General features: G+C 60.6%; 45 protein-coding genes and 7 pseudogenes (2 of these 52 running past the window's edge). 20 read left to right on the forward strand and 32 right to left on the reverse strand.

Annotation, left to right across the window (positions count from 1 at the left end; all coding sequences use genetic code 11):
- Both J4G43_RS43050 and J4G43_RS55765 read right to left on the reverse strand, forming a co-directional pair.
- Nucleotides 1–149: pseudogene (locus tag J4G43_RS43050) on the reverse strand (cytochrome P450) (it extends 1,056 nt beyond the left edge of the window).
- A 16-nt stretch (nucleotides 150–165) separates the two neighbouring features.
- A complete protein-coding gene (locus J4G43_RS55765; RefSeq protein WP_321576299.1) occupies nucleotides 166–552 on the reverse strand; it encodes a cytochrome P450 in 387 nt (128 codons plus the stop codon).
- Between the two features lie 403 nt (nucleotides 553–955).
- Between J4G43_RS55765 and J4G43_RS43060 the strand changes: the two are divergent.
- Nucleotides 956–1,125 (forward strand): annotated as a pseudogene (locus tag J4G43_RS43060) (IS5/IS1182 family transposase); the annotation flags it as partial.
- A 605-nt stretch (nucleotides 1,126–1,730) separates the two neighbouring features.
- Here J4G43_RS43060 and J4G43_RS43065 read toward each other — a convergent pair.
- On the reverse strand, nucleotides 1,731–2,546 hold the full coding sequence (locus J4G43_RS43065; RefSeq protein ID WP_028153672.1) for a YopT-type cysteine protease domain-containing protein: 816 nt from the start codon (nucleotides 2,544–2,546) through the stop codon (nucleotides 1,731–1,733).
- A gap of 503 nt (nucleotides 2,547–3,049) precedes the next feature.
- Here J4G43_RS43065 and J4G43_RS43070 point away from each other — a divergent pair.
- The 4 genes from J4G43_RS43070 to J4G43_RS43085 all read left to right on the forward strand — a co-directional run bounded on the left by J4G43_RS43070 (nucleotide 3,050) and on the right by J4G43_RS43085 (nucleotide 6,518).
- Nucleotides 3,050–3,358 carry a transposase gene (locus tag J4G43_RS43070; protein WP_097670033.1) on the forward strand — a complete coding sequence of 103 codons (309 nt, stop codon included), beginning with the start codon at nucleotides 3,050–3,052 and terminating at the stop codon, nucleotides 3,356–3,358.
- A gap of 210 nt (nucleotides 3,359–3,568) precedes the next feature.
- Nucleotides 3,569–4,807, forward strand: coding sequence for a tyrosine-type recombinase/integrase (locus J4G43_RS43075; RefSeq protein WP_166354471.1), 1,239 nt, complete (start codon nucleotides 3,569–3,571; stop codon nucleotides 4,805–4,807).
- Nucleotides 4,807–5,721 carry a tyrosine-type recombinase/integrase gene (locus J4G43_RS43080; RefSeq protein ID WP_208088574.1) on the forward strand — a complete coding sequence of 305 codons (915 nt, stop codon included), beginning with the start codon at nucleotides 4,807–4,809 and terminating at the stop codon, nucleotides 5,719–5,721. The genes J4G43_RS43075 and J4G43_RS43080 overlap by 1 nt, the downstream gene beginning before the upstream one ends.
- The gene (locus tag J4G43_RS43085; protein WP_208088575.1) at nucleotides 5,718–6,518 is read left to right on the forward strand and encodes a tyrosine-type recombinase/integrase; all 801 of its coding nucleotides are present in this window, start codon (nucleotides 5,718–5,720) and stop codon (nucleotides 6,516–6,518) included. The genes J4G43_RS43080 and J4G43_RS43085 overlap by 4 nt, the downstream gene beginning before the upstream one ends.
- Here the strand turns inward: J4G43_RS43085 and J4G43_RS43090 are convergent.
- The 9 genes and pseudogenes from J4G43_RS43090 to J4G43_RS43130 all read right to left on the reverse strand — a co-directional run.
- Nucleotides 6,485–6,970 (reverse strand): annotated as a pseudogene (locus J4G43_RS43090) (class I tRNA ligase family protein); the annotation flags it as partial. The gene J4G43_RS43085 and the pseudogene J4G43_RS43090 sit on opposite strands and share 34 nt — an antisense overlap.
- The gene (locus J4G43_RS43095; RefSeq protein ID WP_011084928.1) at nucleotides 6,864–7,193 is read right to left on the reverse strand and encodes a cupin domain-containing protein; all 330 of its coding nucleotides are present in this window, start codon (nucleotides 7,191–7,193) and stop codon (nucleotides 6,864–6,866) included. The pseudogene J4G43_RS43090 and the gene J4G43_RS43095, both read right to left, overlap by 107 nt.
- Before the next feature lie 24 nt (nucleotides 7,194–7,217).
- Nucleotides 7,218–7,997: a phytanoyl-CoA dioxygenase family protein gene (locus J4G43_RS43100; RefSeq protein WP_208088576.1), complete on the reverse strand. Its 780-nt coding sequence runs from the start codon at nucleotides 7,995–7,997 to the stop codon at nucleotides 7,218–7,220.
- Nucleotides 7,963–9,267 (reverse strand): MFS transporter, encoded by a 1,305-nt coding sequence (locus J4G43_RS43105; protein WP_014497737.1) that lies wholly within the window; start codon nucleotides 9,265–9,267, stop codon nucleotides 7,963–7,965. Before J4G43_RS43105 ends, J4G43_RS43100 begins: the two co-directional genes overlap by 35 nt.
- Nucleotides 9,264–10,295, reverse strand: a complete 1,032-nt coding sequence (locus J4G43_RS43110) for a SidA/IucD/PvdA family monooxygenase (protein WP_208088577.1) — start codon at nucleotides 10,293–10,295, stop codon at nucleotides 9,264–9,266. Before J4G43_RS43110 ends, J4G43_RS43105 begins: the two co-directional genes overlap by 4 nt.
- 94 nt (nucleotides 10,296–10,389) lie before the next feature.
- Complete coding sequence (locus J4G43_RS43115) at nucleotides 10,390–11,733, reverse strand: IS1380-like element ISBdi2 family transposase (RefSeq protein WP_208084705.1); 1,344 nt, start codon at nucleotides 11,731–11,733, stop codon at nucleotides 10,390–10,392.
- Between the two features lie 428 nt (nucleotides 11,734–12,161).
- Nucleotides 12,162–12,386 carry a SidA/IucD/PvdA family monooxygenase gene (locus tag J4G43_RS43120; RefSeq protein ID WP_210387406.1) on the reverse strand — a complete coding sequence of 75 codons (225 nt, stop codon included), beginning with the start codon at nucleotides 12,384–12,386 and terminating at the stop codon, nucleotides 12,162–12,164.
- Nucleotides 12,374–13,134, reverse strand: a protein-coding gene (locus tag J4G43_RS43125) for an IS5-like element ISBj2 family transposase (RefSeq protein WP_110115815.1) whose coding sequence is annotated in 2 segments (ribosomal slippage) — nucleotides 12,374–12,795 and nucleotides 12,795–13,134 — 762 coding nt in all. Because the reading frame shifts where the segments join, the coding sequence is not laid out codon by codon here. The genes J4G43_RS43120 and J4G43_RS43125 overlap by 13 nt, the downstream gene beginning before the upstream one ends.
- A gap of 49 nt (nucleotides 13,135–13,183) precedes the next feature.
- A complete protein-coding gene (locus J4G43_RS43130; protein ID WP_210387748.1) occupies nucleotides 13,184–13,390 on the reverse strand; it encodes a SidA/IucD/PvdA family monooxygenase in 207 nt (68 codons plus the stop codon).
- Nucleotides 13,391–13,742: 352 nt separating this feature from the next.
- Here J4G43_RS43130 and J4G43_RS43135 point away from each other — a divergent pair, with 352 nt between their 5' ends.
- Nucleotides 13,743–13,946 carry a hypothetical protein gene (locus J4G43_RS43135; protein WP_014497739.1) on the forward strand — a complete coding sequence of 68 codons (204 nt, stop codon included), beginning with the start codon at nucleotides 13,743–13,745 and terminating at the stop codon, nucleotides 13,944–13,946.
- On the opposite strand, the pseudogene J4G43_RS56220 reads toward J4G43_RS43135, so the two are convergent.
- Both J4G43_RS56220 and J4G43_RS43150 read right to left on the reverse strand, forming a co-directional pair.
- Nucleotides 13,934–14,893, reverse strand: a pseudogene (locus tag J4G43_RS56220) (type IV secretory system conjugative DNA transfer family protein); the annotation flags it as partial. The gene J4G43_RS43135 and the pseudogene J4G43_RS56220 overlap by 13 nt on opposite strands.
- 1 nt (nucleotide 14,894) lies before the next feature.
- On the reverse strand, nucleotides 14,895–15,137 hold the full coding sequence (locus tag J4G43_RS43150; protein WP_208088579.1) for a hypothetical protein: 243 nt from the start codon (nucleotides 15,135–15,137) through the stop codon (nucleotides 14,895–14,897).
- A gap of 46 nt (nucleotides 15,138–15,183) precedes the next feature.
- Between J4G43_RS43150 and J4G43_RS43155 the strand changes: the two genes are divergently transcribed.
- The gene (locus J4G43_RS43155) at nucleotides 15,184–15,618 is read left to right on the forward strand and encodes a hypothetical protein (RefSeq protein ID WP_225005447.1); all 435 of its coding nucleotides are present in this window, start codon (nucleotides 15,184–15,186) and stop codon (nucleotides 15,616–15,618) included.
- 235 nt (nucleotides 15,619–15,853) lie between these two features.
- Here the strand turns inward: J4G43_RS43155 and J4G43_RS43160 are convergent, their stop codons facing one another.
- Nucleotides 15,854–16,138, reverse strand: coding sequence for a hypothetical protein (locus J4G43_RS43160; protein WP_038945511.1), 285 nt, complete (start codon nucleotides 16,136–16,138; stop codon nucleotides 15,854–15,856).
- 862 nt (nucleotides 16,139–17,000) lie between these two features.
- On the opposite strand from J4G43_RS43160, the gene J4G43_RS43165 reads away from it, so the two are divergent.
- Complete coding sequence (locus J4G43_RS43165; RefSeq protein ID WP_011084919.1) at nucleotides 17,001–17,918, forward strand: TauD/TfdA dioxygenase family protein; 918 nt, start codon at nucleotides 17,001–17,003, stop codon at nucleotides 17,916–17,918.
- 456 nt (nucleotides 17,919–18,374) lie between these two features.
- A complete protein-coding gene (locus tag J4G43_RS43170; protein WP_208084195.1) occupies nucleotides 18,375–19,718 on the forward strand; it encodes an IS1380-like element ISBdi2 family transposase in 1,344 nt (447 codons plus the stop codon).
- A 1,048-nt stretch (nucleotides 19,719–20,766) separates the two neighbouring features.
- Here the strand turns inward: J4G43_RS43170 and J4G43_RS43175 are convergent.
- The 4 genes and pseudogenes from J4G43_RS43175 to J4G43_RS43185 form a co-directional block, all read right to left on the reverse strand.
- Entirely contained in the window at nucleotides 20,767–21,549 is a 783-nt protein-coding gene (locus J4G43_RS43175; protein ID WP_011084918.1) for a hypothetical protein, read from the reverse strand.
- A complete protein-coding gene (locus J4G43_RS43180; protein ID WP_035715530.1) occupies nucleotides 21,546–22,145 on the reverse strand; it encodes a S1 family peptidase in 600 nt (199 codons plus the stop codon). The genes J4G43_RS43175 and J4G43_RS43180 overlap by 4 nt, the downstream gene beginning before the upstream one ends.
- A 145-nt stretch (nucleotides 22,146–22,290) precedes the next feature.
- A pseudogene (locus J4G43_RS56225) lies at nucleotides 22,291–22,437 on the reverse strand (M12 family metallopeptidase); the annotation flags it as partial.
- A 203-nt stretch (nucleotides 22,438–22,640) separates the two neighbouring features.
- Nucleotides 22,641–23,159 (reverse strand): hypothetical protein, encoded by a 519-nt coding sequence (locus J4G43_RS43185; RefSeq protein WP_166349326.1) that lies wholly within the window; start codon nucleotides 23,157–23,159, stop codon nucleotides 22,641–22,643.
- 713 nt (nucleotides 23,160–23,872) lie between these two features.
- On the opposite strand from J4G43_RS43185, the gene J4G43_RS43190 reads away from it, so the two are divergent.
- Complete coding sequence (locus J4G43_RS43190) at nucleotides 23,873–24,175, forward strand: hypothetical protein (protein ID WP_225005448.1); 303 nt, start codon at nucleotides 23,873–23,875, stop codon at nucleotides 24,173–24,175.
- Between the two features lie 103 nt (nucleotides 24,176–24,278).
- Here J4G43_RS43190 and J4G43_RS43195 read toward each other — a convergent pair.
- Nucleotides 24,279–25,408 (reverse strand): IS3-like element ISRj2 family transposase gene (locus tag J4G43_RS43195; protein ID WP_085967151.1). Its coding sequence is split into 2 segments (ribosomal slippage): nucleotides 24,279–25,156 and nucleotides 25,156–25,408, totalling 1,131 coding nucleotides; the frame shifts between segments, so codons are not numbered across the junction.
- A gap of 216 nt (nucleotides 25,409–25,624) precedes the next feature.
- Here J4G43_RS43195 and J4G43_RS43200 point away from each other — a divergent pair.
- Nucleotides 25,625–25,852, forward strand: coding sequence for a cold-shock protein (locus J4G43_RS43200; RefSeq protein ID WP_208088581.1), 228 nt, complete (start codon nucleotides 25,625–25,627; stop codon nucleotides 25,850–25,852).
- Nucleotides 25,853–26,099: 247 nt separating this feature from the next.
- Nucleotides 26,100–27,368, forward strand: a complete 1,269-nt coding sequence (locus tag J4G43_RS43205) for an IS256 family transposase (protein WP_038952271.1) — start codon at nucleotides 26,100–26,102, stop codon at nucleotides 27,366–27,368.
- Nucleotides 27,369–27,647: 279 nt separating this feature from the next.
- On the opposite strand, the gene J4G43_RS43210 is transcribed toward J4G43_RS43205, so the two are convergent.
- Complete coding sequence (locus J4G43_RS43210; protein WP_225005822.1) at nucleotides 27,648–28,310, reverse strand: UvrD-helicase domain-containing protein; 663 nt, start codon at nucleotides 28,308–28,310, stop codon at nucleotides 27,648–27,650.
- Between J4G43_RS43210 and J4G43_RS43215 the strand changes: the two genes are divergently transcribed.
- Nucleotides 28,245–29,513 carry an IS256 family transposase gene (locus J4G43_RS43215; RefSeq protein WP_208083632.1) on the forward strand — a complete coding sequence of 423 codons (1,269 nt, stop codon included), beginning with the start codon at nucleotides 28,245–28,247 and terminating at the stop codon, nucleotides 29,511–29,513. The two genes, J4G43_RS43210 and J4G43_RS43215, sit on opposite strands and share 66 nt — an antisense overlap.
- Before the next feature lie 604 nt (nucleotides 29,514–30,117).
- Here the strand turns inward: J4G43_RS43215 and J4G43_RS43220 are convergent.
- Nucleotides 30,118–30,438: a helix-turn-helix domain-containing protein gene (locus tag J4G43_RS43220; RefSeq protein WP_011084909.1), complete on the reverse strand. Its 321-nt coding sequence runs from the start codon at nucleotides 30,436–30,438 to the stop codon at nucleotides 30,118–30,120.
- Complete coding sequence (locus J4G43_RS43225; protein WP_014497752.1) at nucleotides 30,435–30,809, reverse strand: type II toxin-antitoxin system RelE/ParE family toxin; 375 nt, start codon at nucleotides 30,807–30,809, stop codon at nucleotides 30,435–30,437. The genes J4G43_RS43220 and J4G43_RS43225 overlap by 4 nt, the downstream gene beginning before the upstream one ends.
- Nucleotides 30,810–31,044: 235 nt before the next feature.
- Between J4G43_RS43225 and J4G43_RS43230 the strand changes: the two genes are divergently transcribed.
- On the forward strand, nucleotides 31,045–31,464 hold the full coding sequence (locus tag J4G43_RS43230) for a hypothetical protein (RefSeq protein WP_225005449.1): 420 nt from the start codon (nucleotides 31,045–31,047) through the stop codon (nucleotides 31,462–31,464).
- Nucleotides 31,465–31,911: 447 nt separating this feature from the next.
- On the opposite strand, the gene J4G43_RS43235 is transcribed toward J4G43_RS43230, so the two are convergent.
- Entirely contained in the window at nucleotides 31,912–32,178 is a 267-nt protein-coding gene (locus J4G43_RS43235) for a DUF3551 domain-containing protein (RefSeq protein ID WP_018648598.1), read from the reverse strand.
- Nucleotides 32,179–32,604: 426 nt separating this feature from the next.
- On the opposite strand from J4G43_RS43235, the pseudogene J4G43_RS43240 reads away from it, so the two are divergent.
- The 3 genes and pseudogenes from J4G43_RS43240 to J4G43_RS43250 all read left to right on the forward strand — a co-directional run.
- Nucleotides 32,605–33,204, forward strand: a pseudogene (locus J4G43_RS43240) (cyclic nucleotide-binding domain-containing protein); the annotation flags it as partial.
- A 98-nt stretch (nucleotides 33,205–33,302) separates the two neighbouring features.
- Nucleotides 33,303–34,571 carry an IS256 family transposase gene (locus tag J4G43_RS43245; RefSeq protein ID WP_038952271.1) on the forward strand — a complete coding sequence of 423 codons (1,269 nt, stop codon included), beginning with the start codon at nucleotides 33,303–33,305 and terminating at the stop codon, nucleotides 34,569–34,571.
- Nucleotides 34,572–34,612: 41 nt separating this feature from the next.
- Nucleotides 34,613–34,795 (forward strand): annotated as a pseudogene (locus J4G43_RS43250) (helix-turn-helix domain-containing protein); the annotation flags it as partial.
- Nucleotides 34,796–35,366: 571 nt separating this feature from the next.
- Here the strand turns inward: J4G43_RS43250 and tnpC are convergent.
- A complete protein-coding gene (tnpC, locus tag J4G43_RS43255) occupies nucleotides 35,367–36,911 on the reverse strand; it encodes an IS66 family transposase (protein WP_225005823.1) in 1,545 nt (514 codons plus the stop codon).
- A gap of 588 nt (nucleotides 36,912–37,499) precedes the next feature.
- Between tnpC and J4G43_RS43260 the strand changes: the two genes are divergently transcribed.
- On the forward strand, nucleotides 37,500–37,880 hold the full coding sequence (locus tag J4G43_RS43260) for a recombinase family protein (RefSeq protein WP_208088583.1): 381 nt from the start codon (nucleotides 37,500–37,502) through the stop codon (nucleotides 37,878–37,880).
- Between the two features lie 53 nt (nucleotides 37,881–37,933).
- Here J4G43_RS43260 and istB (J4G43_RS43265) read toward each other — a convergent pair whose 3' ends face one another.
- Nucleotides 37,934–38,695: an IS21-like element ISFK1 family helper ATPase IstB gene (gene istB / locus J4G43_RS43265; protein ID WP_011090937.1), complete on the reverse strand. Its 762-nt coding sequence runs from the start codon at nucleotides 38,693–38,695 to the stop codon at nucleotides 37,934–37,936.
- Between the two features lie 18 nt (nucleotides 38,696–38,713).
- Nucleotides 38,714–40,255, reverse strand: a complete 1,542-nt coding sequence (gene istA, locus J4G43_RS43270; RefSeq protein WP_060907903.1) for an IS21-like element ISFK1 family transposase — start codon at nucleotides 40,253–40,255, stop codon at nucleotides 38,714–38,716.
- A gap of 244 nt (nucleotides 40,256–40,499) precedes the next feature.
- Between istA (J4G43_RS43270) and J4G43_RS43275 the strand changes: the two genes are divergently transcribed.
- A complete protein-coding gene (locus tag J4G43_RS43275) occupies nucleotides 40,500–40,742 on the forward strand; it encodes a recombinase family protein (protein WP_249814701.1) in 243 nt (80 codons plus the stop codon).
- Here the strand turns inward: J4G43_RS43275 and istB (J4G43_RS43280) are convergent.
- A complete protein-coding gene (gene istB, locus J4G43_RS43280; protein WP_038952109.1) occupies nucleotides 40,696–41,463 on the reverse strand; it encodes an IS21-like element IS1631 family helper ATPase IstB in 768 nt (255 codons plus the stop codon). The genes J4G43_RS43275 and istB (J4G43_RS43280) overlap by 47 nt on opposite strands.
- 4 nt (nucleotides 41,464–41,467) lie before the next feature.
- Nucleotides 41,468–43,225 carry an IS21-like element IS1631 family transposase gene (istA, locus tag J4G43_RS43285; RefSeq protein ID WP_100214066.1) on the reverse strand — a complete coding sequence of 586 codons (1,758 nt, stop codon included), beginning with the start codon at nucleotides 43,223–43,225 and terminating at the stop codon, nucleotides 41,468–41,470.
- A gap of 114 nt (nucleotides 43,226–43,339) precedes the next feature.
- Here istA (J4G43_RS43285) and J4G43_RS43290 point away from each other — a divergent pair, with 114 nt between their 5' ends.
- Nucleotides 43,340–44,902, forward strand: coding sequence for a recombinase family protein (locus J4G43_RS43290; protein ID WP_225005450.1), 1,563 nt, complete (start codon nucleotides 43,340–43,342; stop codon nucleotides 44,900–44,902).
- Here the strand turns inward: J4G43_RS43290 and tnpB are convergent.
- The 3 genes from tnpB to J4G43_RS43305 form a co-directional block, all read right to left on the reverse strand.
- Nucleotides 44,890–45,198 (reverse strand): IS66 family insertion sequence element accessory protein TnpB, encoded by a 309-nt coding sequence (gene tnpB / locus J4G43_RS43295; RefSeq protein WP_060907863.1) that lies wholly within the window; start codon nucleotides 45,196–45,198, stop codon nucleotides 44,890–44,892. The genes J4G43_RS43290 and tnpB overlap by 13 nt on opposite strands.
- The gene (locus tag J4G43_RS43300; RefSeq protein WP_026192391.1) at nucleotides 45,195–45,593 is read right to left on the reverse strand and encodes a transposase; all 399 of its coding nucleotides are present in this window, start codon (nucleotides 45,591–45,593) and stop codon (nucleotides 45,195–45,197) included. The genes tnpB and J4G43_RS43300 overlap by 4 nt, the downstream gene beginning before the upstream one ends.
- 1,269 nt (nucleotides 45,594–46,862) lie before the next feature.
- Nucleotides 46,863–57,671, reverse strand: the 3' portion of a protein-coding gene (locus J4G43_RS43305) for a non-ribosomal peptide synthetase (RefSeq protein WP_208088584.1). It continues 1,953 nt past the right edge of the window; the window shows 10,809 of its 12,762 coding nt (coding positions 1,954–12,762); its start codon lies beyond the right edge, outside the window — the gene reads right to left on this strand; the stop codon is at nucleotides 46,863–46,865.

Consider the following 57,671-nt stretch of genomic DNA (forward strand, 5'->3'; position numbering starts at 1 on the left):
TAGCCTGTCACCCACCAGCCTTCGTGCCCGGAGGGGAAGCGCACGCGGTGGATCGGACCGCTGGCGCGTAGCGCCAACATCTCGGGCGAGGGCTCGATGTGATCGACGCGCCACATCGGCAGCGTCGGCAAGGGTTGTTGTTCGGACATGGTGGCACTTCACTCTCTAAGCGATGGAAGGGCGGAAGGTGACCGGCAGGCGCTGCGGGCAGCGAATGACGTAAGACGGCATGTAGACGACGTCCTCCGCGGCGATGGTCAGCGCCAGATGCTCCAGCCGCACGAACAGCGCGGGGAAGGCGCAGCCCAATTCCAGACGCGCCAGCGCTGCGCCCAGGCAGAAATGCGGCCCCTGGCCGAACGACAGGTGCGGGTTGCGCCGCCGGGTGACATCGAACCTGTCGGCATCGCCATAGATCGACTGACCGTACGGATTGGTGAAGGAGGTTCGACCGTGCCCCCGATGTGTCCGCCAATATAGCCTCCGGACCAGTCCCACACCGTAAACAGAGCAAATCGCGTGCCGAAGTGAATTCGCAGGCTCAGCAGGCACTACATAGCTGCGCGTAGTGTCAGGTTTCTGGCATTCAGTCTCAATGCCGACAACGGGCGCAGCAAGTGCCCGACAAAGGCCTGCTCTCGCGCTGAATGTGCGGGGCAGCCCTTGCGCGAAATTTCAAGCATCTGGATTGGCTGCAGCAGGTGTGGTTCGCCGGAAACCACTCCGATGCCGCCGGGGTCATCGAACGCGATCGCGTCAGCCTGTCCGGAGGGCAAGACCTCGCCGCCTTCGTGGCTCTGGTTACCTAGATGCGGAAGCTCGGGGACGGGGCGCGGTCGCAGCGTCACGATGCCGGGAGTGGACTGAGCGCGAGCTAGATAAGGCGATTCAAGCTATCCTTGAGGGGGTGCCGGCAGCGAAGTTGAAGGACAAGATCGGCACTCTGGAAGCACGCAAGCATGAGCGTCTGCTCGAGGCCGTGCAGCAGCGCCTTGATGCAAACACAGAGGCGATGCGCCAGCATCGCGAGACAGTCGAGCATCCGTTCGGCACGATAAGGCTCGCATGGGAGCGACGCAATTCCTGAACCAAACGCTTCCAAAAGTAGCTACGGAGATGCCTCTCGGTTCTGGCCTTTAGCGTAGGGCGCATTAGATTAGCGACCAGCGCCGGGGTGCATTCTGTGGCGCCGCCCGCAGCGGCGCAATCGCTGGAGTCGCGCCCCTCAGGTCCTGCAGGGAGCACCCTGGCAATTTGGAAAACTCCGACGCTTTCACCGTTCGAAGATAAGGTGCCTTGTCAATCAAGACTTTGGCTTTTCAGGATGAAGCTGCTTGTAAGAGTCACAGCTGGACCAATATCGATGCGCCGGCTTTGCGTGCTTCAAACGAAAGTTGATGTCGTGGAAAGTCATATTCTGCGCACAGTCGGTCTGGATCAAGCGCGTGGTTCGATAGCGGACGGCATGGATTGTCGCCGCAGCAATTGTTTCTTGGCGACGTCAGTTGAGCAAACCGCAGGCGGCCATTGCGAAACAGAATTGCAATTTGTGCCGACCGTCATGGATAGCGGGGTGCCGCCCCCCCGCTTTCGATGCCGGCACAATCGCAAGCCGGCACGCAGCCGCCTATCCGCTGCAGATTTGCCCCCGCCGCGACCGAACGCAAGCGCCGGCCGACGCATCCGCGCCTTCACAGAAGGCGTCAATCACCGCGGCCTGAAGGCCCAACTCACTGCATCCTTTGCGTCGTGATTGTCGACAAATGCTGCCCGTTGGGATTCCTGTAACGATTGGCGAGGCTTTGTAACAATGAAGCCATCTGGTCAGGATCTGATCGAACAGTAAATTCTCCATAGTTAGGGTCGAAAAGCGTGGTCGTTCCATTCGAGGCCGACGTCGCCACTGTGTGGGCGCCGCCTTCAGCGAAATACAAGCTGAGTAAATGGTTCGATCCGTCTTCGTTGATTTCGTTCACCATGGACTTGACGTTCGAAGACTTGCCGAATGCGAATCTCTTCTCTTCTCCAGCCGGTTCCAAGCCTGCTTCCTCCAAAATGGTATTTTGTGCCTGAAGGTCGGCCTGAGAAGATCCTGCTCCCCTGCTTCGTAACTGATCCTTAAGACCTTGATATTGCTGCTGCCGTTCAGCCGCTGAGGCGTGCGTTTGCGATCCGGGTGTAAGCGCACTCATTCGGGTTGATGGGCTGTTGCTAAGATTGCGGAACCACTCCGCAGTCAGCCCGACGCAGATGCCGTCCACATTCGCATCACGCAGGTCGGCCGTTCTGTATTCGAACAAGGAGGTGGCCGGACTCTCTGGAGAGGATGTACTGGGTTCGGAGGCGCTAGAGGTTTGAACGTTTGCATCCAAGGTATGTGGCTTGCTGCAGCAGGCCCCCATCTTGTCAGGCAACTCCCCCGATCGTGAGCTCCACTGGGGCGCGAGATCTGCAAGTGTTTCTGTAAAGCTGCCGCTATCCACCGACTGGCTCGGTTCGTCAGTTTGGCTAGTGCGTGTAGATGAGCCACCGATTCGATCATACATGACGATTCACCTCTCTGTGCTACCCTAGTCTCTTCGCATCAATTCGGGCTGCTCAGGCCCTGCGGCGAGGATACCCGGACAAGCTGATGGCGAGCTGACGGACAGCAGTTGTACAGCTAAGAAAGCGTTCCTTTGTCGGACTTCTGACAACGTCGGATACGCCTCGGCGTAGTGCTGTGTCAGATCCTCAGATTCCGGAACGCCACCGACAGGCTATCGCTGCGATGCTCGCGCGGCATCGAGCGCCCACGAACCCGAAATCGAGAGCAATGACAGGATGCTCGCGGATTGTCTCGAGCGGTTCGGTGTTGCTGCGTAAGCGGTGTGTCTCCCACACCTTGTTTGGCGTGAGCTGATCGGCAACATGCGAGCCGTCATATACAGTAAGGTTCGCATATATGGTTGACCATATAGTTGACGCTTCAGAGCCACGGGGCCGGGTGGATATCCAGGTCGGAGCGGGGCGTCGGCGGCGGTGGAGCGCCGTGGTCAAGGGGCGGATCGTGGCGGAGTCATATGCGCCGGGCACAGTTGTGTCCGAGGTGGCGCGCCGGCACGACCTCTCACCGCAACACCTGTTTGCTTGGCGCAAGGCCGCGCGTGCCGGTCTGCTGAGCTTGCCGGCGGAGGATGCACCGCTCTTCGTTCCGGTGGTGTCGGAGCTTCGCCCCGCTGGGATGTGCGTGGAAGCGGCAACGCGGAACGGGATAACGATCAGCATCGAGATTGGCGATGCGGTAGTTCGCGCAGCGGCGGGGGTCGATCCGGCCTGGCTGCGCGATGTGCTGCGGGCCGTGAGGGCGACGACATGATCGCGGCTTCGGCGGGCGTGAAGATCATGGTCGCGACGCGGCCGGTCGACTTTCGTAATTATGCGGAGCCCACGATTATGCGGAGTGTGCGGCCGTTCAATCCGAGACCCGCTTCGTTATCAACAGTTTAGTTCCTGCTGCCCTCTTTCTCACTCAGCATAATCTGAGGCCTTTCTTCCTGCCTTGATGGCAACGAAAGGGAGACAAGGAATGGCCAAGTCGAGTGAGGATCACTGCCACGGGCTGCGCTGCATGGACGCAGGCGATCTCGACCCGCTGGTGACGGAGTTCACACGACACCTGACGGTGTTGGGGCATAAGAGCTTGACGGTGAGCGGCTATGACGCTGCAGCCCGTCACCTCGCGCAATGGCTGACGCTGGCCAAGATCGCAGTCGCTGATATCGATGATGGCGTCGCCGATCGGTTCGCTCGGCATCGCTGTCGATGCCACGGCATCCGTCGCGAGAGGAGCGTGTCCGCGAAGTACGTGAGGCGGGTACGCCGGTTCATCGAGTTTCTCGGCGAGCGCGGAATCGTCCAGCGCAAGCCGAAGCCCGCATTACCGACGCCCCACCGCCGGGTGGTCGAGTTCCAGGACTGGCTGCGACAGCATCGCGGCGTCACAGAGCTGACAATAGATCGGCACGGTCGCATGGTCATGCGGCTGCTCCCGGCGCTTGGCATCAGGCCGCGAAGTTGGAATGCTCAGCTCATTCGCGACGTGATCATTGCAGAGACGAAGCGGGTCTCGCTGGCCTATGTGAAGACGATGACGATGGCGCTGAGAGGATATTTGCGGTTCCTCAGCGCACGGGGGTTGTGCCGAGCTGGACTCGATCAGGCTGTGCCAATCATTCCGCAGTGGCGACTGTCGTCGCTGCCGCGATACATCCGCTCGTCGGATGTCGAGACGTTGATTGCAACGTGCGATCAGACCACGGCGACTGGCGTGCGTGATCGGGCGATCCTGCTGCTGTTGGCACGACTGGGCTTGCGGGCCGGCGACATTCTCTCTCTTCGTCTCACCGATGTTGATTGGCAACAGGCGACACTGTCGGTTCGTGGCAAGGGGCGGCGGGAGACGAGATTACCATTGCCGCAAGACGCCGGGGATGCCTTGCTCGCTTATCTGGATCAGGCCCGGCCGCACGTCGCCGATGTTCGAATCTTCTTCATGTCGAATGCACCAATCCGGCCGCTGACAGGTTCGAGCGCAGTCTCTGATGTTGTGCGTAGTGCAATACGAAAGGCCGGTATCCCCGTTCCGTCGAATGGGGCCAACCTGCTTCGGCATTCGGCCGCGACGGCCATGCTCCGGGGCGGCGCGACGCTCGACACGGTTGGCGCCGTACTGCGCCACCGCTCACCGGACATGACCGCACACTACGCCAAAGTCGACGTGACGATGCTGCTGCAGATCGCGCAGCCCTGGCCGGGAGATGCGTGATGCTGAGTCGATATCTTGCCAAATATGTGGACCAGCAGCAGTCGCTGGGGTTCAAGTTCCGTGTCCAGCAAATCCTGCTGAGGGGCTACGTCAGCTTCGCCGAGGAGTGCGGCGACCGGCACATCAGAAGTGCCCGGGTCCTGGCATGGGCCGCACGTGCGCCGTCACCGGAGCAGCGCCGCAACCGGTTGCTTACCGTGCGGCGGTTCGCGCTGGCGATGCACGCCGAGAATCCGCGCCATCAGGTTCCGGCGGCGGATGCACTCGGCCACGCTGTCGTCAAGAGGCGACCGCCGTATATCTATAGTGCGGACGAGATCGCACGATTGCTTCGTGCTGCGGCGGCACTCCGGCCAGCGGGCTCGATCAGACCGACCATGTATGCAACGCTCTTCGGCCTGCTCACCGCTACTGGCATGCGGATCGCAGAAGCATTGGCGCTGCAGATCGACGATGTAACTGCCGATGGGCTCGTCGTCCGACAGACCAAGTTCCAGAAGAGCCGGCTGTTGCCACTTCACGCAACAGCTCGGCTGGCGCTCGACAGATATCTGGTCACCCGGCGGTCGCTAACCACCACAGATCGTGCTCTCTTCGTATCGGTTGCCGGGCAGTCGCTGCCCTACAACACCGTGCGACGCATCTTCCTGCAACTCCTCGACAGTACCAATCTCAGGGGCGCCTACGCGGGGCGAGATCCGCGCATCCACGATCTGCGCCACACCTTCGCGGTCCGCTCGCTGGAGCAGTGCCGCCACGATCGTGCTGCGATCGCCCGCCATATCGTGGCGCTCAGCACCTACCTCGGCCACGCCCACGTGACCGACACCTATTGGTACTTGCAGGCGACGCCGACCCTAATGGGCCAGATCGCCGAGGCCGGCGAGGCATTGCTCACTGGAGGCGTCGCATGACTGCGCTCACCCCCTACCTGAGCAGCTTCCTGCGCGAGCACCTGCCCAAAGAACGCAGGGCGAGCCAGCATACCTGCGAGGCGTATGCCCAGAGCTTCCAGCTGTTGCTCCAATTTGCCGCCGGCCGACTCAAGCTCAAGCCATCGAAGATCGAGATCGAACGGCTCGACGCGCCGCTGATCTTGGCATTCCTGGAGCATCTAGAGAAGCAGCGCGGCAACTCGGCGCGAACCCGCAATGCCCGGTTCGCTGCGATCAACTCGTTCTTCCGTTACCTGGAATACAGAGTGCCATCCTGCCTCGACCAATCACGTCGGATCCATGCGATCCCGATGAAGAAGACCGATCAGGCGCTCGTCGGCTATCTCACCCGTGACGAGCTACAGGCTCTGTTAGACGCGCCAGACGTCAGCACCGTGTCCGGCATCCGTGATCGAGCGATGCTGCATCTGGCCTTCGCCGCAGGCATGCGCGTGTCGGAGCTGGTCGGCCTCCGGCTCGATCAGATCGACCGCCAGACCATGTCCAGCGTGCACATCATGGGTAAGGGCCGTCGTGAACGTGTCTTGCCGCTCTGGAAACAAACGGCTGCAGCTGTGAAGGCTTGGCTCAAAGTGCGCCCAGTCACCGACGCTCCTGAGCTGTTCTTCAACGCCCGTGCTCAGGCGATGACCCGCTCGGGCTTTGAATACATCCTGACCAAGCATGTCGCCGCGGCCGCTCGCAAGGCGCCGTCCGCAGCGAACTCATCGCAATGTTCGCAATACAGTTGGACGCCCCGCCGTACGTCGACGTAGCCGGCCGCCTGCAGCTCGCGGAATATCGCTAGAGCATTTCCCTTGTGAATCGCGCTGGACGTGCGCACGAACACATCGGGCGTAATTTGCACCGCGCGCAAACACTCTAAGATCTTGTGAACGTATCCTTCTGCGACCTCGCTAAAGGATCGGCCGAGCTTTCGTGCCGTTTCGAGCGTATATGTGCCGTGCTCGTCTGAGCCCGTGATGTAGTAGGCCCGATGGCCGGCCATGCGTTGAAAGCGGACGAAAATATCAGCGGGCAAATACACGCCGCCGATGTGACCCAGATGTAGCTTGCCGTTAGGGCAAGGCGGCGCGGGACAGATAAAATAAGTGCGCACGTCAATCCCACCAGATCGAGATAAACTTGAGAGCGCTATCTTGGCTGATATTGCGGATAGTATGCCTCTGATGTGGCGCCATGTAACACAAGCTCGTTTCGCTAACATTACGGACCTGACCGTCGACTTCGAATTCTCCACGACCAGAGATCAGCAGCCACAGTTCGTGCTCCTGATGATCGTGCGGGTCGACCGCATCGCCTGGAGCGAGCTCCGCGACTGAAGCGCCAAATGCTGGGCTGAGACCCTCCGGGAGATGCTCCAAGAGGCGCCAGACCAGAGCGCCGTATTCGGTTCGCATCAGAGAATGATCGGGCCGCGTCGTGTACATGTTGGTCTTCCTCAGACGTGGCTATCAGTTGCGATAGAATATGCCATTGGGACGCTTTAGGTTCTCAAGATCTGCCACAGCTTCTTCTGGTGGGTTGTACGCACGCTTCATGCGGTTGTATTCGGTGCGTGTTGGCCTCTCAGTGGATGCGCGCTGGAACACCAAGTGAATCGCACGACGCGACCGATCGCTCTTGTTTGGCAAGGAGTAATGGGGCGCATAATCGTCAAAAATGAAAACATCCCCAGCTTTCAATCGCACCGGCTCCCATGCGAAGGCCTCGGCGATCTCCGGGTGAATCACGCCACCCGCATCCATCGGAAACATTCCTTCCTTATGGCGAGCTGGCGTGAAGAAGAGCCCACCGTTGCCCGGGCCGGAGTCGTCCACGGCGATGGATGCAATTGCGTGCACCATGCGTTCGGGTATCTTGTGCGGGACATGATAGATGTCCTGATGAGGGCGGTACCCGCCGCTGTCCGGATACTTGAAGATCAGAAGTTCCTTCAACATCCGTGTCTTCTCATTCAAGAGTGTCTCGACCGCTATACGAATGCGGCCATCGGCCAGGAGCGCGTCCCGTAGAGGGGCATGGTAGTCTAAGAAGTTCTCGGCCTTGGAAATAATTTTTCTGCTGTCACTCGTCTTCTCGAACCACAACATCCACTTGTCGGAGCTTACATCCCAACGTGCAACTTCCTCAACGTAACGAGAAATCTTGTCGCGCTTGGCTGGATCGAAGAACTTCTCCAATCGAAGGTATCCATCCTTATTCCATTTCGATTGTTGCGCCTCGGTCAGCATGTGTGAGCTCCTTCCTAAAATGAGACGGATCAGATGTGCTTTGGCCGAGGCGGGTTGCTAGCACCGCATTAAGAGCGGTCGCGCTCAATAGGCTAAGCAACATCACGTCAGGGCCGAATCCACGGACCAACTGCCCTCCGACCATAGGAAAGCCAAAGAGCCCGAGAAAGTATGCGAGGGTAAATATCTGCGATGTAGTGGGCACGGAGACGCCGTGCTCACCGGCGAGATTGACGGCTATCGTATTCAAGGTTGAATAACTTAACCCATAGCCGGCGGCAAAGAGGACAGAGGCCGCAATATAGAGTGATGTGCTGCCACCGTTGAAAAGGAACAGCACCAGAGACGCAGCGGTCAGTAGGATGAGCGTGAGTGCCAGTCGGCGTAACGGCAGGCTGCCCATGAGGTGAGCGACAGAGAAGCGTAGTATCACGCTCGTAGCAGTGAAAAAGAGAAAGAACAGATCGGAGTTCAGGTGACGTGAGGCGGAATACGCGCTCTGATATGTGGACAGCCCCGCGAACACGCAGCCTGAAATCGCAATCATGGCGATGGGGAGTGCTGTGCACTTCTGAAGGAGTGTCGTAGTCGCGGCCAGAGTAATTGCGATATCTGGCATAGCCAGTGCCGATAGCCTCGACGTCGCGCGTCTTGTAAGGTCTACGCAGGCGGCGGCGATCACGCACGCAATCGCAAGCACCGCATAAATCGTGGCCAGCGAACCAGTGTATTTTGCGAGCAAGTGACCAAGTGGAGCTGCCAGGCCGAGCCCAGCCATTTGTGATCCGGATAAGACCGTCAAATACTGAATACGTGCTGAGGGCCGTAGATGGCGGATGATCTGCAGCGGTGCCAAAATGAAGAACACTGACCAGGCAGCGCCCACCAGCAAGCCTCCACCGTACGCAGCTCGCGTATCGAGGGCAGCGCCGGCAAAGGCAAGCATGGCTAACGCCATAAACAAGGATGCGACAGTCAACGTGGGCAATAGGCCTATCCGCTTTGCCAGCCACCCTGCCAAGCAACAGGAAACGAGAGTGGTAGCCATGCCGCTGGAAATGATAAGACCAGCGGCTTGACCATCCGTTTCGAGCGCATGCATGTAGTCCGGCAATAGAAAGCTAGTGCCGTAAGCTGCTGCAATGACAATGGAGGCAATCAAAAATGGTACAAAGGCGCGGTAGTCGAGCGTGCCTGAAAGCTGATCGGCGGGGTTGGCCGTTCCATCCGCAATCCGGCCCCGCAGCGGTGAGGTCGAGCCGCCGTTCATGTGCCACCCGATACCTGTCGGGTCGATCGCATCGCCACCACACCGGCGTCTCGTTCAGACGCGTCCGAAGTTGCGTAAACCTGAATCATCTGCCTACCGGATGTATTCAAATAGAACGGTCGGCCGAGGAGGCTATTGATAATTTGGCTGTTACGGTACGCGACCAAAGATAGATTGGCGCTCTGCAATCCGTGCTGCACGCGGCTTTGATTTTGTAGATATATTGGTCCTGGCACGGGCCGACCGAAGCGGACTGCATAGTCCGGGCCAAGTACTGGCAGGCCATCTTCCATACATGCTCCCTCGAGCAGGGCCTCCAAGAAGGGCGGCGTACGCGGCTGGAAACCAGTAGCAAGCACTATACGATCGACTAGAATGCAGCTATTTCGCTGCGTTGCGATCTCATCTAGATCTACTCGCCAACCCATTTTGTGGGAGGTGATGCCTTTCACGACTACGCTGGGCAACACACGAAAACGGTCGGTCAGCGTGCCATCCACGCTGCGTTCGTACAGCATTTCATATAAGCGGTTGCACAAGTCGACGGAAATGCCATCGCTCGTAAGCATCTCGCCCTCGACTATATCGCGGCGTTGCTGAAGCGGTAGAGCGTGAAAGCGACGGCTATACGCGGGCGTATAAGCTTCATTCACGAAGCTGTTGTCGTCGATGGCAAAAAAGTTCGAACGCGACGTTGACCACGTGATCTGGGTGGATACAGAACGAGTAAGAATGTCCTCGGTAATCTCAGCGCCACTCTGACCGCCTCCCACAACGAGCACATGCTCGGCTGCTTGCGGTAGCGGCCGCTCGAGATAGTCAGCTGCATGGTAGAGAGTGCCACATAGCAAAGATCTGGCACAGGCGGGGATTTTGGGCTCTACGCCAACACCAACAACAACAGCGCGCGCTAAGTATGTGGTTGTATTCGTGCTGATGCGGTAGCCGTCCCTAACCCGTCCTATTCGTGAGAGTGCGGCTTTTTGGCCCGATTGATGCGGCCGCACATCTTGTCTGACGAGGCGCACAGGATTGCCTTCGGCTTTTCACCGCCTGACGACCCGTACTTTGCAACGCGCTTGAGGTATAGGTTGGGCGAACGGGGGGCGGACGCCCCGCCGGTCAAGGACCGAGCGGCAGCAACGCGCCTGGCAAGCCGCGGATCAGGTCGGCTTCGGGACATGCCGCGGCAAACGCAAGGCGAATGCGGCTCGTGGTCTCGACCACACGGGCAGCGATTTTCAAGAGACGAAGACGCAGCGTCGCGAACTCGGCAGCGGCCAATTCCCGGGCTTTGGGAATGGCGTCGCGCACGGTCAGCATCAGCCAATAAGCGGCCGTATGGAGCACGAGACGGACCTGGTTGGCGAGCGCCGAACGGCAGCTGGTGCGGTCGGAGGCGAGCTGTGTCTTATGCAGCTTGATCAGATTCTCTGCTTGGCCGCGCGCGCAATACAGGCTGTCGTAGATCCACTCGGCCGAGCCGACATCGAGGCTGGTGACGACGAAGCGGATGTCGAGGCCGAGCATCGTCGCCTCAATACGGGCGACAGTGCGCCGTTCGCGATCCCAGGACTTTGCCTTGTGGCGCGTCTCGGTATAGCCACGCAGAACCGGCAGGTTCTCGATGGCGCGTCGCGTGCGGATGTCGTCGGCGACCTCGTCGACTTTTCTGGCGAGAGGCTTGGTGCCGGACAGACCGAAGATGTAGTCGATGCCGTTGGTCTCGCACCACGCCATGGCCTCCGGCCGGGCATAGTGCCCGTCGCCACGGAACGTAATTTGCGTGTTGTGCCATCGCGTCCGGATATGCCGTACCAGGCGGCGCAGATGGGCACGCACCTCGACGCCGCCCGGCGTCTTGCCGGGCCGCAGCACGACGGCCACGGGCCGGCTCTTCTCCGTGTCGTAGACGTGGATCGGCAGGAAGCAGCGTTCGTCATAATGAGCGTTGAACAGCGAGAGCTGCTGATGGCCGTGGACGACGTCGCAGGTATCATCGATGTCGAGCGTGACGGATGCCGGCTCGCGCGGGTAGCTATCCATCCATGCGTCGACCAAAATGTAGGTCAGCCGGATCACGTCGCGCAGGCGCGGAGCATTCTCCAGCCGCGACAGCGTCGGCTGGGAACACAAATCCCGGCCCGTGTCCGGCAGCCGTCCGCAGGCCAGTTTGAATGCCGGATCGGACCTCAGATGATCGAGGTCGTCGGCGTCCTCGTAGCCGCAGCAGATCGCGAACATGCGAGCGCGGAGCATATCGACCAGGCTGTGCACGACCCGCGTCGGATCGCGCCGATCCGGGAACACCCGGGCCAGATTGTTGGCCAAACCGAGACGCCGCTCGGCCATCGCCAGAAGCATCACGCCCCCGTTCGAGGTTAGGCGCCCACCATCGAAGGCAGCTGTGACTTTCTTGGCGTGAACGGCTGGAAACGAGAAGGGCGGAATCGTATCGTCGGTCATGGCGGGCGTGGCGTTCGCGGTTGGAGGTGATGGGGTTGGCTTCGCAACCGAATCCTACGCCGCATCAGCGCTTTACCCCTCAGGCGCACTCTTACGAATAAGACGGGTTAAGTTGAAGAAAGATTGAGTGACTCCCGATCATTTCTGTGCCGAAACGTGGAGTCGCGGTCGTGCCGCGTCCAAAGAAACCGGCGCGAGCGGCCTATTAGACGCGGTAGGTGATCAGCCTCCGAAACGAGACTATCAAGCATGAAGAGATCGAGCGCGAGGCAGAGGTTTTATTTGTGTTGAATTCTTGCTTCTCGATAGTGGTCTGAAATCGTATCATCGGTCATGGCGGGCGTGGCGTTCGCGGTTGAAGGTGATGGGGTGGCTTCGCAACCGAATCCTACGCCGCATCAGCGCTTTACACCACGCTCGCCAGCCTCTCAGGCGCCCTCTCGCGAATAAGACGGGCTAAAGGGAATAACATCATTGACGACCTCGGAAAAGCGCAGCGTCTTGAGTCGCCCTGCGACCCACCGGTAGTACTCAATAAACTCCTGCCGCGATGTTGAAGCATTGCGCTTGTTGACAAAGCTGTAGAGCCGACCATGCAGCGCCAAATAGTTGAGGAATGAATATGGACTAGGGTCCAGACTCAATTGAGCCAATATGCGACGAGAGCGGCGAGATGAACAGCGGCCAAAAAATTACGGGCGAGCTTGTCATATCGCGTGGCGATGCGCCGGAAGTCCTTGAGCCTGCAAAAGCAGCGTTCGATGACATTTCGTCCTTTGTAGGCGCGTTTGTTGAAGCGATGGATGACGACACGGTTAGATTTATTGGGGATTACGGGCTTGGCGCCACGACGAATGATTGCGCCGCGAAGCTTGTCGCCATCATACCCTTTGTCGGCGAGGAGCACGCTCATGGGTGGCGCGAGCGCCAGGACATCGGGAGCCGCAGCGATATCGGCATCCTGGCCTGGAGTCAGATGCAGGACGACCGGCCGGCAGAGCGGATCGCTCAGCGCATGGATTTTTGTCGTGCGGCCTCCGCGCGAGCGGCCGATTGCTTGATTGTGCTCCCCCCTTTTCCGCCGGAGGCACACCGGTGAGCTTTAATCGAGGTCGAGTCGAGCGACAGTACGACGCCGTCTTCGCCAGGCTTGGCCAGCGCTTCGAAGATTGCGCACCATCGTCCTCGCTTGGCCCAGCGATTGAAGCGATTGTAGATCGTCGTGTAAGGGCCGTATTCACGTGGACAATCACGCCATCGTGCACCCGATTGCAGCATGTGAATGATGCCGCTGACGATGCGTCGGTCGTCGTCCCGATCCGGCCCCGTCAGTCCCCTCGGCAGATGCGGTTCGATACGCGCCCATTGCCTGTCGTTCAGCCAAAACAAACCAGCGCGCATTCTCTCGCCCCCGAATCAACACGTAGGCAAGAGAATCACGTGGCGCTATTTAGGTACAGACCCTAGTAGGATCGACCAGGGTCACGCAATCCTTAAGCGGCGACACCTGTAGGCGGCTGTTCGGCAGCGCAAGGCCCGGATGCCAGACAAGTGCGTCTCGCTTCTCCAGGAAAAGTGCGCGGAGCGGAGTAGGTTCAATAAGCGCTGCAAGACTAAGGTTAAATGGGCCGATCCCAATTCCGATGACATCCAGCATTTCCACAGAAGCCTCCTTGAACTCGTGTAAGTTCTTGTCGTTGGCGCTCGCGTAAATTCTGTCCGGGTCTGGGTACGTCGATTGATTACTGAAGCACGTTTGTGTGACTTGGGATGCGGCAGCGGCTTGGCCTGTAGCCGCGGCAGTGGTCCGTCTGCTCAATAGCAACCGCCGTGCCACCCACAAAATCTCGACTGCGCCTTGTTGGACGAGAAGAACATGCCCACCTACGGCATTTCGTGCGGAATCGCCCCGGCAGCTCTTGTCGGATTTACGACATTGCGGCGGCAATCGGACATACACATGCGGAATTCGGAGCGCGCGGATCCATGGCTGAAAACCAACACCGTGAGTGCTCGTCTACGCCGACGTCGTCTTGATGAACCTTCAGTATGCACCTGCGTTGCTCCAAAAAGGCGAGACGCCGGCGGCCGCCCCGCAAGAGATGCTTCGCATTTTTGAGACCATTACCTCCGAGCATGATGTCGGGTTGTTCCGCCGTTTCGAAATTATGCGCTACCGGCATGTCAAGCGCGGTATCCCGATTCGGACGTGACAGTTGTCGAGGATCGAGTGTTGGGCCCATATGCCTTCTCGATCTGGTCCAGCGACTGAGCGATCAGGAAACTCTTGATGCCGTAGCCGGCCATGAACGCCAGCGCGGACTCGAAGAAATCGAGCCGCCGAGCGCCGGGAATTCGTCAAGCATCAGGAGAAAGCGGCGTCGGCCGGCCTTGGCCTGCAGATCTTCCGTCAAGCGGCGGCCGAGCTGATTGAGAATCAGACGGATGAGTGGCTTGGTGCGGTTGGTGTCCGAGGGCGGCACGACAAGGTAAAGCGTGGTTGGCCGATCCCCGCCGACGATGTCGATAATCCGCCAGTCGCGGCGCCGTGTCACCTCCGTCACGACGGGGTCTCGGTGGAGGCCCAGGAACGACATCGCGATACTCAGGACGCCCAGCGTTCGTTACCGCATTTGTTCAGCAGCTCGCGGGCAGCGGAAGCGACGACGGGATGGACGCCGCCTTCGCTGAGATGCGCCGTTCGCATCATCGCGGCGAACGTCGTCTCGATCGGCCGCTTCGGATCGGACAGGAAGGCTGCGACGCCGGCGTGGGTTTTGTTTCCTCGGGATAGAGGACGTGGAGGATGGCACCAACCAGGAGGGCGTGGCTGGTCTTCTCCCAGTAGTTCGGCTCCTCCAGGCTACCCTCCTGGTCGACCAGGATGTCGGCGATGTTCTGGACGTCGCGCACCTCCCACTCGCCGCGGCGGACCTCGAGCAACGGGTTATAGGCCGACGATTTTGCATTGGTCGGATCGAAGAGAAGGACGCGACCGCGCTGGCTACGGAAGCCAGCGGTGAGCTGTCAGTTCTCGTCCTTGACGAACGATCGCCGAGCCCGGCCAGGTCGGGAGCGAAGGGATAACGAGGCCGACACCCTTGCCCGATCTCGTGGGAACGAAGAACAGGACATACTCCCGCCCATCATGGCGAAGATATCTAACGATGCACGCGATTGCGGATCCCCAGCGCGAGCTTTTCTACGTCAATTTCTGCGATGAAGTAGGGCAGCATGATGGGCAGCGCTTCCGCGCGCCGGTAACGCCCTATGTTCGATCGGGATATCTCCTCCAGGTCGTGACGAGCTCTTCGTCGGGCGGCATCGGCGACGCCGGTGATGATATCGGCGAGCAGATCCGGATCTTGCGGAGCGAAGTGCGTGCCCCCTTCCGCGACAAGCAACGCGAGCCAGCTCCATTGCATCTTTAAGCAAGCCACGCAGGACAAGGTGCGCCCGGAAGGCGACGGCCTCGCGGACCCCGACGGCTTTACCTGCCTCTGCGCCAGTTTCTTCATCTGGGCGAGCGGCTTCACGCGGGATGGCGATGTCATCGGCGTGCACATGTTAACCTTTGCGAATGACGGCGCCTCGCGCATGTCGGCGCGCGAACTTCAAAGGCAGACAGACATGGACCTTCGCAAGTTCGACGGCTTCCTTGCCCGGATGGGCATGCCCTCGCCGATCCGTGCGCAGACCTGGGCGACGCCGCCCGAGGAGATGTTCGGCCTGACCCCCGCGGAGATCGCCACCATGACGCGGGAGACCGCCTTCGCTCGCATGCGGGAAGCGAATTGTCGATCCGGCGCGGCCCGTTGGCGCGCTGGGAGCCGCTCCTCCCTTCCAACGATGCCTCACGATCGCCATGCGATCAGCCAACGCTGATGACGATGATGCGCCTCGGCGCGGCGCGCTATCTTGGGAAACTCGACAGTTAGATCGGTTCCCTCGGCACATGACTGGTCGCCGTCGATGCGGCAGCAGCGGACTGAAGGACGGCTTACGCCCTACTGTCCGAGGGGTTTGGACGCTCACAATCAATATCGCGAGTAAGCTAGGTCACATTGTCCGCGTACGGAAAGAACACTACCGATCCGGCGACACTCTGTGAGTTGGGTCTTCATCGATATTTCTGCTCGGTCTCTCTTGGATAGCGCCGGATAACATTTTGGCGTTCCTGACTACGTCCGCGAAAACTCTTCGTAGATATCGAGTTCTTCATTGATTTTGCCCCGAGCTTGCGGCCGGCCTCGTCGAGGTAGAGCTGATTGATCAGGCCGCCGTTGTGGATCAGAAAATCACGCGAAGCCTTCATTTCAACGTCGGTCGCGACAAGATCGGGCTTGAGCTGGATCGAAAGCACTTCCGCCGTCTTCGCCAGATACTCGGATGGATTACCGAACATCAGATCCTGGCACCGCAGGGCGATATAGGCTTCTTCTCCAAATAGCGGTACAGCGCCAAGGCGTCTTCTTCGACGACGCCAATGTGGCCGCGGAGAAGCACTTGCTCGAAAACCATTTCCACAACCAGCTCAGGGCCAGGCTACTTGGCTGCGAGGCGATCACCCAGCTCGTGCGCAGACCGCCATTGCCCCGCGCGAATACCTCAACAGCAAGGGCGAGCTTTCCCGCAAGATGCAGGATGACGCACCGTCGCGTGGAATTTCACGACTGGTGTCTATTACAAAGCGGGCGAGAAGCCGTGGTCTCTTGCCGACATCCGGGATGGCGTCTGCTACACAGGCCTCGTCTTCAAGCGTACAAACAACCCGGTCGAAGCGAAGGAGGCGTGCTGTGGCGCGCAGATGTTCCCTCATACCGGCGAAGGCATCGAACGCCGCGGCTGCGAGGACCGCCCCCGTCAATGGCCCGAACCTCGGCCGGCGTTCTCCGGACGCTGCCGTTCTATCGACGTTTTGCGGCGAGGAACGGGCAGCTCTTAGGGGACCTCTTATCGCTTCGGTGTCAGTGACCGTGCATTCGAACAGATTCCTATTCATCGGGCAGCGGACGCAAGAGCAAACGCTCAGCGAAATACAACGCTTTCGCCGCGGTCAACTACCACTGCTAGCAATTGATCGAACTAGGGATTTGTTCAATATTCGATGAAGCGGATGCTGCGGTAACCTTTTCGAAGTCGCGTGAGTTCAAACGGGAGCCACTCGCTACCCATAGATGATGACGGATCCAGCTAGCGGTCGCCGCTCGCGCTGGTCTGCCTGGTCGAGCGGATAGTGTGGCCTAGGGGCTACGCAAGATGGGACCATGACTGCAATGATCTTGTCGGACAATGTCATTCCTCGCGCCGATGTCATTAAACGCGCAGTGCGCATCGGCGCAGAAATCCGAAATGTCAAACTGTCAGGCGATTTACCGGAGCAGACGATTGCCTCGATCAATGGGCTGCTTTTGGAGCACAAGGTCATCTTCTTTCGCGGCCAGCTCCACCTCGATGATGCGGAGCAGGAGAGCTTTGCCATTCGTTTCGGAGAGTTGACACCTCATCCAACGCTCGGTGCGATCAAGGGAACAGCGTCGATCATCGAGCTTGATTCCACCCGTGCAGGTAGCCGGGCGGATCTCTGGCACACTGATGGAACCTTCGTCGATGCCTACCCTAAGATCGCCGTGCTGCGAGGCATTGTGATGCCACCTTTCGGTGGCGATACGGTCTGGTCAAACACCGCCTCGGCCTACCTCGACCTAGCGCCGCCGCTCCAAGGGCTTGCAGACAGGCTATGGGCCGTTCACAGTAATGCCTTTGACTACGCAATACTTGCCCGCGTCAGCGAGCTCGACAAGAAGCACTTGGACGAAGTCTTCACTAAAACAATCTATCGGACTGAGCATCCCGTTGTGCGCGTGCACCCGGAGACTGGCGAACGCACGCTCGTGCTCGGCGCTCTGGTGCAAAACTTCGTTGGCCTGCCGAAATACGATGGCCAGAAGCTGTTCGATTTGTTTCAGTCTCATATCACTGCGCTCGAAAACACTGTGCGTTGGAGTTGGAGGGATGGTGATGTAGCGATCTGGGACAATCGCGCTACACAACATTATGCAGTGAATGACTACGGCGACCAACATCGCCTCGTTCATCGCGCAACCGTCGCCGGTGAGGTGCCAGTCAGCATCGATGGTCGGAGTAGCGTAACGCGCATAACGGGCGACCACCAAGCTGTCTAGCCCGTCTTATTCGCGAGAGGGCGCCTGAGAGGCTGGCGAGCGTGGTGTAAAGCGCTGATGCGGCGTAGGATTCGGTTGCGAAGCCACCCCATCACCTTCAACCGCGAACGCCACGCCCGCCATGACCGATGATACGATTTCAGACCACTATCGAGAAGCAAGAATTCAACACAAATAAAACCTCTGCCTCGCGCTCGATCTCTTCATGCTTGATAGTCTCGTTTCGGAGGCTGATCACCTACCGCGTCTAATAGGCCGCTCGCGCCGGTTTCTTTGGACGCGGCACGACCGCGACTCCACGTTTCGGCACAGAAATGATCGGGAGTCACTCAATCTTTCTTCAACTTAACCCGTCTTATTCGTAAGAGTGCGCCTGAGGGGTAAAGCGCTGATGCGGCGTAGGATTCGGTTGCGAAGCCAACCCCATCACCTCCAACCGCGAACGCCACGCCCGCCATGACCGACGATACGATTCCGCCCTTCTCGTTTCCAGCCGTTCACGCCAAGAAAGTCACAGCTGCCTTCGATGGTGGGCGCCTAACCTCGAACGGGGGCGTGATGCTTCTGGCGATGGCCGAGCGGCGTCTCGGTTTGGCCAACAATCTGGCCCGGGTGTTCCCGGATCGGCGCGATCCGACGCGGGTCGTGCACAGCCTGGTCGATATGCTCCGCGCTCGCATGTTCGCGATCTGCTGCGGCTACGAGGACGCCGACGACCTCGATCATCTGAGGTCCGATCCGGCATTCAAACTGGCCTGCGGACGGCTGCCGGACACGGGCCGGGATTTGTGTTCCCAGCCGACGCTGTCGCGGCTGGAGAATGCTCCGCGCCTGCGCGACGTGATCCGGCTGACCTACATTTTGGTCGACGCATGGATGGATAGCTACCCCCACGAGCCGGCATCCGTCACGCTCGACATCGATGATACCTGCGACGTCGTCCACGGCCATCAGCAGCTCTCGCTGTTCAACGCTCATTATGACGAACGCTGCTTCCTGCCGATCCACGTCTACGACACGGAGAAGAGCCGGCCCGTGGCCGTCGTGCTGCGGCCCGGCAAGACGCCGGGCGGCGTCGAGGTGCGTGCCCATCTGCGCCGCCTGGTACGGCATATCCGGACGCGATGGCACAACACGCAAATTACGTTCCGTGGCGACGGGCACTATGCCCGGCCGGAGGCCATGGCGTGGTGCGAGACCAACGGCATCGACTACATCTTCGGTCTGTCCGGCACCAAGCCTCTCGCCAGAAAAGTCGACGAGGTCGCCGACGACATCCGCACGCGACGCGCCATCGAGAACCTGCCGGTTCTGCGTGGCTATACCGAGACGCGCCACAAGGCAAAGTCCTGGGATCGCGAACGGCGCACTGTCGCCCGTATTGAGGCGACGATGCTCGGCCTCGACATCCGCTTCGTCGTCACCAGCCTCGATGTCGGCTCGGCCGAGTGGATCTACGACAGCCTGTATTGCGCGCGCGGCCAAGCCGAGAATCTGATCAAGCTGCATAAGACGCAGCTCGCCTCCGATCGCACCAGCTGCCGTTCGGCGCTCGCCAACCAGGTCCGTCTCGTGCTCCATACGGCCGCTTATTGGCTGATGCTGACCGTGCGCGACGCCATTCCCAAAGCCCGGGAATTGGCCGCTGCCGAGTTCGCGACGCTGCGTCTTCGGCTCTTGAAAATCGCCGCCCGTGTCGTCGAGACCACGAGCCGCATTCGCCTTGCGTTTGCCGCGGCATGTCCCGAAGCCGACCTGATCTGCGGCTTGCCCGGCGCGCTGCTGCCGCTCGGTCCTTGACCGGCGGGGCGTCCGCCCCCGTTCGCCCAACCCATCCCTCAAGCGCGTTGCAAAGTACCGGTCGTCAGGCGGCGAAAAGCCGAAGGCAATCCTGTGCGCCTCGTCAGACAAGATGTGCGGCCGCATCAATCGGGCCCAAAAGCCGCACTCTCACGAATAGGACGGGCTAGATAAGCGACAACATTGGCTACGACACGCACAATGGATACTCTGCGGTTGTGCGCTCAATCGCTCTCTGCAATATTCGGCAGCTAGGTTCCCGTCGCAGTCAAAATATGAACCCGATGCGGCGCCTCTCAACTTGAAAAGCAACAACTGTTCTTCACAGGCCGCAAGAGGTTCAGCAGCTGCTCGTAGCGGTACAATAATCATTAGAGCGGCCGGGGAGTGTTCTCGTCGGCAGATGCTGAGTCTCGATCGGCGCCACATGGCCGGGGGCCTTTCCAGGAATGCTCCGCTCGTACGTTTTTGAGCAATCCCATACGATCTGTCCTTTCTTGGGGTAATGGCCGCGACATTATAGCTGGTTAGCACCGCGCTTTATCGTGCCTTACAACGCTAAGGAAGTTGGGATGCAATATGGATCTGCCTGCACCAGCATGCGTGAGGGATCTACCGTCTCGCCATCCGCAACAGTTTACTCTTACACCGATCGGTTCCTCCTCATGAACGCGGCTGGCGCACTTTCCCGCGCATCCTCAAAGCCGCAGCCCAAGGTCTCAGCGCCCAGTGACCACCCATCGTCTCGGAAGAGTTCTGGCGCAGACGCGCCTGCTTCCCTCGGCGTTACGACCGTATCTGAGAGAGGCGGCTCAATTTATCGAAGATGAGGTCATCCACCTCTACAAGCACCACAGTGGCCGCCTCGCGTCTTATGGCGGTCCGCAAATGGCGTGCAGTGTTAAGCGTGAATTGCGGTTCCTCGATCAATAAGACTGACTTGTTGACCACAACGTCGGACCCGGTAGTGCTCTTGTCGGGAGGTGCCTCCTCGCTCGCCTCGCCGGCGGTGGGCCGCCACGTCCGATAACCATGATAGCGCCGAAAATCATGGTAATAGCCGGGGTCGTAGCGATAGCCATATCCCCTGAACGCGCTCACATGTTTCTGTGGTGCTTTGTGGATATGCGGCTTCGCCGGCTGCGAAGCAGGACCCTGGTGGGCGCAACCGGCCGCAAGCGCGCAGAAGAGGACAACGAGTATCGCCTGAACCTGCCGGAAAGCGGGGCCGAGCCGATGCAGCCCGTTGGAAGCGCAGGCCGGTAAGGAAAGCATGACCATCGATCGGCACCTGCGTCGCAAGGATCTGGGAAACGTTGACAGTGGCGCCGAGCCATCCGCGGTATCTGTCGACGGCAGGTCCGCTCGTGAGCTTGTAGGTGAAGCGAGCCTGCGCGCCGGTATCGTTGACCGCACAAGCGATATTGCTGGCGCCGTTTCCGGTCTCGACGTGCCACGTGCACCCTGCAATGCGATAGCCGGGCTCTGCAGGGAACGTCTCGGCATAGTCTGCAGTATGCTCTGCAAAGACGACGGGGTGGTCGTCCTTGGTTTTATCCACCGTATAGGAGCGCTCGATCTGCTTCGGTTCGTCAAGCTGTGATACCGGCACGTTCACGATAAGGCGGCGGTCTTCGGGCAGTATCGTGTGGATCGCTCCGGCAAGAATTTCGGGGATCTTCACCCCAGCGTTGGCTTGGGTCTGCACATGCGTGGAGTTCAGCTTGCTCCAGTTCTCAAAGAAGATCGTCGTGTCAACCCATTTCGTCCAGCAGACAGAGGGTTGTGGTAGGGCTGCGATCATGCTGTAGAGCGGGCTTGCGGTGATCACGGTCGCTGGAATGATGAAGTTGACACCGGAAACCTGCGCCTCGTTCCACTTGACGATGCCGCCACGCCGAACTCGTTGAATGCAGGTCCGCCGCTGTTGCCGACATTCATGATTGTGTCGGTCTGCCGTCGGCCGTTCGGGCTCGTCTGGCTGCTGATCAGACCGCTCGAAATGCTCAGATCCAGATCGAGAGGATAACCTAGCAAATAGAGCTGTGTCCCCATCGGGGCCTGCTGGTTGTCGTTGATCACAGGCATCGGGCAACGAGAGGCGCCACGGCTATTGCCGGCGGACTGCGACAGCTCCAGAAGAGCCAGGTCCCTGGCATCGTCGCGATGAACCGCAGTGACCTTGATGGGATTCGCATTGCGCGACCCGAGGCGGGCATTGACGTCGAAGCTCTTGTAGTTCTCCTCGCGTCCGATCACATGGCTGTTGGTCAGCACGAGGCTGTCGCCGATGAGCAGCCCGGAGCCGCCGCCGACTTCCTGCTTGTCGTTGTACATCACGCCAACGTACTGGACGTGAACCGTCCTGACATTGTAGCGCGCAGCAATCTGCACCGCCGCGCGATCGGCCAGCGCGGGCGCGCCCATGGATAGTAAGAGACCGAGTGTCGGGAGGGATAGAATTTCCTGACGGCGGCGATATCGAGTGGGCTGAGTTGTCCTTTCCGTTCCATGCTGGATTACAATAGTTCATTATTGAATCGAGATCGTATTGGGTGACCTTATAATCGCCGACCGAGCCGGAAGCTTTTTCGTTACGGCACGCCTCCGGCGCATCGTCGCGGTTCTGTTCATGCGTAAAACCGAGGGCATGTCCGAATTCGTGGACAGCGACAACGCGAATGCAGAACTCGCGCCGATCTCGGAGCCTTTGCTCCAATGATTGAAGCTGAAATTGAGAGTCATGCCTGACGGCTTGCGGTCGAGATACTCCACCCTCCTGTACACTGGCACCAAAACCAACCTTTGGACCCCCAGTATGGGTTGCTGGCAGTGCGTGGACGCGGGCAGACCGGGATCAGACGCACAGCCGACAAGCTTCAGGCGGAATTGGTTGAGGCGGAGATCCCCCAAGCGCTTCCGTCAATGCTGGCCAGATCCTGGCTCAGGGATCAGCGGCGCGCCGCCAACGGAAATTGGCCCTTCTGGCTTAGAGGGCTGGACCGCTCTTTTCGCCAGCTTCGAAGCTGATTGGGCTGCAGGCGGAGAAGAGACTGGCGGCGCAGACGCAGCAGCGAGTGAACTCTGCAAGGATTCGATCTTCGCGGTCAACGCTTCGATTTGGTCCGTCATCCGCTTCAAATCGGCTTGCTGCGCACCGATATTGCGATTGAGTTCTGCGATTACATCGCTCGCCCGTTGTTGCTCGGATCGAACCTCCAGCAGAGCTTCCCTAACCTCAGGTGACAAGCCATGCATCGGCGCGGGCCCAAGCACTTGCGACCTCGCCAAAATTGTCTCCATGTTAGTCCAAACATAGGCTGCCGCGGCACACAAACCAAAGAAGACCAAGAGGACGAGAATCCAAGACGAGCGCCGGGAGGATTTGTGCAAAATGCGCGGTAACTCCGAGGCGTTCGCCTCAGCAACCACATCCATCATTCTCAGCTGCCATTCCCAAATTTTGATGCCTCTCGTTCACGCAATAATGGGCATCAGTCAAGAGCTGCGGGCGAGGTACGATACTGAGCGCAAGCTCGCCGGAAGTCCCGCTATCGCTGTCGGCAATCGCCTTTCGCGTTTTTAGATCGGACTTTCGACCGAGCAGCTTACCGACCGATCATGGCTCGGGTCCGGCTGCTTAGGCCGACAGGCTAGCGGATGCAGGGCCGTGAAGCTGAAGCGGCGTCGAGATCCAGCATGAACTCGCCCATATGCGCCGCAATCCTTTGCTAAACGGGGGATAAGAGCAGGCAACGTCACCTCAGATTGTACCAGGCTCGACATCCGAATTACGATTTTGGCGAACACCTTTGGGGCATCCATTCGCGTTCGTATGGACGCGGCGACACTAGATCGAACACTCGTCCTCGAAACCTGTCTCTTTGAGAGGCGCAAACTCCGTTTTGCCAAGCTTTGGGCTGTCCATGATCAGGCCGGTTCGACGCTTGACAGCCCGACAGCCTTGCAGGAACGAGCGAGGAATAGAATCAAAGGGCCTCCCCAGCTCGACAAGGACGGTCTACATTTGCGTCCCAATCTGCCGGATCCGCATCAGCATTTGTTTTGAGGTTCTTGTTTTAAAGTGGAGCGCGGGGTCCGGCAGGTGCCGCTAAGATTTGCGGCTTTGGTGCTACCGCGTTTGGTTGGAGAAAGTGAGTTTTCAGGTCTCGATACTTAGGATTCTCGCCGGCCAACCGGAGGGCCGGGCGAGCCTTGCCGTCCTCAAGGATTACCTGGCGGTGTTCTACACCAGCGGTCCGGAGTGGACGGATCGTACGAAGCGATTGGCGGCGCAGACGCCGGATCTCAATATTTTCGGACAAGGGCTGGTTACGCGGGAACCCGGACAATGGATCATAACGGACAAAGGGCGGGCCTTTCTTGCTCTTCTGGAACAGAAGAGCGCACCTGAAGAGCTGGCCCCGGTTGTTTGGACAGCGCCCCGCTGGATTTAAGTGGATTCCTGCCGGGTTATGCTGAACGCGGGGCTTTACGGTTTTGTCGTTGCGTCGGGAGGGCGTAGCCCGACCAGAGCGACGACAAAACCGTCGGCGACGGTCATGCGGCCATCACCATAGCTTGCGTGCCGAAGTAAGCCTCGTCGGGCGTGCGCCCGTCAAGGCTCGAGTGAGGGCGTCCCTGATTGTAGAAGGCCAGATACTTGGCAATTGACGCTCGCGCCTCGGACACGCTGTCGTAGGCGCGGAGATATACTTCTTCGTATTTGACCGTGCGCCAGAGCCGCTCGACAAACACGTTGTCGCGCCAGGCGCCCTTGCCGTCCATGCTGATGGCGATCTTCGCGTCCAGCAGCACATCGGTGAACTCGAGGCTGGTGAACTGGCTGCCCTGATCCGTGTTGAAAATCTCGGGCCTGCCGTGCTTCGCCAACGCCTCCTGGACCGCTTCGACGCAGAAGGCCGCCTCCATTGTGATCGAGACGCGATGGGCCAGGACCCGTCGGCTGAACACATCGACGACCGCCGCGAGATAGACGAAGCCACGCCGCATCGGAATGTAGGTGATGTCCATTGCCCACGCATGGTCGGGCCGCTCGATCTTCAATCCGCGCAACAGGTACGGGTAGATCTTGTGACCCGGAGCCGGCTTGCTCGTGTTCGGGCGACGATAGACCGCCTCGATCCGCATGCGCTTCATCAGCGTCGCGATGTGGCGGCGACCGGCGTATACGCCCTCCCGCCGCAGCAACGATCGCAGCATACGCGCTCCCGCGAAGGGATAATCGAGATGCAGCTCATCGAGCCGACGCATCAAGGCAAGGTCCTCGGCCGAAACTGGCCGAGGTTCATAGTAGACCGTGCTGCGAGCCAGCTTCAGGACCTTCGCCTGGCGCACGATAGAAAGATCATGATCGCGGTCGATCATCGCTTTGCGCTCAGCAGGCCCGCCTTGGTGAGCGCGCCGGACAAAAAATCGTTTTCCAACGCCAGCTCGCCGATCTTGGCATGTAACGCCTTCAAATCGACCGGCGTCTCGGCCGATGTCTTGTCATGCCCAAACACGCCGGCGGCGCCTTCCAGGAGCTGGTTTTTCCAGATCGTGATCTGGTTCGGATGAACATCAAACAGTTGCGCCAGCTCCGCCAGTGTCTTGTCGCCTTTGACCGCAGCCAAAGCAACCTTCGCCTTGAATGCCGGAGAATGCGTCCGGCGGCTCTTCTTCGTCATCTTCGCTCCTGATTCGCAGCAAGAATCCTCGCCGCTGTCAGGCAGAAAATCCACTCAAGCTACTGTCCGAATTTGCGGGGCCAGCTCTCTAAGCTCACGCCCGGCGACGATGTTGCTCCATATCGTGCCGGAGCAACATTGCATACCCCGCGCACCGGCTTGATGCCCTTCGCAAACCATACTTAGATCGCTGTTGTTTGAGATGGAGACATTGTAGTGGCAACCGGTATTGTGAAGTGGTTCAGCGCGACAAAGGGTTATGGATTTATCAAGCCCGATGATGGCGAAGCCGACGTATTCGTGCACATCAGGTCAGTCGAGAAGGCCGGATACACCTCCCTTGCTGAGGGGGCCCGGATCAGCTTCGAGCGCAAGATGCGCGTTTCGCGGGATCGTGAGCGCGGATTTCAGGGGATCGTGAGCAGAGATTTCAGACGATCGTGAGCAACGATTTCGCGGGATCGTGAGCAAGGCTTTCGGAGCCTTGCAGCGCTTCGGCCGACAACTCAACCGGCTTAGGGATGACCTCGTGGTTAACGAGGAAGTCCAATGCCTACCCAGAGATTGTCGATGCGCCGGATCAAGGAAGTCCTTGAGCTATGGCGGAATCTGGGTGATGACGGTGTGAGGAAGGCGGCGTATCGAGGCGGGTGACGAGCCTGCCAGAACCTCTCGAGGAGAGCGATACGCCATGACCGAGACTACCAATGTTCTTGCTTTCCGTCAGCCGTCCGCGGTTGATGATCCACTGACCGATATCGTTCGTGCCGGCGCGCGGGACCTGCTTGCCAGGGCGATCGAGATCGAGGTTGGCGCGTTTCTGGCCAGCACGGCCAATCTGACGCTGCCCGACGGTCGAGCGCGCCTGGTCCGACATGGGCACGGTCCGGTGCGCGAGATTGCGACCGGCATCGGTCCGGTGGAGGTCGCTCGTCCCAAGGTCCGCGACCGCGGAGCGAGCGGGCCAGGCGACCGCCTCCGCTTCAGTTCGGCAATCCTGCCGCTATGGGCGCGGCGGACGAAGAGCCTGGATGCCTTGATCCCGGTCCTCTATTTGCGCGGCATCTCGACCGGCGACTTCCAGGAGGCGCTCTCGGCGCTGCTCGGCAAGGATGCGCCGAACCTGTCGCCTTCGGTGATCGCCGGCCTGAAGGCCGATTGGCAGGTCGAGTACGAACGCTGGCAGAGACGCGATCTGTCGGCGCGTCGCTATGTCTACATCTGGGCCGATGGCGTGTACCTGCAGGCCCGCATGGAAGATCACAGCGAATGCATGCTGGTGCTGATTGGCACCACGCCGGAAGGCAAGAAGGAGCTGATCGGCTTCCAGGTCGGCGTGCGCGAGAGCGCGCAGAGCTGGCGCGAACTCCTGATCGACCTGCGGCAACGCGGGTTACGGATTGCCCCGCAACTCGCCATCGGCGACGGCGCCCTCGGCTTCTGGAAGGCACTGGACGAGGCCTTTCCCGGCACGCGGCACCAACGATGCTGGTGCCATAAAGTGAGCAACGTACTCGACAAGGTCGCCAAATCCGTGCAGGGCCCCATGAAGAACGACCTGCGGAACATCTATCTGGCCCCACACCGGGCCGAAGCTGAAACCGCGATCGACGTCTTCGTCGAGAAATACCACGTCAAATACGGACGTGCGGTGGAGTGCCTGATCAAGGATCGCCATGCGCTGCTCGCCTTCTTCGACTTCCCTGCTGAGCACTGGATCCACCTACGCAGCTCGAACCCGATCGAGAGCGTCTTCGCCACGGTGCGCCACCGAACGGTGCGGACCAAGGGATCGCTGTCGCAACAAACTGCGAAGCTGATGGTGTTCAAGCTCATCGACGCCGCATCGAAGACCTGGCGGCGATTGAAGAGCACGAACCAGTTGCCGAAAGTCATCGCCGGTGTAAAGTTCATCGACGGAATCGAAGTCATTCCGAACACTGAAAGCCACGCCGCCTGATCAGGCCGCGTCACCCAAAATCAGCCATAGCTCTCGGCGACGTAAGCATCTATTCAGCCTCCCTGGAACCCTACGCTAAAGCTCCGCAGCGGCCAACAGAGATACCCCTCAATCTGCGCACGCACTTGGGACGAAAGGCCGGACTTTACCCACTCGCTCAAACCGAAGCCCCACTCGTAACTCCCGATGCCTTCCTCTTCGCTTTCGCCCTTAGGATGGGAACAGGCGACACGATGGTTATCGTTTTCGATGCCCTAGTCATTGCGACATAGAGATCATTTATTTCCAATCTTTCAGGCGCAACGATGACTGCATGATCAAACTGAAGGCCTTTAACAAGGAGGGTGCTTCCGACAGATCGACTGGCCAAACGACGTCCGGCGTGCCTTGCCGTATTTTGCACCTGCCATGCTGCGCTACTCGTTTCCATCGCCACGGCTCAGCCAGTTCTTCAATTCTTGGAAAGGCGCTGACAACATCAACATCCCAATCGACGGCTGGGTCATGTCTGAAACCGAAAATTGACTGCAGGTAGTCCCCAAATACACAAGTCGGCAGATACCGAGAGACCACTTTGACCAAAGAGTGCTGGCTAATCGTACAATCCTGGTACTCATCGATCAGAACGCCAGCATATGAAGCCTTTAAAATGCTACTGATCGCACCTCTCTCGATAAGTCTCTGCGCCGCGGCGTAGACCTTCGACCATTCTTCTTCTTTGGGCTCAAAAGCTGATAAGCCAGATCTCTGTGGGAACGCTAAAGACAGACGAAGGGACGGAGCTATGGCGGAATCTGGGTGATGACGGTGTGAGGAAGGCGGCGTATCGAGGCGGGTGACGAGCCTGCCAGAACCTCTCGAGGAGAGCGATACGCCATGACCGAGACTACCAATGTTCTTGCTTTCCGTCAGCCGTCCGCGGTTGATGATCCACTGACCGATATCGTTCGAGCCGGCGCGCGGGACCTGCTTGCCAGGGCGATCGAGATCGAGGTTGGCGCGTTTCTGGCCAGCAAGGCCAATCTGACGCTGCCCGACGGTCGAGCGCGCCTGGTCCGACATGGGCACGGTCCGGTGCGCGAGATTGCGACCGGCATCGGTCCGGTGGAGGTCGCTCGTCCCAAGGTCCGCGACCGCGGAGCGAGCGGGCCAGGCGACCGCCTCCGCTTCAGTTCGGCAATCCTGCCGCTATGGGCGCGGCGGACGAAGAGCCTGGATGCCTTGATCCCGGTCCTCTATTTGCGCGGCATCTCGACCGGCGACTTCCAGGAGGCGCTCTCGGCGCTGCTCGGCAAGGATGCGCCGAACCTGTCGCCTTCGGTGATCGCCGGCCTGAAGGCCGATTGGCAGGTCGAGTACGAACGCTGGCAGAGACGCGATCTGTCGGCGCGTCGCTATGTCTACATCTGGGCCGATGGCGTGTACCTGCAGGCCCGCATGGAAGATCACAGCGAATGCATGCTGGTGCTGATTGGCACCACGCCGGAAGGCAAGAAGGAGCTGATCGGCTTCCAGGTCGGCGTGCGCGAGAGCGCGCAGAGCTGGCGCGAACTCCTGATCGACCTGCGGCAACGCGGGTTACGGATTGCCCCGCAACTCGCCATCGGCGACGGCGCCCTCGGCTTCTGGAAGGCACTGGACGAGGCCTTTCCCGGCACGCGGCACCAACGATGCTGGTGCCATAAAGTGAGCAACGTACTCGACAAGGTCGCCAAATCCGTGCAGGGCCCCATGAAGAACGACCTGCGGAACATCTATCTGGCCCCACACCGGGCCGAAGCTGAAACCGCGATCGACGTCTTCGTCGAGAAATACCACGTCAAATACGGACGTGCGGTGGAGTGCCTGATCAAGGATCGCCATGCGCTGCTCGCCTTCTTCGACTTCCCTGCTGAGCACTGGATCCACCTACGCAGCTCGAACCCGATCGAGAGCGTCTTCGCCACGGTGCGCCACCGAACGGTGCGGACCAAGGGATCGCTGTCGCAACAAACTGCGAAGCTGATGGTGTTCAAGCTCATCGACGCCGCATCGAAGACCTGGCGGCGATTGAAGAGCACGAACCAGTTGCCGAAAGTCATCGCCGGTGTAAAGTTCATCGACGGAATCGAAGTCATTCCGAACACTGAAAGCCACGCCGCCTGATCAGGCCGCGTCACCCAAAATCAGCCATAGCTCGAAGCGACCAACCAGCAATCGTGTCGAGGTCATAGTTCTGTGAATTCACCTTTTTTCAGCGAGACGTTTCCGAAGAGCGTCAACACCAGCGAGTGTATGGGTGAGCACAAGATAACGGCCCGCAGCGGCGGCTAAAACGTCAGTAATGCATTCTGTCCTCCCGCATCCGGCAGGAGCGACAACGCTTCCTGCTCGGCAGCTCAATATTTTCTGGATCAGAACCTCGCCAGTCACTGATCGGCCCAAGTACGAATTTTCCCAATGATTTGGGGGAAATCGCCTGTCATCGTGTTTAGGTTGGGCCCTACCAACTGCTCCCCGACCCACTCACTGGCAGCAATATCCTTGAATACACCTCTTTCGCGCGGATCAGGCTTGCCATCCTTGTCCAGCTTATCACGGACTTTAGCCAGCCCGCCTAGAACCTCTCGGACTTTTGCATCGTCTAATAGTTGCTCGAGCTCTCCAACGCTCTTGATCTTTCGCTCCGGTAGACGCCGTCGGCCTTGGTCAAACCATGTAGCTGGATTTCAGCATCCCGAAGTTCGTCAATATCCATCCATTCCCACTCTTAGGCCGCAGCTCGCGAGGATGCGCGACGAACGGGCTTATGACGGATAACGACGTCCACACGATAATTAAGCCGATCTAGGCATCGAACAATCCTGTCGATCGAGAACTTCCCTACGCGGCCGGTCACTAGGGCAGATACATCAGGCTGTTTAAGGCCTAGCAGTTCGGCAGCCTTTGTCTGAGTCAACTTGCGACGTTTGATGATCGCACGAAGCTCACGAATAAGTTTGGCTTTGAGGAGTTCTTCCTCAGGATTGGCAAAGCCAAGGTCAGCGAAAATATTATCGCTGCCTGCGGTTGCTTTAATTGCCTTACTCATTTCTTGCCTCCTTTTCCGTAGTTCTCTTGGTAATGAGCCTCGGCTGCCTTCAACCGGGCCTGAATTACCAAGATGTCGTGCTTCGGAGTCTCAATCCCCTTCTTCGACTTCTTTTGGAAGGCATGAAGGACATAGATAACGCCAGCGAAGCGTACGGTGTAGACGGCACGGAACGTATCGCCATCTTCATCGTCGATGACCTCCAGTACACTCCGGCCACCAAAGCCCTTTAAGGCCTTGGCACGAGGATGCTCGTCGCCGTTTTGTGCATCATTGATCGCAAACCCCATGACGCGGCGAACCTCGTCCGGGAAAGCTCGTAGATCGTCCTTTGACGATCCGATCCAAACTACGGGCTTCTGTGTGGTCATTCGCCCTTCTCTTATAGCACTACTGCTATAATTTTGCAAGGGTTTCCTGACGGGCCTATAAATGGCGAATTTCCGCCACTGCCCGTCGACGACCTCTCCGATCCTGTCCATCAACGTCGCTAGGCGTACTTTTGATGGCCTCGATCTTGGGTTGAAGCTATGGTGATCGCCACTGGGGAGGGGGCAATATCCTCATAAATCGAACCGGAACGAATGGTCTAGCTGTGGCGACTGATTGATCGGGGCGCTTTGGGCGCGTCAAAGTGATCAGCGAGGACCGGTCCTCTTTGCTGAAGCCAGCCAGCCAGCAAGCAATATTTTGAGGCTGGAGCTCCTGAGATCAGATGCCACCCAAGCTGCCTGCATTGGCAACACGCTCCCGGAAGGCGCCGCGCGTCAGTCAGGATCTACTCAGGCGCTTTACATGGTAGATCAGATCAATCGACGTATGTCTTGCGATCTTCGGTCCTACCACGCGAATGCGCTTGGCATTACTGGTCCGCAAATGATGATCTTGATGGCTCTGACGAAGCTGGAAGAAGATGGTGTTCCCGTCAATGCTGTCGCGAAGCTGATGAGAGTCGAGTCGGGTTTCATCACCAAGCAATCGAGGGAGCTTGAGGTAAGCAGTTCGTGCGCCGGAAATCCGACATGAATGATGCCAGGTACGTCCTTTTGTCGCTCACGGGCATCGCTCGCAAGATCCTTACGAGCAGCAGAAAGAGGTTGAGCAGTTCGTCTTTGATTATGTCAGCATTCAGGAGTTCGCCAAACTGGCCGCCTGTTTGAATGGACTCAGGTCTCGGTTGGAGAAGGCTCGGCTGCACGCCGCGCTGAACTCTGAGACAGATTGAGACAGTACTGGGAAGAGCGCGGGCCTTCTGCTATCTTCCGAGAGATCTGAGCCAGAAGATCCGTTTCGAATAGTGTCGCCCCGCCCCAGGAGCGGATATCGCCGTCCAGATGCAAGGATGGCACCGGGCGCAGTCGAACGAACGGACCAATCAGCCGATTCAGCGGCTGGGGTCGAGCGAACCGCGACACGAGTCTGAACGGTCCGTCCGTCATCCAACGCTGCTTGGCTGACCTGACGACGTTCGCCTCAGCGCAATTGCCTTCCCTGTCGCTCGAAGGCGTACATCGGATTGATACCGCAATAAGCGTAGGTGCCGGATGCGGTAGCCATGCACTGACTGTAGGTCGAGAACTGGCAGTTGCCCGGATATCCCCAGGCTCGGCCCTGCAGGCAATAAACGTCTTGGCGAGCCGGTGGGGTGTACGAATGAACCCGTGAAGCAGCGGTCAAATCTGATCCAAAGCTGACGAGGATAGGAAGTGCTAGGATTCCGGTAGCGAGAAGGTAAGGCATGAGATCTCTTGCCTCCTTAATTCGCTGAAGGATAGAGCATCCGTATTAGAGGTTTGATCTTAGTCAATTGCCGGTGTCGGGTCCAGTTGGACCATCGTCAGCGAGACAATCACCCGTGGCAGAGCCTCGACGGGGGCTCTTGAGCAGACGTTGGATATCAGGGTGGGCTTAAGAGGGCCGGAGCCGATTATCCGCACCCGTCCTTGGTCTTGGACACACTCGCTCGCGATCCGAAGCCGCCTTTCAAAGATACTCCGCAGTGAAACGCATCTTTTAAGCGCGACTTGTCGCCTTCGCGCAGCAGAACACTCGTATGGCACTCAATCCATGATCGCTTCGTTCGCTCCGACGCGCGTTGCGGGGCCCCCCTCGACCGGAGGACAACACATTGCGTCACCTCAACTGCTGCGCGCGCACTGCGTCACAATGACACTACTTCTCCTCTTCATGGCCGCTTGTTACAATGACATCCATAGATTGCGCCGGATCAATTCGCGAGGCTCCCCTTCGTATATTCTGGTTCAGGAGTTCGTGAGCATCACCACAGACCATAGATCCCTAATCAATTCGCTCAGTGAGCTCGGCATATCGAGCGGCTCGAATCCGATCGTCAGCTTGAGTGAATTCACTTACAAGAAAGGTAAAACCATCTACATCGAGAGTGAGCCAGCCGAGTACGTCTACCAGGTCAGGAAAGGCGCGGTACGGACCTGCAAATTACTCTCCGATGGGCGGCGCCAGATTGGCGCATTTCATTTGCCGGGTGATATTTTTGGACTCGAGAACGGCGGAGTCCACCGATTTACGGCGGAAGCGATCATCCAAACCGCTGTTCGCCTGATCAGGCGGCAACACCTTGAGACGGTCGCCGAGAATGACGCGGTTGTCTGGCGCACCTTGCTCAGCTTGACGACGAATAACTTGCAACACGCCGAAGACCATATGCTGCTGCTCGGACGTAAAACTGCTCTGGAGCGCGTTGCCGCGTTCTTGCACGAGATGGATGAACGACTCACGGCTGCTGACGGAGCTATGGCGGAATCTGGGTGATGACGGTGTGAGGAAGGCGGCGTATCGAGGCGGGTGACGAGCCTGCCAGAACCTCTCGAGGAGAGCGATACGCCATGACCGAGACTACCAATGTTCTTGCTTTCCGTCAGCCGTCCGCGGTTGATGATCCACTGACCGATATCGTTCGTGCCGGCGCGCGGGACCTGCTTGCCAGGGCGATCGAGATCGAGGTTGGCGCGTTTCTGGCCAGCACGGCCAATCTGACGCTGCCCGACGGTCGAGCGCGCCTGGTCCGACATGGGCACGGTCCGGTGCGCGAGATTGCGACCGGCATCGGTCCGGTGGAGGTCGCTCGTCCCAAGGTCCGCGACCGCGGAGCGAGCGGGCCAGGCGACCGCCTCCGCTTCAGTTCGGCAATCCTGCCGCTATGGGCGCGGCGGACGAAGAGCCTGGATGCCTTGATCCCGGTCCTCTATTTGCGCGGCATCTCGACCGGCGACTTCCAGGAGGCGCTCTCGGCGCTGCTCGGCAAGGATGCGCCGAACCTGTCGCCTTCGGTGATCGCCGGCCTGAAGGCCGATTGGCAGGTCGAGTACGAACGCTGGCAGAGACGCGATCTGTCGGCGCGTCGCTATGTCTACATCTGGGCCGATGGCGTGTACCTGCAGGCCCGCATGGAAGATCACAGCGAATGCATGCTGGTGCTGATTGGCACCACGCCGGAAGGCAAGAAGGAGCTGATCGGCTTCCAGGTCGGCGTGCGCGAGAGCGCGCAGAGCTGGCGCGAACTCCTGATCGACCTGCGGCAACGCGGGTTACGGATTGCCCCGCAACTCGCCATCGGCGACGGCGCCCTCGGCTTCTGGAAGGCACTGGACGAGGCCTTTCCCGGCACGCGGCACCAACGATGCTGGTGCCATAAAGTGAGCAACGTACTCGACAAGGTCGCCAAATCCGTGCAGGGCCCCATGAAGAACGACCTGCGGAACATCTATCTGGCCCCACACCGGGCCGAAGCTGAAACCGCGATCGACGTCTTCGTCGAGAAATACCACGTCAAATACGGACGTGCGGTGGAGTGCCTGATCAAGGATCGCCATGCGCTGCTCGCCTTCTTCGACTTCCCTGCTGAGCACTGGATCCACCTACGCAGCTCGAACCCGATCGAGAGCGTCTTCGCCACGGTGCGCCACCGAACGGTGCGGACCAAGGGATCGCTGTCGCAACAAACTGCGAAGCTGATGGTGTTCAAGCTCATCGACGCCGCATCGAAGACCTGGCGGCGATTGAAGAGCACGAACCAGTTGCCGAAAGTCATCGCCGGTGTAAAGTTCATCGACGGAATCGAAGTCATTCCGAACACTGAAAGCCACGCCGCCTGATCAGGCCGCGTCACCCAAAATCAGCCATAGCTCCTGCTGACGTGATCTCGCTCCCAATGTCTCGGCGCGACATCGCCGATTACCTTGGTTTGACCGTCGAAACCGTTTCGCGTGCAGTGTCGCAATTGCACACTGATGGTGTCCTCGATTTCATCGGCAATACCCAACGCGAGATCGTGATTCTGGACCGGCAGCGGCTCGCGAGCCTTGACCTGCAAAGCTAACATGCGGACGGCGTGAAAAGCTTCGGTCGCGGTTAGGATCGCCCGCAGCAACTACCGCACTTTCAGGAAAATTGATCTCACCTCCGAGGCGCAACCAATCAGCTATCGAGTGCTATTTCCCGAACGCTGCGATGTACCTTCGGGCGGTGCGGGTAAACACCGCCGGATCATACAGGCCCTTGAGCCAACGCCGGTGACGACGGCAAACCATTGCAATAGACTCGACCGCCGTTTCGATCTCGAATGGAATGCATTCGGGTTTCACGCGCGCCGCAACGTCTCAAAGGCGAAATCACCCAGAAGGTCGGCACGCCTGTTCATTTGTACAGCATAAACGCCGGTACGTTTTCGTGTCCGAAGCTCATTCGAAACAACACGACGAACGTCTAAGCATGCGCTTTTGGCCGGACGGGCCGTGCCCAATTAATCCTCCATCAAGGCCACTTCCGGGAAAATACGGTAAGCGACGTTCGCGTCCCACTCGCAAAGGTTTGGCGTGGGGATTGCAGTCTGTTGATCAACGTGTTTGCAAATCGTTGGCGGGGGGTATGGAGGCGGCAACGACGGAGAATTACGAGGTGCGGCCGAACGACCAGGGCAGGAGCTCGTCGATCCGGGACTGCGGGTGACCGGTTGCGATCGCTTTGAGCGTCGCTTTCATCCAGACGTAGGGCTCCACGCTGTTGATTTTGCAGGTGGTGATGAGCGAAGCTATGCGCGCCCATGAACGACCACCTTCGTCGTGACCAGCAAATAAACTATTTTTACGCGTCAGAGTCAGCGGCCTGATTTGATTTTCGACGGGATTGGTGTCCATCTCAACGCAACCATCGTCGAGAAACAAGGTGAGGCCATCCCAATGGTTCAGGAGATAGGCGATCGCCTTGCCCATCTCGCTGCCCGGCGACAGGCGAGCGGCTTGCTCGCGCAGAAACCTCTCGAGTTCAGCGACGAGCGGCCGTGATCGCTCGTTACGGGTCGTTTGCCGAGCCGGGGCGTCGGCGCCACGGATCTCCTTCTCGATCGCATAGAGTGCGGCGATGCGCGCGAGAACGGCTTCGGCGATGGGTGAGCCGGCTTTCGGAGTCGCTGCGATGATCTTGCGCCTTGAGTGGGACCAACATGCGGCCAGCCGCAGCGGCACGCCGCCTTTGCGCTTGGGCCGTGCGAGCCGATGATAGCCCTGGTATCCGTCGACCTGAAGGATGCCGTCGAAGCCCTCGAGGATGCGCTCAGCATGGTCACCACCGCGTCCTGGCGCGTAGTGGTAGACCACGATTGGTGGATCAGCGCCGCCGTGGCCGCGATCGTCGCGCAGGACAGCCCACAGATAGCCGGTCTTCGTTCGGCCCCGGCCCGGATCGAGCACAGGCGCCCTGGTCTCGTCTATGAACAAGCGGCCCGATTGCTTCATCACGACGCTCATGCGCTCGACCAGCGGCGCGAGGTGGAAGGCGACCGTTCCCATCCAGTCTGCCAGAACGGCGCGATCGATGAAGATGCCATGCCGAGCCAGAACCTGCGACTGACGATAGAGTGGCATGTGCTCGCTGAACTTGGCGACCGCCACCTGCGCCAGCAGCGCCTCGGTGGGGATGCCACCCTCCACGAGATGGGCGGGCGCCGGCGCCTGAGCAACACCGGTGCAGCCCTTTGCGCAGGCGTAGCGCGGTCGCACCGTCTCGATCACACGATACTGGGCGGCCATGACATCGAGACGGCGGGAGCGATCCTCGCCGATCTGGACCATCCGGCCGCAGCCGCAGGGACACTCGAGGTTCTCGGGTTCGATCACCTGCTCGATGCGCGGCAGGTGCGCGGGAAAGGCACGGGCAGCGCGCCTGGTCCGGCGGCTGGACGGCGCCGTGCCGGCGCGGCGCGCACGATCGTCCTGGCGTTCCTGGACTTCGGCGATGGCAATCTCGATGTCCTCGAGAACCAGTTGCATCTGATCGGGATTGAACTTCTCCGAGCGTTTACCGAAACGTGCGCGCTCGTACTCCTTCACGAGCAGTTCGAGGCGTTCGACGCTCTCTTTGGACGCAGCCAGTTCACTCTCGACATGAAGGCGCGCCGAGCATTCATCGTCTGCGCGACGACGCTCGGCTTCAATCATCGCTTCCTGCGCGCGGAAGAGCGCGCGCAAATCGGCGGGCAGCGCTGCAAGACGGGCGGGATCAATGGGGGACGGCGGCACATCCGCAAGCTATCATCCCAAAGCCCCGCGCGAAACAGGTTGTCGGGTCTGAGTCAGTTCGCCGCAGCTGGCGTCGCGACAATCCGTTCGCCCACTCGCTTCCAGTTCAGCCCTTCAAACGAGGGGATTGAGGAATGTCCCTGATAGTGAGTCTGACGAATCATTTCCGGAGGTGGTCGAGGTTGGGGACCCCCACCATCCTTTGTGGGGGCGCTCATATCGAGTGATTAGGAAGATCGGTCAGCGAGGCCGAGGCATTCCCGCTTCGTATGAAGTTGAGTATCGCGCAGGAAGCAGTCTTCTGATTCAAGCAACCGCAATCGAATATTATGAGCAAGAGGCAAATCAGATTAAGCTGAGTATGGAGGCTCTACTCGAGCTTTTATCGACAGCGGATTGTCCCGACGCACATGAGCATGGATCCAGCCGATCTTTGGTCGACGCTGACGCCCGCGCTCCGACGCCAGATCGTCGAAGACGTCGCCGCAATTTTGGCGGAGATCCCTCATGAAGTCCGAGCTGGTCACACCAAGCCACTTGGCGCGCAAAGCCGTAGTCTACATCCGGCAGTCGACGCCCCATCAGGTCGTAAGCAATCAGGAGAGCCTGCGCCTTCAATACGCGCTTCGCCAGCGCGCCCGCGAACTCGGATGGCGTGAGGCGGCCATCGACGTGATTGATGCCGATCTCGGGTTGAGCGGCGCGTCTATAGCACAGCGTAACGGCTTCAAGGAACTCGTTGGCCGTGTTGGCCTGAGTGAAGTGGGACTCATCCTGTCGATCGACGTGACCCGCTTGGCGCGTAATTGTACCGACTGGTATCCGCTCCTGGATATCTGTGGTCTGCGGATTTCACGGATCGTGAGCATCGATTTCGCGCGATCGTGAGCACTGAATTCAGACGATCGTGAGCAGCCCGCTACGGCCGATGGGAGATAGAGTCAGTGTTCTGGTTGGCCGTCAAGGGTGATGGTTTTGGCGCTGCGTTTTCGCATGCTTTCTCCGGTGAGCTGGAGGCGGTGGGCGTTGTGGACGAGGCGATCGAGAATGGCGTCGGCGACCGTGGGGTCCCCAATGGCTCCATGCCAGGTGTCCACGGGGAGCTGACTTGTGACGATGGTGGATGCGCGGCCATGGCGGTCCTCGAGGATTTCGAGCAGATCGCGGCGTTCCGCGGCGGTGAGCACCGATAGTCCCCAATCATCCAAAATCAGAAGCTGAGCGCGGCCGAGGCTTTTGAGGAGCCGGGCGTAACGTCCGTCTCCGCGCGCGAGCGCGAGCGCCTCGAACAGCCTTGGAACGCGATGATAGAGGACTGATCGGTTGTCGCGGCAGGCCTTGTGGCCGAGCGCGCAGGCTAACCAACTTTTGCCCAGGCCGGTTGCCCCGGTGACGAGCAAATTCTCGTGGCGATCGATCCAGCGACCTTCGACGAGTTTGGCGAAAACGGCGCGGTCGATGCCCCGCGGGGTGCGCAGATCGACGTCCTCGACGCAAGCAGTCTGGCGCAGTGCGGCGATCTTGAGGCGCGTGGTGAGCCGCCTGGTGTCGCGTTCGGCGGCTTCGCGGTCGACCAACAGGCCGATGCGATCTTCGAACGGCAGGGCTTCGAGATCGGGCGATCGGCGCTGCTCCTCGAAGGCCTTGGCCATTCCGGTCAGGCCAAGCTCGATCAGCCGTTCGTGGGTTGGGTGGTTAAGCATGCCGGGTCTCTCCTTGCTTCAGTGGAAGTAGTCGCGTCCGCGGATATTGCCGTGGCGCAGGGGCTGGTGCTCGAAAGATTCGTCGAAGAACGTGCGATCGAGGCCGTTCTGGAGGATCGATCTAATCGAGGCGACGGAGCGCGCCTTGATGAGGATGCCCCTCCGGCAGGCTGCGTCGAGGCGTTCGGCGCCGTAGCTTTTGACGAGCGCCAGAATGCCAAGGCAGGTTCGAAAGCCTTGTTCTGGATGGGGCCGGGCGTCGATCACGGCCTGGAAAAACGCTGCTGTCGAAGGACCGATCCGCTCGCCGGCGGCGATCACCGCGGCGGGGGTCCATTTGCCGTAGCGGCGATGGGCGCTCGGCATGTGGTCGGCGATGGTGGTGTGTCCGCGTCGGTTGGGCGCGCGGGCATGGCTGGCGATCCGCTGGCCCTTGTGGAAGATCTCGACCGTCCGATCGTCGATACGGGCATCGACCAGCTCGCCAATCAGACGATACGGCGCGGAGTACCAATGGCCGTCGACCTCGACATGATAATCGGGAGCGAGGCGGCAGCGCTTCCAGCGTGCGAAGGCATAAGGCTGATCTGGCAGCGGGGTTAGCTTGGGTTTGTCGAGTTCGGCAAACAGTTCGGCGCGGCTTGAGCCGAAGCCACGCATTTGACGAGCATTGAGTTCGTCGACGAGTGTCTTGATGGCGGCGTTGAGCTCGGCCCGGGAAAAGAAGCGCTGATTGCGCAGCCGGGCCAGAATCCAGCGCTGGGCGATTTGCACCGCGACCTCGACCTTCGCCTTGTCTTTTGGGCGCCGCGGCCGTGCGGCGAGAATGGCCGTGCCGTAATGGCTCGCCATCTCGGCATAAGTGCGATTGAGGCCGGGATCGTAGCGGTCGGGGTTGCTGACGGCGGCTTTGAGGTTGTCGCAGACCACGAACGTCGGCGTTCCGCTCAAAAACGTGAACAAGTTGACGTGGGCCCGGATCCAGTCGGCCAAGCTCTCGCTGGGGCAGGCCTCGGCGTAGGTGTAGTTCGAAGCGCCCATCGCCGCGACGAACAGCTTCATCGGCTGCACTTCCCCGGTCAGCGGATCGACGATGTCGATGGTGTCGCCGGCGAAATCCACGAACACCTTCTCGCCGCCCAGATGAATCTGCCGCATCGAAGGTCGGACCCGCCCCTTCCAGGCCTCGTAGGTAGTGCAGAACCACGTGTACCCGAAACCGTCGGGATTAACGGCGCGATACTCCTCCCAGAGCAGGCGACGGGTTACGTTGCGCCGGCGGAGCTCTTTATCGATGTAGCTCCAGTCGGGCACCGGCCGCTGCGGGCTCTGAGACGCTGGTCGTGGGGCCGGGAAAAGCAAAAGCTCCAGGTCTTCATCGGTCATTCCCTCCGGAAGCGGCCAGCTCAACCCAGCAGAGCGGGCGCGGCTCAGGTAGCTGTGCACAACGCCGTTGCTGACGCCCACGCTCCGCGCGATGGCCCGCTCTGGCAGGCCTTGAAAATGTTTTAACCGAAGGACTTCCTTGATCCGGCGCATCGACAATCTCTGGGTAGGCATTGGACTTCCTCGTTAACCACGAGGTCATCCCTAAGCCGGTTGAGTTGTCGGCCGAAGCGCTGCAAGGCTCCGAAAGCCTTGCTCACGATCCCGCGAAATCGTTGCTCACGATCGTCTGAAATCTCTGCTCACGATCCCCTGAAATCCGCGCTCACGATCCCGCGAAACGCGCATCTGTGGTCTACGTGGCTGCCTGATCGCCGACCGCGATGGTGTCTATGATCCGGGCACTCCCAACGGACGGTTGCTTCTCGGGCTGAAGGGTTCGATCTCCGAGCTTGAGCTACATACGATCCGCAGCCGGCTGACCGCCGGCCTGCTGGCCAAAGCCGAACGCGGCGAACTTGCGGTTATGCTGCCAATCGCCCCGCGGGTCACTTCAAATTCCTCCGGGTGTGGTCAGTCAAATTCCTCCACCCGCGAGGCAGGACAAGGGACTGTTAGTTTGAGTTTGTTTCCCGGGCAAGAGCTTCAGCGGCTTCTTTGAGCCGATAGCTGCGTCCGTCGAACTCAAGCAGATGGCAATGATGCATAAGGCGATCGAGGATCGTCGTGCTCATAGTGTTGTCCCCAAGGTATGCCCCCCAATCCTGCACGACGCGATTGGAGGTGACGATGACGCTGCGGCGCAGTTTGTAACGCTGATGGATCAGGGTCTGCAGCAAAGTGCCGGCGTCGTCGGGGATGGCGCGTGCGAGGAATAGATCGTCCAGCACGAGGAGATCGCAGTCGATGATGGTTCGCAGCCGGACCTCGCGTTGTGCCGGAGAGTTCAGGGCGTAGCGGTGGAAGAAGTCGTCGGTCTCAAGATACTGGACCTTGTGGCTTTGCAGGATCGCCTGATAGGCAATCGCCTTGGCGATGTGCGACTTCCCGGTGCCAGGTTTGCCAACAAGCAGAGCGTTCTCGCCAGCGGCAATGAACGCCAGGGTGTGGAGCTGGAAGCAGGTCTGACGTGGCAGTTTGGGATTGAAGGACCAGTCGAACTCGGCGAGCGTCAGCTTTTCGTCGAGCCCGGATTGCTGGTATCGCCGCTCGATAAGACGGGACTGACGACGGTCCAGTTCATCCTGCAGGATAAGGGAGAAGGTCTCGAGGAAGGGCTGGTTGGCGCCCTGCGCCTGGAGCACGCGCGTCTGCAGCGTGTCGCGGACACCCGACAGGCGCAGCTGTCGTAGGCAACGCTCAATTTCCGGCATGGTCATCATGTGGCTAGGTCTCCAGTTTAAGGTGAGAAGGTGCAGCGGGAGCGCTCGTGGCGCCGGAGTTGGCCGGGGTTGCGCAGGCGACACGAGCGCGGATTGCCGTGGCGTGATCGTCGTGAGCCTCGGCCTGCCGACCATTGTCGTCGGCGTCGCGCCGCACAGCGCGGCTGAAGAGGTCGCCGTATTCCGCGGGGGTACGGATCAGCGGATGATCCTGGGTGAGCGGCGATGCCGGCTGTGGCGTCACTCCAACCTGCTCGATCGCCTGTTCGAACAACCGCTCGACGGTCGCACGCACGTGCTTGTAGCGGTAGATGCGGTTGTCGATGGCGTGCGCGCAGGCCTGCTCGACCAGCCGCGCCGGATACTTCCGGCCCAGCCCGACAATGCCCCACATCGCGCGCTGTCCGGGGCGCCCTTCGGTGTCGAACACCTGCTGGCACAAGGCCCTGGTCTGCGGTCCGATGCGCTCGGCGCTCGCCAGCAGCACGGCGGTTTGCCGCGACGGGTTGAACGGCCGTTCGCTGGTCGGCAGGACGACAGAACCGGGGTGCGCCATCCGGGAATGAACACGCAGCAGCGCACGGGTGTGGCGATCACGGATCTCGATCGTGGTGGTGTAGATGCGCACGACGACCTGGCTGCCGATCGGCGCGGGCCGCGCGGCGTAATAGCTGTTGTCGACGCGTACGGTGGTGTCGTCGCAGACAGTCCGGACGACTTCGGTGAAGATGCGGAAGGGAGCGACAGGCAGCGGCCGCAGGTGCGGCTTCTCTTCCTGGAACATCGCCTCGACCTGACGGCGCGTGCTGCCGTGGATGCGTTTGGAAGCCCAGTTCTCCTCCCAGTGCCTCAAGAACTCGTTTTGCGCCTCCAGCGTCTCGAAGCGCCGTCCGGCCAGCGCAGTGCCCTGGGTATGTTGAATCGCATTCTCGACGCATCCTTTCCGATTTGGATCGGCCACGCGCGCGGGATCGGCGACCACGGCGTAATGAGCCAGCATCGCGCTGTAAATCGGGTTGAGCTGGGGCTCGTACAAATCCGGCTTGAGGACGCCTTCCTTCAGGTTGTCGAGCACGACATAGCTGGGGACCCCGCCAAAATACCGGAACGCCTCTTCGTGGAGCTGCGCCCAGACTTGTTGGCTGGACTTCCAGACTACCCGCCGGAAGCTGCGCCGCGAGTAGCGTAGCGTCATCACGAACAGGCGGGGACGACGGTACCGCCCGCTCTTCGGATCAACCGTCGGCGCGCCCTCGCCATAGTCGACCTGAGCTTCCTCGCCGGGGAGGAACTCAAGACGATCAAACTGCTCAGGATCAGCGTGCCGCAACCGGCGCACAAACCGCTTGACACTCTGGTAGCTGGACGGAAAGCCAAATTGATCAACCAGGTCCTGGTAAATCGCCTGCGCGTTCCGCTTCAGCCGGACCTGTTCTTCGATCCACGTCCGATGCGCTTCGCAAGCCGAACGGGCCAGGCTGCTGGTGACCGTCGCTTCCGATGTCCCAAAAGCCGGTGGTCGGGGTGGAGGAATTTGGCCGTCCGCGCTCACCGAGCCGGTGGTCACTTCCCCGGGGGAATTTGCCTCCGCACCGGCCCGCAGCGCCTGATAACGCCGGATCGTCTTGCGATCGACACCCGTCAGCCGGTGAATCTCGCGCTGGCTGGTGTTGCGATCAAGTAATGTAAGTACGGTGCTTTGCAGATGTCGCTTCAAGACGTTCAACTCCCCGGCCCCTTGCTGGCTAAAGGGGTCGAACATAAACGTCCTGCCTGACCGGCTACTGCTGTTCAGCGGCGCTGACGGCGATCATCAGGTGGGGGAGTTTCAAGTGACCATACCCGGGGGATTTTGACCGACCCACGGGGCGGGCTGATGCGGGACCCGAGCGGTGTGGTCGTTAAGGATCCCGACATGGCCGTGCAAGGGCGGCTCGGTCTCGTCTTCCAGTTATTCCTGCAGCTGCGCAGCGTTGCCAAGGTCATGCGAGCGTTGAACGAGCGTGACCTGGAACTGCCGCGTCGTGATCGATATGGCGATTTGTGCTGGACGCGCGCGACGCTGGCTGCCGTCGCGGCGATCTTGAAGAACCCCGCATACGCGGGCGCCTTTGTCTATGGACGAACCCGCTTCCGGCCGCCGAAGCGGGAGGGGGCCCTGCCACAAAAGGCTCCGCGGCCGATGGAGGAGTGGCGGATCGTCGTTAAAGATCGATATCCAGCCTATATCGACTGGCCAATTTATGAAAAAATCCGATCCGTCATCAGAGATAACCGAGCCGAATACATGCGCATCAAAACCCGCGGCGCGCCTCGCAATGGCGAGCTCCTGCTCCACGGCATTGCCTGGTGCGCACGATGTGGCCATAAGATGTACGTCCGCTACAAGGGCGGCGGCGAATATGTATGCAATCACCTGCGTACCCAGGAAGGTCAGCCAACCTGCCAACACATCCGCGCCGCCCATATCGATGCAGCCGTTGGCGACGCATTCCTAACCGCACTAGCGCCGGCCGAACTCGATGCCTTGTCGCGCTCCCGCCGGGTGCAGCAGCAGACGAACAATGCGCTACGCTCCAGTGCAGAACGAGAGCTCGAGCGCAAGCGATACACGGCGGCGCTCGCCGAACGGCAGTTCAACCGAGCTGATCCAGATAATCGGTTGGTCGCCTCGGAACTCGAGCGTCGATGGGAAGCGGCGCTAAACGACGTGCGCGCCGCCGAAGAGGCGCTTGCCCGACAGACGCCGCCCAAAGCCATCACACAAGTGGCCATAAGCAAGGAGCTCAACGACAAGGTCATCAGCCTCACCGGCCGCCTCCCGCAGATATGGGGTGACGAGACTATCTCGGATGCGCATCGCAAGGCGTTGTTGCGATGTCTCATCGAAAAGGTCGTTCTCGACCGCGGTGAGCGCGACTTGGCCCTGGCTAGGATCGTCTGGCGGGGAGGCGCCGTGACGGAGCTCGAAGTGAAGATGAGCGTCAACTCCGTCACCAGATTGACGCGAGGCACAGAGATGCGGGAACGCCTTCTGACGCTCGCTCGCGACGGCGTCCCAGACGACAAGATCGCCACAATCCTTACTCGGGAAGGTCACCGCTCTCCCCGTTGCGCCGATAAGGTGCTGCCTATCACCGTTGGGCGGCTCCGTCGTGCCGCCGCCATCAAGGTAACTGCCCAGCGCAGCCGATGGGAGCATGACGACTCATACCTCAGCCCGCCCGAACTGGCCCGAAGGCTCGAGATTCCAGTAAACTGGCTCTATGTTCAGATCCGAACCAAGCGTTTGCTAATTGATCGCCAGCCCAGCGGCGCCTATCTCTTCCCGAATACACCATCCGTTCTTCACGCCATCGGAGACCTTCGAAACCACGTCATCGCGCAACTTGATCTAAGAATCTGTCAGCCTAACAAGGAGGGGCATCAACATGGGTGATCGAACAGCGCTTCGAACTGCACGCGCGTCAGATGCATGACGCCGTCGCTGATCTGCGGCCACTCGAAACGACCATCGCGGCCAAGGCGCTTGTAGACCAAAACGAGGCCCGTGCCGTCCCATAGCAAAATCTTCAGCCGGTCGGCGCGCTTCGAACGAAAAACCACGATCAGGCCCGAATGCGGATCGAGCCCAAGCGTGTTTTGCACAAGACCGGCCAGCGCGTCGTGCCCGCACCGGAAGTCAACAGGACGCACAGCAAGCACAATCCGCAGTCCCTGCGCCGGAATGATCATGCGCCGCGCTCGATCGCAGTCACGATCTCCGCGATCCGCACCGCCGACACGTCCGCATCCAGGCGGACCGAAACCTTGCCAATCGTAATCTCGACGGGCCCCTCGCTCTTGCCTGACGCCACTGGATCGCTCAGCTCGATCGACACGAAATCCGCCGCGTCGTCCGTGACCAATGCGAGCCGGCCAGCACGCGCCAATCTGCGCCACGTCGTCAACTGCTGGGCCTTCACACCATAACGCCGTGCGACATCACATACCCGGGCGTCGGGCTTCATGCTCTCGAAAACAGCGCGCCCCTTGATCTCCGCAGACCATAACCGGCCTCCAGAACGCGTCCGGCGCGTAAGCTTCCCCACAAAGCCATCAGCTTCGGCTTCCTCCCCCGATTGTTCCATCGCCTTCAGTCTCCTCTCGGCTCTCTGACAAGCCAAGGATCGCAGAGCGAAAGCCGAAGCGAAACCAGTCAATCAAATGGGAGAAAAGCTCCGCTTACAAAATACGGGGGCTTGCCTTCGATTTACAATTTGCAACTTGCCCGATCGCTCCGGCTTCGCTTGAATGTCCTCATGCGGGGCTGGACTGTGATCGTGCTTCTGGGCCTTACAGCCATAGGAGCTTATTCCGTCGGCCGTCAGGACGGGCGACCCTCTACTTCTGCGCCTGCAATGGTAGCGCAGCTAACCAGCCCCCCAGCAAGTCCGCTCGCGCTAACGGCGGTGCCGGGCAGCCCTTCGCAGCCGCAAGCTTCCAAGACTGCTCCGCCCGGCCCGCGTGGCGCCACCGCAATACCCAAGACACCGCAAGATCCCGCCCCACAGCAAACCGACACAAAACGCAAGATCGAAGTTGCGCTGACCGCCGCGGCCATCGCCGCGATCCTGATTAAGGCCAGCCGGGATCAATATCACGCAACCGGCAGACCCTGCGCCTGCCCGGATGACACGATGCGCAATGGCCGGGCATGCGGCAGCAGAAGCGCCTATTCGCGGCCGGGCGGCGCGGCACCGCTGTGCTACCTGGGTGATGTTACGACAGCAATGATAGACGAGTATCGAAAAAAGATAACTCGATAGTTGTTGTGGGGCGGGGCTGGTTCAGTTCAGCGATTTCTTCACTGGGGGGTTGCGCTCCTCGCCTTAGCCGTTGCGGCGACGACACTAGCAGGATGCATCACAACATCCATACAAAAGGTATGCAGGCCGGGACCTTCCGTCCGAACCGGTCAATCGGATAGCCGCTTACGTCGCGGGCCCCCGCTCTAGTTTCTAGCATTCAGGCGACTATCTCAGAGGAAGGAAGAAAGCCGGCGTCGTTGCTGAAGATGGGTTGGTGTTGTTCCACCAATGCGGACGTACACCATGCAGAAATTCGTCAGGGGCTTGCGACCAACAACATTGATGGCGTGCTAGTCCTGAACGTCGGTGACACTGCGGTCCAGCAGCAGTATGCTGGACCGATCTTGAGTGGCCCGTATTCAGGTCCCTCCACCACGAACGGGACTATCAACACATTCGGGCACGTGTCGTCGTCAGCGTCGCTGAATGGAACATCGTCGGGTACGATTACCCGCAACATCTACTCCCGGTCTGTCTTGTGGGATGGATATTTGGGGCTAGTCTAGAAACGAAACTTCGAACCTGAGCCTTCGGAGAAATTCTTTGAGCCTATTCAAGAGTGCCGATTAGGGCCGTTGAAATAGCATGAGCGAGAACTTGGCGGTTTTCTGGGTTGCTCACCATTGTCGCGTGGTTGCCTGGAACAGGTACCGCATGAATGGCCCCCGCATCGACGACAAGGTCCCAGCCAAGCTTTGGCAGGTTTGCATCGCGACCAGATTGCTTGTCAGGCGGTACCCAACGATTAAGAGGCTCACTGGCATAAAACTGGTATATTTCAATTGGGAGCGACGGAATGCGATACGATTGTAGCGCCCGTTGAAATGCCGCGGCCCTTTGATACATCGAGACGTCACTGTGAAGATCGTGATCTGGAGCTAACGCTCCTGTTTGCTGCGCCTTTTCGAGCAACTCAGAGATGGAACATTGTTCCGTGTCGCGTTCTAAAACCTCGCGATATTCATCGCGCAAGGTTCCACAACGATCCAAAACAAACTCTCGCGCCAAATTCTTCAGTGATGCGTTCGAAGAAGCCCCAGGTAGACTGACATCGATGAAGGCCATGAACGACACAACTTCATCACTACTCAGTAATCGCTCGGCAATTGCATAAGCCAGGATTGCACCTGATGAGTATCCAGCAAAGCGGTATGGGCCACGTGGCTGGATCTGTTTAATCGCAACAATCACCTCCGCGGCCATCGCCTCAAAAGTCGGTGGACGAACGTCATCGAAAGGTGGCCATGGCAGAGCGTAGACTGAGCAGTCTGCATCCATTTCCGCCGCCAAACCGAGGACATACGAACAATCTCCAAAGCCTGACGGGACAAAGAAGAGCGGTGGTTGCGATCCGTTCGGTCGAACGGAAATCACCGCCGAGTTACTGGGCTGCACTTGCAAACAAATCTGCGATGCGAGTTCCTTCAGAACAGGTGCGCGGAAGAGGTCGGTGGCGCTAAAACTCAACCCAAGATTTGATGCTCGACCGAGCATCTGCACGGCCAAGAGCGAGTAGCCGCCCAGTTCGAAGAAGTGGTCGTTGCGCCCGATGCGCTCGACACCAAGGAGCTCGGCCCAGATCTGCGCCAGCGCCGTCTCGACCTCACCTTGCGGTAACTGGTAGGCCGCCAGCGCATAGGCCTGATCGGACGGCGCCGGCAGTGCGTTCCGATCGAGCTTGCCGTTCACCGTCAGCGGAAGCGCGGCCAGCCGCACGAACGCACTCGGCACCATGTAGTCCGGCAGTCGCGCACTTAAGTGCGCGCGCAAGGCGCCCGCAAGCGCGCCTCCACCGCCCTCATCCGAGCCGGCCTCGGGCGCGCAGACCACATAGGCGATCAGATGCTTGTGGCCGCCGCCGTTCTGGCGCGCCAGCACCACCGCCTCGCGCACCCAGGCGTGCTCGCAAAGCCGCGCGACGATCTCACCCGGCTCGATGCGGTAGCCGCGAATCTTCACCTGATCGTCGTTGCGGCCCAGGAACTCAAGATTGCCGTCCGGCAGATAACGGGCAAGGTCGCCGGTCCGGTACAGCCGATCGCCCTCGACAAAGGGACTGGCGATGAACCGCTCGGCGGTCAGCTCAGGGCGGTTGAGGTAGCCCCGCGCCACCCCCGCCCCGCCAATGTAAAGCTCGCCCACCGCACCGAACGGCACGGGCGCGCCATGGCCATCCAGCAGGTACACCCGCGTGTTGGCAATTGGGCGCCCGATCGGGACCACCGACCCATTGAAATCAGCCGGGCAAGTCCAGATCGTCGCGCAGACTGTTGCCTCGGTCGGGCCATAAGCATTGACCATTGATGCTGGGGCCAGACTTCGGATGAGTTCAGGCTTAGGCAGCTCTCCGGCAAGAATGAGAACTTGCGCAGCCAAACGTTCCGGATCCTTGCTCGTCTGAAGCAACGCTGGGGGTAGTGTCGCGTGGGTGATGGCTTCGCTTCGGAGATAATCCGATAGCTTGTTCCTCGCTTGACGGATCTCTTCCGCAGGCAAGTGCAAAGCCGCTCCGGAGCCAAACGCCATAAGAAGCTCCCAAGCGCTTGCATCAAAAGCGATGGAGGCGAACTGCACGACTCGGCTGTTGGAAGAAGCGCCAAAGAGGCCGACCTGAGCCGACAGCAGATTGACCAACCCCCGATGCTGGACCATGACCCCCTTTGGGGTTCCGCTTGAGCCTGAGGTGTAGATCACATAAGCGAGATGGCCGGATGTGAGGCCAAGCGTGTGCCGGTCTGGGTTCGAAGCCGGCCGTTCGGCCCAGGCGGGCGTGGCCGTCTCCAGATCAATGACCGTCACCTCGGTCAGCACTTCGGGGCCGAGTGCTGCGCGACCGACGACGTCGCATAGCAGCAGCCGCGGCGCGGCATCGTTGACAACCTGACGCAGCCGCTCGCTGGGATAGGCTGGGTCCAGCGGCAGATAGGCACCGCCCGCCTTCAGGATCGCCAAGATGCCAACCATCATCATCAGGCTGCGTTCGAGGCAGATTGCCACCGGCTGGTCCGGCTTGACCCCAAGCTCGATCAGAAGATGCGCCAGCCGGTTGGCCCGCGCGTTGAGCTCGCCATAGCTCAGCCGCTCGTTTTCGCAGACCAGCGCCACCGCCTCCGGCGCCTTTTGCACCTGCGCCTCGAACAGCTCATGGACGCACTGCTCTGTTGGATAGGCCTCTTCCGTCCGGTTCAGATCCTCCAGCAGATAGGTGCGCTCCTCAGCCGGCAAGATGTCGAGCTCGCGTACCGGCGTATCCGGGGCATGCTCCAGCGCCTCTGCCAGCTGCTCGAGCGACCGCTGCATGTAGCCGCAGATCCGATCCGCCGAGATTGGCTCCGCCACCTGCACAGTGAGGCCCAGCGCCTCGCCAAAATCCTCAACCGACAGGGTCAGCGGATAGTTAGTGCGTTCCTCCCCGCCCAGCCATTCCATACCCGACAAGACATCATCCGTCCCGGAGCCGGGCACAGCCGGCGCCTTGTTGTGACGATAGTTCAACAGCGTGCTGAACAGCGGCGCCGACGCCGCAATAGCGCTGCAGCGCTGCGCCAGCGCCAGCGAGGCATGCTCATGTGTCAGCAGCTCGGCCAGCCGGGCGTGCGTGGTCCGCACGCTCGCCTCGACGGCGGTCCCATCAAGATCAAGCCGCAGCGGCAGGGTGTTGATGAACAGTCCCATGGCGCGGTCGGCGCCGGCGCTGCCCTGCAGGCGGCCCAGCAGCACCGTGCCGAACACCACCTGCTCGCGGCCGCTGCTGCGCGCCACCACCTGCCCCCACGCCAGATGGCACAGGCTCGCCAGACTCACGCCCAGCCGCCGCGCCTGTTCCGCCAGCCGCGCATGGAGCGCTGGCGGCAGCATCCGATACGCCTCACGAACCCCGCCGCCGTCGCCGCGCACCTCGCTCAAGTTGAAGGGCGTGGTCGGCTCGTCGATGCCGGCCAGCAGCTCCCGGAAGAACGCTTCATCCGCCTTGGCGTCACCGCGTAGATGCGCCTGCGCCACCAGATTGCGGAATGGCTGCGGCGCCGTCAGCTCATGCTCGCGCCCCTCCAGCTTGGCCCGGACTTCAGCATGCATCACGTCCCGGGTTGCGTGATCCCCGATCAGATGATGCTGCAGCTCCAGCAACAGCCAGCGCGCGCTGCCGGGCTCGCGCGCAATCACAAACCGCAGCAGTGGCGCCCGGCCGAGCTCGATGCGGTGCCGGCGCGGATCAAACCGGTTCCTGAGCTGCTCAGCGCCAGCGCCATCAGCGCCATCCAGCTGGACCTCGATCACCTCCAGTCGCGCCTTCCGCCACACCACCTGGACCGGCCGCGACAACCCCTCCCAGACAAACGAGGTACGCAGGATGTCATGCCGATCTACCACCCGCTGGATCGCGGCAAGATAGCGCGCGAGCAGCCCACGCTCGGCAAACGCCATCTGCGACACCAGGAGGTATGGATCGCCCTTTGCCGCTAGCAAATGATGGAACAGGATGCCGTCCTGCAGCGGCGACAGACCGTAAATGTCCTGGATGTTGCAAACCCCGCCGGGTACCGTGGCGATGATCCGGTCGATCTCGTCCTGCGCGAGCTCGATCAGCGGCAACATCTCCGGCGTTATCGCCACGCTCCGCTCGGTGATCAGGTTGGCCGGGACTGCCACCTCGTGATGGCGGCCCAGGCGTGCGGCCAGATCCGCGAGCACTGGCTTGACGAACAAGGTGCGCACCTCGATGCGCAGTGACCGCCGCCGCAGATGCTCCATCATCTGCACCGCCAAGAGCGAGTGCCCTCCCAGTTCGAAGAAGTTGTCGTGCCGTCCGACCCGCTCCAGCCCCAGCAGCTCGGCCCAGATCTGCGCCAGCACCGTCTCCATCTCGCCCTGAGGCGGCGCGTAGGTCCGCCGCGCATATGCCTCGTCGCCCGGGGCCGGTAGCGCTTTTCGATCGAGCTTGCCGTTCAGCGTCAGCGGAAGCGCCGCCAGCCGCACGAACGCACTCGGGACCATGTAGTCCGGCAGCCCCGCACTCACATGCGCCCGCAAACCGCCGGCAAGATCAGATTCCTCAGCTCCGGCGGCAACGACATACGCAACGAGCCGCTGCTCGCCGCCACCATCCTCGCGCGCCACCACCACCGCCTCGCGCACGGAGGCATGCTCGCAAAGCCGCGCCGCAATCTCGCCCGGTTCGATGCGGAAGCCGCGAATCTTTACCTGGTCGTCGTTGCGCCCTAAAAACTCCAGATTGCCGTCCGGCAGGTAGCGCGCCAGGTCGCCGGTCCGGTACAGCCGGTCGCCCTCGACAAAGGGACTGGGGATGAACCGCTCCGCGGTCAGCTCAGGGCGGTTCAGGTAGCCCCGCGCCACCCCCGCCCCGCCAATGCAGAGCTCGCCCACCGCACCGAACGGCACAGGCGCGCCATGACCATCCAGCAAGTAGACCCGCGTGTTGGCAATAGGGCGGCCAATCGGGACGATGGCCTCATCAAACTCAGCCGGGCAGCTCCAGGATGTCACGTCGATCGCGGCTTCAGTCGGACCGTAAAGATTGTGCAGGGCCGTCCAGGGCAATACGCGCCGAACCCTATACACACTGGCGGCAGGGAGCGCCTCGCCGCTGCATAAAACCTGCCGCAGCGATGTGCAGCGGTCAACACTCTTCGCATCCAAAAAGCTGACCAGCATGGATGGCACGAAGTGAACCGTCGTGATGCGCTGGCTGACGATCAAGTCGACCAACGTATCGGGATCTCTGTGCGCACCGGGCGGCGCCAGTACCAGCGTTGCCCCTTCAAGCAAAGTCCAAAAGAACTCCCAGGCCGAGACATCGAAGCTAAATGGCGTCTTCTGCAACACGACGTCTGTTGGTTTCAGACCATAGACGTCCTGCATCCAGATCAGGCGATTAACGATAGCCCGATGCTCATTCTGTGCCCCTTTTGGCCTGCCGGTGGATCCCGAGGTGTAGATCACATAGGCGAGATTGCGGGAGGTCAGGCTGAGCGCGCGCCGATCAGGATCCGCTTCCGGCAGGCTGGCCCAGGCCGGCGCCGCAGCATCGAGCTCCACCACGCTCACCTTGGCCGGCACATCCGCGCCGAAGGCGGCACGGCCGGCCACATCGGCCAGCAGCAGCGGCGGCGCCGCATCGTCGAGCACCTGATGCAGCCGCGCCGACGGATAGGCCGGATCCAGCGGCATATACGACCCGCCGGCCTTGAGGATCGCCAAAAGCCCCACCACCATCATCGGACTGCGCTCGACGCAGATCGCAACCGGCTGGTCCGGCCTGACCCCGAGGGCGATCAAGTGATGCGCCAGGCGGTTGGCCCGCACATTGAGCTCGGCATAGCTCAGTTGCTCATCTTCGCAGACCACCGCCACCGCATCCGGCGCCTTGTGCACCTGCACTTCAAACAGCTCGTGGATGCACCGCTCCGCAGGATACGGCGCCGCCGTCCGGTTCAGCTCCTCCAGCAGATACGTGCGCTCGGCAGTCGAGAGCAGCTCAATCCGGTGGACCTCTTGCTGCGCATCGGCTGCCATCGCCCGCAGCAGCGCCAGCAGATAACCACGCTGCCGCTCGATCGTCGCCTGATCAAACAGCGCCGTGGCATAACCCAGCGTTCCGGCGATCTCCTCGCCATGCTCGCCAAGGCTCAGCTCCAGATCGAACTTGGCCTGATCAATCTCCTCCCCGGCAGCTTCGACACTCAGCCCCGGCAGGTCCAATGGCCCAACCGCATTGTTCTCCCAGGCCAGCATCACCTGGAACAACGGTGTGTGATCAAGAGCCCGGGGCGGCTGCACGATCTCCACCACCTGCTCGAACGGCAGGTCCTGATGCTCCTGCGCAGCCAGCACCGTGCGCCGCGTCCGCTCCAGAAGCTCCGACACGCGCGGCTTGCCCGACAGGTCCAGCCGAAGCGCCAGAGTGTTGACGAAGAAGCCGATCAGCTCTTCGATCTCGCGGTGCCCCCGATTGGCGCTCGGCACGCCAATCACAAGATCGTCCTGCCCGGACAGACGCGACAGCACCGCCGCCCAGGCCGCCAGCACCGTCATGAACAACGTCGAGCCATGCTGCAGGCTCAGCCGCTTCAGCTCCCGCGTCAAATCCGCATCGACGGTGATCGGGACCGCGGCCGCGGCAAACGACTGCTGGGCAGGCCGCGCATGGTCCGTCGGCAAGACAAGACGGGCTGTGCCCGCCAGCGCGCTGCGCCAATACTGCGCCTGCTGCTGCAACCGTTCCCCCGACAGCCATTGGCGTTGCCAGGCGGCGTAATCCGGATATTGGATCGCAAGCGGCGGCAGAGGATCGTCCTGCCCGGCCTGGAATGCCCGGTAGAGCTGGCTAAGTTCACGCAGCAGCACGCCCATCGACCAACCGTCCGAGACGATGTGATGCTGGGTCAGCAGGAAGACGTGTTCCTCGTCGGCGGTGCGGATCAGCCGACCGCGGATCAGCGGACCGCGCGCAAGATCGAATGGCGTGCGCCCCTCTTCATGGCACAGATCCAAAAATGCCGATTCCGCATCCGATCTCTCCCGCAGATCATGCTCAACTATTGGCAGACCCGCGTCCGGCGGCAAAACCTCAACCCGGGGCTTGCCCTGGGTCGCGACAAACACACTGCGCAGCGCCTCATGACGTGCAAACAGACGGTTAAGGCTGCGCTGCCAGGCGCTGCGGTCGAGCATCCCGCGCAATCGCAAGGCCAGCGGAATGTGATAGTTGGTGCTGCCTTCGTTCAGCTGAGCCAAAAACCATAGCCGCTGCTGCGCAAACGACAGCACAAGCGGCTCATGCCGCGACACGGCTGCAATCGACGGCAGCTCTTGCGGACCCGAGCAGCTCAACAGCTCGACGATGCTTGCCGCCAGGTCACTCAACACTGGCCTTGCGAACAGCGTCGACAGTGGCAGTTCGACCCCGACAGCCTGTGACAGCCGGCTCGACATCTGCACGGCCAAGAGCGAGTGGCCGCCCAGTTCGAAGAAGTGGTCGTTGCGCCCGATGCGCTCGACACCAAGGAGCTCGGCCCAGATCTGCGCCAGCGCCGTCTCGACCGCACCTTGCGGCGACTGGTAGGCCGCCAGCGCATAGGCCTGATCGGCCGGCGCCGGCAGCGCGTTCCGATCGAGCTTGCCGTTCACCGTCAGCGGAAGCGCGGCCAGCCGCACGAACGCACTCGGCACCATGTAGTCCGGCAGTCGCGCACTTAAGTGCGCGCGCAAGGCGCCCGCAAGCCCGCCTCCACCGCCCTCATCCGAGCCGGCTTCGGGCGCGCAGACCACATAGGCGATCAGATGCTTGTCACCGGCGTCGTTCTCGCGCGCCAGCACCACCGCCTCGCGCACCCAGGCGTGCTCGCAGAGCCGCGCGACGATCTCACCCGGCTCGATGCGGTAGCCGCGAATCTTCACCTGATCGTCGTTACGGCCCAGGAACTCAAGATTGCCGTCCGGCAGATAACGGGCAAGGTCGCCGGTCCGGTACAGCCGATCGCCCTCGACAAAGGGACTGGCGATGAACCGCTCCGCGGTCAGCTCAGGGCGGTTCAGGTAGCCCCGTGCCACCCCCGCCCCGCCAATGTAAAGCTCGCCGACCGCACCGAACGGCACGGGCGCGCCATGGCCATCCAGCAAGTACACCCGCGTGTTGGCAATTGGGCGCCCGATCGGGACCACCGCCCCATTGAAATCAGCCGGGCAAGGCCAGATCGTCGCGAAGGTCGTCGTCTCGGTCGGCCCGTAGCAGTTAATGAGACGTACGGGGCCCTTTTCCTTCAACAGTCTCAGAAACGAGGCAAGATCACCGCGCTCACCCCCACAGAGGAGGTGCTTCAGTTGCGCCAACGTCGGAGCAATCGTTGATGTACATTGGTTGAATAGTGCTGTTGTTAGAAACAGTGACGTCACCCGGTGCTGTTCAAGCGCCCGGGCAAAGCTAAGAGTATCCCTGACGGTGGCGGCATGCATGGCAAGAATGCAACCACCGTTAAGCAGCGGTGCCCATACTTCGAATGTGCTTGCGTCGAAGGCGGGATTGCCAGCCCATGCCACCCGATCTCCTGCATCGATCTTCACATACCCACTGTTGATCACGAGCCGGTTGACGGCACGATGAGGAACAACAACTCCTTTGGGAAGGCCAGTTGAGCCGGAGGTGTACATGACGTAAGCGGCAGTTTCAGCGCTCAACGCCAGCCCAGGATCGGAACTGCATCCCGTTCCAGCTATGAGCGGCTCAATAGCCAGAACAGGTATCGTCGCCTCAACCAGATCATCCCCAGAAAGCACCAAGCGTGCAGCACAATCGGCCATCAGCCCTTTTTGTCGCGCCGACGGGAGGGCGCGATCGATCGGTACATAAACGCCCCCGGCCTTCAGAATCGCCAGCTGCGCCACCACAAGAGCGACGGAGCGGTCCAGCACTGTGGCAACGCGATCCCCCGGCTTGATCCCAAGGGCGATCAGGTGATGCGCCAGGCGATTGGCCCGCGCATTGAGCTCGGCGTAGCTCAGCCGCTCATCTTCGCAGACCACCGCCACCGCATCCGGCGCCTTGTGCACCTGCACTTCAAACAGCTCGTGGATGCACCGCTCCGCAGGATACGGCGCCGCCGTCCGGTTCAGCTCCTCCAGCAGATACGTGCGCTCGGCAGTCGAGAGCAGCTCAATCCGGTGGACCTCTTGCTGCGCATCGGCTGCCATCGCCCGCAGCAGCGCCAGCAGATAACCACGCTGCCGCTCGATCGTCGCCTGATCAAACAGCGCCGTGGCATAACCCAGCGTTCCGGCGATCTCCTCGCCATGCTCGCCAAGGCTCAGCTCCAGATCGAACTTGGCCTGATCAATCTCCTCCCCGGCAGCTTCGACACTCAGCCCCGGCAGGTCCAATGGCCCAACCGCATTGTTCTCCCAGGCCAGCATCACCTGGAACAACGGTGTGTGATCAAGAGCCCGGGGCGGCTGCACGATCTCCACCACCTGCTCGAACGGCAGGTCCTGATGCTCCTGCGCAGCCAGCACCGTGCGCCGCGTCCGCTCCAGAAGCTCCGACACGCGCGGCTTGCCCGACAGGTCCAGCCGAAGCGCCAGAGTGTTGACGAAGAAGCCGATCAGCTCTTCGATCTCGCGGTGCCCCCGATTGGCGCTCGGCACGCCAATCACAAGATCGTCCTGCCCGGACAGACGCGACAGCACCGCCGCCCAGGCCGCCAGCACCGTCATGAACAACGTCGAGCCATGCTGCAGGCTCAGCCGCTTCAGCTCCCGCGTCAAATCCGCATCGACGGTGATCGGGACCGCGGCCGCGGCAAACGACTGCTGGGCAGGCCGCGCATGGTCCGTCGGCAAGACAAGACGGGCTGTGCCCGCCAGCGCGCTGCGCCAATACTGCGCCTGCTGCTGCAACCGTTCCCCCGACAGCCATTGGCGTTGCCAGGCGGCGTAATCCGGATATTGGATCGCAAGCGGCGGCAGAGGATCGTCCTGCCCGGCCTGGAATGCCCGGTAGAGCTGGCTAAGTTCACGCAGCAGCACGCCCATCGACCAACCGTCCGAGACGATGTGATGCTGGGTCAGCAGGAAGACGTGTTCCTCGTCGGCGGTGCGGATCAGCCGACCGCGGATCAGCGGACCGCGCGCAAGATCGAATGGCGTGCGCCCCTCTTCATGGCACAGATCCAAAAATGCCGATTCCGCATCCGATCTCTCCCGCAGATCATGCTCAACTATTGGCAGACCCGCGTCCGGCGGCAAAACCTCAACCCGGGGCTTGCCCTGGGTCGCGACAAACACACTGCGCAGCGCCTCATGACGTGCAAACAGACGGTTAAGGCTGCGCTGCCAGGCGCTGCGGTCGAGCATCCCGCGCAATCGCAAGGCCAGCGGAATGTGATAGTTGGTGCTGCCTTCGTTCAGCTGAGCCAAAAACCATAGCCGCTGCTGCGCAAACGACAGCACAAGCGGCTCATGCCGCGACACGGCTGCAATCGACGGCAGCTCTTGCGGACCCGAGCAGCTCAACAGCTCGACGATGCTTGCCGCCAGGTCACTCAACACTGGCCTTGCGAACAGCGTCGACAGTGGCAGTTCGACCCCGACAGCCTGTGACAGCCGGCTCGACATCTGCACGGCCAAGAGCGAGTGGCCGCCCAGTTCGAAGAAGTGGTCGTTGCGCCCGATGCGCTCGACACCAAGGAGCTCGGCCCAGATCTGCGCCAGCGCCGTCTCGACCGCACCTTGCGGCGACTGGTAGGCCGCCAGCGCATAGGCCTGATCGGCCGGCGCCGGCAGCGCGTTCCGATCGAGCTTGCCGTTCACCGTCAGCGGAAGCGCGGCCAGCCGCACGAACGCACT

This window comes from Bradyrhizobium barranii subsp. barranii (assembly GCF_017565645.3).
GTDB lineage: Bacteria > Pseudomonadota > Alphaproteobacteria > Rhizobiales > Xanthobacteraceae > Bradyrhizobium > Bradyrhizobium barranii.

What these genes read in the sequence shown, in the direction of transcription:
- J4G43_RS43065 (WP_028153672.1), bottom strand. Translation starts at nt 2,546, where the DNA reads ATGTATGATCGAATCGGTGGCTCATCTACACGCACTAGCCAAACTGAC.
- istB (WP_038952109.1), bottom strand. Translation starts at nt 41,463, where the DNA reads ATGATGACCATGCCGGAAATTGAGCGTTGCCTACGACAGCTGCGCCTG.
- J4G43_RS43170 (WP_208084195.1), top strand. Translation starts at nt 18,375, where the DNA reads ATGACCGACGATACGATTCCGCCCTTCTCGTTTCCAGCCGTTCACGCC.
- J4G43_RS43245 (WP_038952271.1), top strand. Translation starts at nt 33,303, where the DNA reads ATGACCGAGACTACCAATGTTCTTGCTTTCCGTCAGCCGTCCGCGGTT.
- J4G43_RS43220 (WP_011084909.1), bottom strand. Translation starts at nt 30,438, where the DNA reads ATGAGTAAGGCAATTAAAGCAACCGCAGGCAGCGATAATATTTTCGCT.
- istA (WP_100214066.1), bottom strand. Translation starts at nt 43,225, where the DNA reads ATGTTCGACCCCTTTAGCCAGCAAGGGGCCGGGGAGTTGAACGTCTTG.
- J4G43_RS43095 (WP_011084928.1), bottom strand. Translation starts at nt 7,193, where the DNA reads ATGTACACGACGCGGCCCGATCATTCTCTGATGCGAACCGAATACGGC.
- J4G43_RS43235 (WP_018648598.1), bottom strand. Translation starts at nt 32,178, where the DNA reads ATGCCTTACCTTCTCGCTACCGGAATCCTAGCACTTCCTATCCTCGTC.
- J4G43_RS43215 (WP_208083632.1), top strand. Translation starts at nt 28,245, where the DNA reads ATGACCGAGACTACCAATGTTCTTGCTTTCCGTCAGCCGTCCGCGGTT.
- J4G43_RS43080 (WP_208088574.1), top strand. Translation starts at nt 4,807, where the DNA reads ATGCTGAGTCGATATCTTGCCAAATATGTGGACCAGCAGCAGTCGCTG.
- J4G43_RS43115 (WP_208084705.1), bottom strand. Translation starts at nt 11,733, where the DNA reads ATGACCGACGATACGATTCCGCCCTTCTCGTTTCCAGCCGTTCACGCC.
- J4G43_RS43260 (WP_208088583.1), top strand. Translation starts at nt 37,500, where the DNA reads ATGAAGTCCGAGCTGGTCACACCAAGCCACTTGGCGCGCAAAGCCGTA.
- J4G43_RS43165 (WP_011084919.1), top strand. Translation starts at nt 17,001, where the DNA reads ATGACTGCAATGATCTTGTCGGACAATGTCATTCCTCGCGCCGATGTC.
- J4G43_RS43300 (WP_026192391.1), bottom strand. Translation starts at nt 45,593, where the DNA reads ATGGAACAATCGGGGGAGGAAGCCGAAGCTGATGGCTTTGTGGGGAAG.
- J4G43_RS43100 (WP_208088576.1), bottom strand. Translation starts at nt 7,997, where the DNA reads ATGCTGACCGAGGCGCAACAATCGAAATGGAATAAGGATGGATACCTT.
- J4G43_RS43085 (WP_208088575.1), top strand. Translation starts at nt 5,718, where the DNA reads ATGACTGCGCTCACCCCCTACCTGAGCAGCTTCCTGCGCGAGCACCTG.
- tnpB (WP_060907863.1), bottom strand. Translation starts at nt 45,198, where the DNA reads ATGATCATTCCGGCGCAGGGACTGCGGATTGTGCTTGCTGTGCGTCCT.
- J4G43_RS43185 (WP_166349326.1), bottom strand. Translation starts at nt 23,159, where the DNA reads ATGATGGATGTGGTTGCTGAGGCGAACGCCTCGGAGTTACCGCGCATT.
- J4G43_RS43290 (WP_225005450.1), top strand. Translation starts at nt 43,340, where the DNA reads ATGCGGGACCCGAGCGGTGTGGTCGTTAAGGATCCCGACATGGCCGTG.
- J4G43_RS43160 (WP_038945511.1), bottom strand. Translation starts at nt 16,138, where the DNA reads ATGTTCGGTAATCCATCCGAGTATCTGGCGAAGACGGCGGAAGTGCTT.
- J4G43_RS43205 (WP_038952271.1), top strand. Translation starts at nt 26,100, where the DNA reads ATGACCGAGACTACCAATGTTCTTGCTTTCCGTCAGCCGTCCGCGGTT.
- tnpC (WP_225005823.1), bottom strand. Translation starts at nt 36,911, where the DNA reads ATGATTGAAGCCGAGCGTCGTCGCGCAGACGATGAATGCTCGGCGCGC.
- istA (WP_060907903.1), bottom strand. Translation starts at nt 40,255, where the DNA reads ATGCCTACCCAGAGATTGTCGATGCGCCGGATCAAGGAAGTCCTTCGG.
- J4G43_RS43180 (WP_035715530.1), bottom strand. Translation starts at nt 22,145, where the DNA reads ATGGGCGCGCCCGCGCTGGCCGATCGCGCGGCGGTGCAGATTGCTGCG.
- J4G43_RS43225 (WP_014497752.1), bottom strand. Translation starts at nt 30,809, where the DNA reads ATGACCACACAGAAGCCCGTAGTTTGGATCGGATCGTCAAAGGACGAT.
- istB (WP_011090937.1), bottom strand. Translation starts at nt 38,695, where the DNA reads ATGCTTAACCACCCAACCCACGAACGGCTGATCGAGCTTGGCCTGACC.
- J4G43_RS43105 (WP_014497737.1), bottom strand. Translation starts at nt 9,267, where the DNA reads ATGAACGGCGGCTCGACCTCACCGCTGCGGGGCCGGATTGCGGATGGA.
- J4G43_RS43130 (WP_210387748.1), bottom strand. Translation starts at nt 13,390, where the DNA reads ATGCTGGATGTCATCGGAATTGGGATCGGCCCATTTAACCTTAGTCTT.
- J4G43_RS43075 (WP_166354471.1), top strand. Translation starts at nt 3,569, where the DNA reads ATGGCCAAGTCGAGTGAGGATCACTGCCACGGGCTGCGCTGCATGGAC.